This window comes from Amycolatopsis sp. NPDC052450, assembly GCF_044547565.1.
GTDB lineage: Bacteria > Actinomycetota > Actinomycetes > Mycobacteriales > Pseudonocardiaceae > Amycolatopsis.
Map to the genome: position 1 here is coordinate 56259 of NZ_JBIUAQ010000017.1, position 55601 is coordinate 111859.

A 55601-nucleotide genomic window follows, 5' to 3' on the forward strand; every position below is an offset into this window, starting at 1 on the left:
TGGGCCGCGCCAGTCCTCGATCGGCCAGAATCGACATAGGAACCTCCTCGCAAGTCCTGCTGCGCTCGGCGCCGGGCCGCGGCCCGGCGATCAAGGTCGAACAGGCGTTCTATCGAACGCCCGTGCGAATGTGTACCACCTACCCCCGACAAAAATCGAGCGACACGGCGTGTCCATCGAACAGATGTTTGAAATCGTCGTCCCGGCGGGCTAACGTCGTTGACCAGGGCGTCTGCTGCGCGGACGCCGCCGGTGCCGTGGGCGGGAAGACCGTCCGCCACCGGCGAAAACACGCGAAGTCGGTCCGGGCGACCGGACGTACTGGGAGGCGACGCAGGAGATGAAGGAGCGATACGGTGGCTAAGGAGAGCAAGGCGGGGAACGCGCCTAGGGGCTCGGGTAAGGTGCGCGCCTTGCCCGAGGTCTACGAGGTGGACGAGACCCTGACCGTGCGGCAGCAGCAGGTGCTCGACGTGATCAAGCTGTGGGTGAGCCGGTTCGGCTACCCGCCGAGTGTGCGTGAGATCGGCGAGGCGGTCGGCTTGACCTCCACCTCTTCGGTGTCGCACCAGTTGCAGGCCCTGCAGCGCAAGGGTTATCTGCGACGCGACCCGAACCGTCCGCGTGCGGTGGGCGTGCTCGCCGCGACGGACGACAACCCGATGGGCATCGACGTCGAGCAGCCGCAGTCGGCCGCGAAGGCCGCGTACGTGCCGCTCGTCGGCCGGATCGCCGCCGGTGGGCCGGTGCTGGCGGAGCAGGCGATCGAAGACGTCTTCCCGCTGCCGAGGGAGATCGTCGGTGAGGGTGAGCTCTTCCTGCTCAGCGTCACCGGTGACTCGATGATCAACGCCGCCATCACCGACGGCGACTGGGTCGTCGTGCGCCAGCAGCCCACCGCCGACCCCGGTGAGATCGTGGCCGCGATGATCGACGGCGAGGCGACGGTCAAGACGTTCAAGCGCAAGGACGGCCACATCTGGCTGATGCCGCACAACGAGGCGTACGAACCCATCCCGGGTGACGACGCCACGATCCTCGGCAAGGTCGTCGCCGTTCTTCGCAGGCTGTAGCCCGGAGCCGGAGCAAGCCGGGATCCCGGGTCGCGGAGACCCGGGTCAGGCTCGGCAAGCTTCGGTCAGGCTCGGCGTTTGCGGAGCCTGCCGACCAGCAGGAAACCGCCGATCACGACGATCGCGGCGATACCGACCTGCACGTAGGGGAAGCCGGTTCCCTGGCCCGTGCCACCGGCCGCGGCCGTGCCACCCGACGTGCTGCCCTCGGATTTGGCCGCGTCCACGGCGAGTGCCGCCGCGCCCTTCACCGCACGGATCTGCTCTCCGACGCCCTCCCCGCCGGACAACAGGGTCCCGTCCGGATCGAAGGCGAGCGCCTCGCCCTGTTTCTCGTTCGGCAGCGGCACCCGCACGGGCTCGCGCTGCAGCGCGCTCTTCAGGTCTCCGTCGGTGACGGCGTAGAGATAAGCGTCGGTGTAGGTGCGCAACGCGACCACCGAGCCGTCGGCCATCGACGCCGCGCCGGTCACCGTCATCGAACCGATCGATCCGGCGGGCCCGCCCTGCGTCGAGGTCTCCTTGATCTGCAGGGAACCCACGTTCTCCAGCGGAGTCGGCCCGGGACTGGTGAGCGGCCCTGTCGGCCGGTACAGCTTGGAGCTGCCGAAGAAGTCCTTGGTGATCAGGTACGGCGTGCCCGAACGGTCCATGATCAACGCTTCGACGTCGTGCTGCCCGTCGGGATACGTGAGCCGGTGCAACGTCGCTTTGCCTTGCGGCGTCAGCGAGATCAGCGCGACCGTGTCCCGCCGCTTGCGGTTGTCGCCGGTGTCGGAAAGCCAGAAGGTGCCGTCGGCGGTGCGGGCGAGATCCTCGGGATCGTACGGGTCCGTCGCGGCCGAGATGACCTTCTGGACCTTGCAGTCGCGGCCGAGGACGAAGACCTGCGTCTTGGTGCCGCCGTCGTTGAGGGCGTAGAGGTGCTCGCCGTCGGAAACGAGGCCGGAAAGCTCGCTGAGCCGGGAATCGCCGTTCTTGCACACCGGCTGCGGAGCCGGGACCTCCTGCGCCACGGCGGGTGTCGTCCCGCCGATGAACGCCGCCAGCGCGACCGCGGTCGCGACAATCCCCCGCACATCCACCTCCGTACCGTGGAACCCCTGAAGCCCCACACTACGGAGACGTCCGGGACGGCGCGCAGTTCGGTCGGAACGCCGAGATGGGGCGGAATGTCGCGAAGGCCACTTTCAGCGGCGAGCGCGGTGCCCCGAATGTGGCATTGGGGTCACCCGACGTCCCCAATGCCACATTCGGGGCGCCTTTGCCTTCCGACCGGCGCCCGTGTCGGAGGCTTGCGCACGCAGAACGCAGTGAAGGCTCCCTTCATCGCGTCCAGCGCGATGAAGGGAGCCTTCATGTACTTGCTTGCTTACAGAGCCGAGCCGTTCGTCTGGAAGTCGCTCAGCGCCGCGGCCAGTTCGGGCCTGCCGCGGACGACCAGGCGCGTACCGGTCTCGACGTGCTCTTCCTCCAGCACCTCGCCGTCGGCGTGGGCGCGGGAGACGAGTTCGCCTCGCGAGTACGGGATCAGCACCTCGACCACGATCTCCGGCCTCGGCAGCCGCTCCGCGATCACCTCGGCCAGCTCCGTGATCCCGGTGCCGGTCCGCGCCGACACCTGCACCGATCCGGCCATCTGGTGCCGCAACCGGGCCAGCGACACCTCGTCGGCGGCGTCGGCCTTGTTGATCACCAGCAGCTCCGGCGGCAGCGGCTCGGAACGGCGCTTCGTGATCTCGGCGAGCACTTCGCGCACCGCGTTGACCTGCTCTTCCGGCGTCGGGTCGGCACCGTCGACGACGTGGACGAGCAGATCGGCGCCGGCCGCCTCCTCCAGCGTCGACCGGAACGCGTCCACCAGCTGGTGCGGCAGGTGCCGGACGAAACCGACGGTGTCGGTCAGCGTGTAGGTGCGGCCGTCGGGGGTCTGTGCCCGTCGCGTCGTCGGATCCAGCGTGGCGAACAGCGCGTCCTCGACCAGCACTCCGGCGCCGGTCAGCGCGTTGAGCAGGCTCGACTTGCCGGCGTTGGTGTAGCCGACGATCGCGACGCTCGGCACCTCGTTGGCCACCCGGCGACCGCGTTTGGTCTCGCGGATGGTGTCCATCGCGGCGATCTCCCGGCGCAGCTTCGACACGCGCTTGCTGATCCGCCGCCGGTCGGTTTCGAGCTTCGTCTCACCGGGACCACGCAGACCGACACCACCGTTGGCTCCGCCCGCCCGGCCACCTGCCTGCCTGGACAGCGCCGCACCCCACCCGCGAAGCCGCGGGATCAAGTACTGCAGCTGGGCCAGCTCGACCTGCGCCTTGCCCTCCTTGGAGCGGGCGTGCTGCGCGAAGATGTCGAGGATCAGGGCGGTGCGGTCGATGACCTTCACCTTGACCTTCTCCTCCAGCTGGCGCAGCTGGCCTGGCGAAAGCTCGCCGTCGCAGATCACCGTGTCGGCGCCGGTGGCCACCACGATCTCACGCAGTTCCTTGACCTTGCCCGAGCCGATGTAGGTGGCGGGATCCGGGCGGATCCGCCGCTGCACCAGGCCTTCCAGTACCTCGGAGCCCGCCGTTTCGGCGAGCCGGGCGAGTTCGGCGAGCGAGGCCTCGGACTGGAGGGCGCTGCCCTCGGTCCACACACCGACCAGAACGACGCGCTCCAGGCGCAACTGCCGGTATTCGACCTCGGTGACATCCGCGAGTTCGGTGGACAGGCCCGCTACCCGGCGGAGCGAGGCGCGGTCCTCGAGCTCCAGTTCGCCGGTCGATGGGTCCATGTCGTTCAGATCGTTGTGTGTCAGTTCCGTCATCGTGCCTCCATGGTCCCACGTTTCGGTGGCGGGACCGAATTCATTACCTGCTGGGATACTTCGACAGGTAGATGGCCGTGCGTTTCGCGTCCGGGTCGACCGGCCGGGAGATGAAGTCGTCGACAAGCTCCATGAGCCGTGCTTCGAACTCCGCTATCTGCTCGTCCGGTACCTGGACGACCATGCGCGTCTGCTGCACCTCGTCGAATCCCACGTCGGCGATCTCGGCCAGGTAGGCCTCGAAGATCGCCTGATCGATCCCCCTGTCGCGGGAATCAAGATGCCAGGACAACCCGGTCGAGCGATACGGAATTTCTTTCGCGCCGCGCGTGCCGCGTCTCGACGGGAGCGCTTCGAGGAATCCGGTGTCGACGAGCTTGCGCACGTGGTGCAGCGTCGTCGCGGGGTCGCGATCGAGCCGTTCGGCGAGTTCCTTGTTGGTCAGCGCCTCCGAGTAGGTCAACCGGATGATGCGCAGCCTTATTCCGGAGGCCATGGCGGCGATCTCGGCCTCGGTGGCGGCACGTCGTTGAGTGGGCACGGAGACAGCCTAGAGCGAAAGTGATTGACACTTTCCAATCACTCGGGCCAAGGTGGCGTCGTGCGCAGAGACTCCCTCTTCTTCCACGCGGACTTCCGGCGGCTCTGGGCGGGCGATACGGCCAGCCAGGTGGGCGCCTTCGCCGGGCACACCGTGATCCCCCTGCTCGCGGCCACCGTGCTGGCCGCGACGCCGTTCCAGATGGGACTGCTGACCGCGGCCGAGACGATCGCGTTCCTGATCATCGGGCTGCCGGCCGGGGTGTGGGTGGACCGCATGCGGCGGCGGGCGCTGATGCTGCGGGCCGACTTCGTCCGCGCCGCGCTGCTGCTCACCATTCCGCTCGCCTGGTGGGCGGGGGTCCTGTCGCTGACGCAGCTGATCGTGGTCGCCACGCTCGTCGGCGTCGCGACGGTGTTCTTCGACGTCGCTTACCAGTCGTATCTGCCGTCGCTGGTCGGCCGGGAACATCTGCTGGAAGGCAACGCGAAACTCCAGGCCAGCCAGTCGGTCGCGTTCCTGACCGGACCGGGGATCGGCGGTGGGCTCGTCCAACTGGCGGGCGCGGCCAACGCCGTGCTGATGACCGGGGTGGGCTTTCTGACCTCCGCGCTGTGCCTGCTGCGGATCCGCACCGTCGAAGAAGTTCCCGAGCGGCATGAAGACGCGAAGCTGCTCCCCCAGATCGTCGAAGGACTGCGGTTCGTGTTCACCGACGCGGCCTTGCGCTCGATCGTCGCCTGCACCGCGACGGCCAACCTGGCCAACGGCGCCTTCACCACCGTCCAGATCCTGTTCCTGCACCGGGAACTCGGCCTGTCACCGGGGATCGTCGGCGTCGTACTGGCGACCGGCGGCGTGGGCGGGATCCTCGGGGCGATCCTGGCCGGACGGATCACCCGGCGGATCGGGCAAGCCCGCTCGATCTGGTTCGTCCCCTTGCTGACCTGGCCGTTCCAGTTGCTTCTCCCGCTCGCCGAGCCGGGCTGGCGGATCGTGCTGTTCCCCGCGGCGCTGGCGATCGCGGGGTTCGGGATCATCGTCTACAACGTCGCGCAGGTGTCCTACCGGCAGGCCGTCTGCCCGGACCGGCTGCTCGGCCGCATGAACGCCAGTGTGCGCTTCGTGGTGTGGGGCATGCTGCCGCTGGGCGGGCTGGTCGGCGGTGTCCTGGGTGAGGCGATCGGGATCCGGGGAACGCTGTGGTTCGCCGCGGTCGGCCAGACGGCCGCGCTGCTGTGGGTGGTCTTCTCGCCGATCCGGAAGCTTCGTGATCTGCCGCGCGAACCGATCGCGGTCGGCTAGACGAGTCCGGCCCACCAGGTTTCGTCGAGTTCGCCGCGGGCGACGATCTCGGCCGGCCCGGTCAGCGTGGACCCGCCGCGGCGCACCTCGACCACCACGCGGCCGCCGGGGATGTCGACGGTCGCTTCGCCGGTGTCGGTGCCCGCGAGGTGCAGGGCGGCGGCGACCGCGGCGACCGTGCCGGTGCCGCAGGACCGCGTCTCGCCGACGCCACGTTCGTGGACGCGCATCTTCAGCGCGTCCTCGCCCAGCAGGTTGATGAACTCGAGGTTCACGCCTTCCGGGAACACGTCGGAGTCGAAATCGGGCTGGTCGCGCAGGTCGAGCACGTCGACGTCGTCCTCGACGACCGACACCAGATGCGGGTTGCCGACGTTCACCGCGACACCGGAGAACGGCTTCCCGGCGACCACGGTGACCGAGGTGCCGGTGATGGTCGCGGGACCCATCTGCACGGTCACCGAACCGTCCGCGTGCATCCGGACCGGCCTGTCGCCGGCGCGGGTCCCGATGACGAAGTCGCGCTCGGCCACCAGCCCGGAGTCGACCAGGTGGCGCACGAAGACCCGGACGCCGTTGCCGCACATCTCGGCGATGGAACCGTCGGCGTTGCGGTAGTCCATGAACCATTCGCCGCCGGACTCGACATCCAGTGCGGACGAACGCACGATCCGGAGCACGCCGTCTGCCCCGAGACCGCGCTGACGGTCGCACAGTGCCGCCACTCGCGCCTCTGTCAGTTCGAGGCGGCCGTCGGGGTCGGGAAGCAGCACGAAATCGTTCTGTGTGCCGTGTCCCTTAAGGAATTCGATGCCGCCCATGGCCCCAAGGCTACTGGGCCGTCACCTCGAGGACGCGCTCGGCCAGCCGCTCCGAACCGCCGTCGAACCACTGGATGCGCTTGTCCCGCCGGAACCAGGAACGTTGCCTGCGCACGAACCTCCGGGTGGCCTGCGCGGTGGCCTCGGCGGCGGCCCGGAAGTCGCCGTCGCCGTCGATCGCGGCGATCACCTGCTGATAGCCCAACGCCCTCGAAGCGGTGAGCCCGTCACGAAGGCCTTGGCCCAGCAACGTCCGGACTTCGTCGACGAGACCGGTTTCGAACATGATCTCCACGCGGCGGTCGACGCGGGCGTCGAGTTCGGCGGGTTCGCGGTCGATGCCGATCAGGACCGTGTCGTAGCGGGCGGGCCCGGGTTTCGGCAGGTTCGCCGAGAACGGTTCCCCGGTGATCTCGATGACCTCCAGCGCGCGCACGATCCGGCGGGTGTTGGTCGGCAGGATGGCCGTGGCGGCAACGGGGTCGAGTCCGGTGAGCCGGGCGTGCATCGCGGCGACGCCGATTTCGTCGGCTTCGGCGGTCAGCCGGGCACGCACGTCCGGATCGGTGCCCGGGAACTTGAGGTCGTCGAGCACGGCTTGGACGTAGAGACCGGATCCGCCGGTGAGGATCGGCACGCGTCCGGCGTCGAGCAGTTCTTCGACGCGGGCGCGCGCGTCGCGCTGGTACGCGGCGACGGACGCCGTCTCGGTGACGTCGAGGACGTCCAGCAGATGGTGCGGCACATCTCGCCGCTCCTCGATGGTCGCTTTTGCCGTCCCGATGTCCATCCCCCGGTACAGCTGCAGCGCGTCCGCGTTGACCACCTCACCCCCGAGGGTGAGGGCGAGTTCGACCGCCAGCGCGGTCTTCCCGGACGCCGTCGGCCCGACGACCGCGACCGGCCGGATCACGCGTGCTCCCAGACCGCGACGTGGTAGGCGACGCCGAACGGCGCGGCCGAATAGAGGACCTCGGCGGTCCAGCCGTCGTCCGCCGCGAGACCGGCGAGGACCTGCCACGGCGCGCGGCCGCCCGCCCCGAGTTCGGCGGCGAAGTCCGGATCGAGCCCGGCCAGCGACCCGGCGTCGGCCTTGGCCAGCGCGTCGCGGATGCCCGCGTCGAAGTCTTCCGCCCGTTCGTCCTCGCCGCCGGGGGATCGCGGGCCGTGCCTGCTCGAACCGTCGCCGAGGACGAGCACCGCGGCGTGTTCCCCCAGTTCGCGGCCCAGCTGTTCGCACTGGCCGGACGGGGTTGCGGGATCGACGAGGCGGACCCGGACGGACGACGCGCCGCCCTGCTCGCGCAGCCAGCCGGCCACGAGCGCGGGCAACGGCAGCTCGGTTTCGGGTGCTGTCACCCGGCTGAGTGACACTCCGAGGTCGACGCCGAACCCGCGGAAGGTGCCACTCGCGTGTTCCGGCACTTCGGGCGCGCCCGAGGCCGCGCCGATGACGACCCAATCCGGCGAAGCGCTGGTCAGCCGCCTCGCGGCTTCAAGGCAGGCTTCGCGCAGCTCGGCGCATTCGTCCGCCGCTCCGGCGGCCAGTTCGGGAATGAGCAAGGGAGGTTGCGGGAGCACGGCGACACGGCGGATCACGGCCGCCGACGTTACCTTCCCCGCCTTCGAGCACCGGCAACCGACCGACACGGAGGGTCCACCGGAAGTAGGATCACTGCCCTCTGGTGGTTCATCCGGTTCCACGGTGGCCGCTGAACTGCTTGAATGCCGCAAGGGGTTGATGCCCCCGAAGCAAGACGGCAACGCATTACCCGGCCCCGTCGGTAGACGGGGCGCCCGCGCCAGCGGGCGTACAGGCGATAAGGAGCCTGCGATGGCCCAGGAGAACACGTCCACCGGTACCCCGGCACCGCACCCGGTACCGCACGCGCTCGGTGGCGGGCACCCCGCACCCCCCGTGCCGCCCGCCGAGCCCAGCCCGTCCGCTTGGGGCAGGGTCGACGACGAAGGAACGGTGTACGTCAACACGCCCGACGGCGAACGCGCGGTCGGGGTCTGGCAGGCCGGGAGCCCGGACGAGGGTCTGCTCCACTACGCGCGCCGCTTCGACGACCTGCGCACCGAGGTCGAGCTGCTGGAGACGCGACTGGAGTCCGGCGCGGGCGATCCGAAGCACGCGCTCGCCACGGCCACGCAGCTGCGCGACGGTCTCGCCGAAGCCGCCGTCGTCGGCGACATCGCCGCGCTGGGCGGCCGCATCGAGCAGGTCATCGCCCACGCCGAGAAGGCACTGGCCGCCGCCAAGCAGGAACGTGAAGAGGCCCGCGCGGCCGCCGTCCTGCGCAAGCAGGCCCTCGCCGACGAAGCCGAGAAACTCGCCGCGGAGTCGACTCAGTGGAAGGCCGCCGGCGACCGGCTGCGCGCCATCCTGGACGAGTGGAAGACCGTCAAGGGCGTCGACCGCAAGACCGACGACGAGCTGTGGAAGCGGTTCTCCAAGGCCCGTGAGGCGTTCAACCGCCGCCGTGGCTCGCACTTCGCCGAGCTCGACAAGCAGCGCGCGGGAGCCAAGAACCGCAAGGAAGAGCTGATCGCCGAGGCCGAAGCGCTCTCGGAATCCTCGGACTGGGGCGAGACGGCGGGTCGCTACAAGGACCTGATGACCGAGTGGAAGGCCGCCGGCCGCGCGCCCAAGGACAGCGACGAGGCGCTCTGGCAGCGTTTCCGCGCGGCGCAGGACAAGTTCTTCGCACGGCGGTCCTCGGTGTTCTCCGAGCGGGACGCCGAGTTCGCGACCAACGCGCAGCAGAAGGAAGAGCTGCTCGTCGAGGCCGAGAAGATCGACCCCGCGGCGAACCTCGAAGCGGCGAAGCAGCACATGCGGCGCATCCAGGACCAGTGGGACGAGATCGGCAAGGTCCCGCGCGAGCGCATCCGCGAACTGGACGGCCGCCTGAAGGCCGTGCAGGACGCGATCAAGTCGGCGGAGGACAGCAAGTGGCGGCGGACCGACCCCGAGGCGCAGGCCAGGGCGGCGCAGTTCCGCGAGCGCGTCGAGCAGTTCGAGTCGCAGGCGGCGAAGGCGCGTGCGACCGGCGACGAGCGTCGTGCGAAGAAGGCCGACGAGCAGGCCGCGCAGTGGCGTGAGTGGCTCGAAGCGGCGGAAGCGGCCATCGCGGACCGGTAGGTCTTCGGGGCTCTCTCGTGCAATGAAGGGGCCTTTCATAGCAAAATTTGCTATGAAAGGCCCCTTCATTGCATTCGCGAGCGGGGCGGGTCACTTCATCCCACTGTGGAGGGACATATCGCTCATTAGTGCGTATTCGGACGCTCTGCGCGCCCAGCCGTGGTCGACTTCGATCATGAACCAGACACTGATTCCCCCAGTACGCCGGGCGTTCGCCGCCTTGGCGATCAGTTGTGCTCTGGTGGCCGGGCTCGCCCCGGCCGCATCGGCGATCGGGTCTCCCGCACCGGTCCCCGCCTCTTCCGAAGCAGGCAAGAAGAAGGTCAAGCTCGACGCCTCGCTCAGCAAGAAGGAAGCCAAGGTCAACGAGAAGGTGACCCTCAAGGGGAGCCTGCGGGCCGAGGACGGCGCCCGTACCGACGGGACCGACAGCCTCGAAGCGATCATCGTGCAGCAACTTCAAGGAAGTGTCTGGGTGAACATCGCCGACACGACCTGTCGTCCGAACTCGACGTTCTCCCTGAAGCTGAGTTTCTCCTTCAGCGCGGTGATCACGCTGCGGGCCTACCACCCCGAAACGACGCTCTACGCGAGCGCGTACACGTCCAGCAATCTGACGCTGCGCGTCTCCTAGCTCCGCGAGAAGGCGGCACGCATCCAGTAGACGGCCAGCGCGACGGTGGCGAACCAGGCGAGGACCATCCCGAAGCCCGGGCCGCCACCGGCCGCGCCGGTCGCGTGCGAGGACTGCTGTGACCAGATCGCGAGCATTCCGTCGACGGAGGCGAACCAGCCGCCCGCGGCGCAGACCCAGGCCAGCCACCAGCGCCGGGTCACCAGCGTGACGGCGGAGACGAACACGCCGATCCCGGTGGAGGTCGCGGCGAACAGCTGCGGGATCCCGCCGCCCTTGCCGAGCAGCACCTCCCAGCCGGCGTGCTCGCCGACCCAGGGCAGCAGCTGGGCGACCAGCAGCACGAACGCGAGCACGGCGATGGAGAAGCCGCGCCTGCCCAGCTCGATCGTCTTGGCGGCCCGCTCGCCGACCTCGTCGATTTCGGCCGCGAGTTCGTCGATCTTCGGTTCGGTCACAGTGCACACCCGCTCACCGGTTCCGGCGTGACGGCCGGGGCGCCGAAGCCCGGCAGGCCCAGCGTCACGCCGTTGGTCTTCGGCCGGAGCCCGGCCTCGGAGTTGTCGCCCGCCTTGGTGCGGCGGTGCGACAGCAGATCGCCGTCGGCGACGAGGTGGTGCGGAGCGCCGTAGGTCACCACGGTCTCGACGACGTCGCCGGGACGCACGGAGCGGTCCACCAGCGGTCCCGTCGGCGCGAAGTGGACGAGCCTGCCGTCGCGGGCACGGCCGCTCATCCGGTGCGTTTCGGAGTCCTTGCGGCCCTCGCCGGAGGCGACCAGCAACTCGACGCGGCGGCCGACGATCTTCTTGTTCTCTTCCCAGGAGATGTCGTTCTGCAGCTTCACGAGCCGTTCGTAGCGCTCCTGCACGACCTCCTTCGGCAGCTGCCCGGCCATCTCGGCGGCGGGCGTGCCCGGCCGGATCGAGTACTGGAAGGTGAACGCGCTGGAGAACCGCGCCTGCGCGACGACGTCGAGCGTGGCCTGGAAGTCTTCCTCGGTCTCGCCGGGGAAACCGACGATGATGTCGGTGGTGATCGCGGCGTCGGGCATCGACTCGCGCACGCGGTCGAGGATCTTGAGGTAGCGCGCCGAACGGTAGGACCGCTTCATGTCGCGCAGCACCTTGTCCGAACCGGACTGGAGCGGCATGTGCAGCTGGTGGCACACGTTCGGCGTCTCGGCCATCGCGTCGATGACGTCCTCGGTGAACGCCGCCGGATGCGGCGAGGTGAAGCGGACGCGCTCCAGGCCCTTCACCGAACCGCAGGCGCGCAACAGCTTCCCGAACGCGAGCCGGTCGCCGAATTCGACGCCGTAGGAGTTCACGTTCTGGCCGAGCAAGGTCACTTCGAGCACGCCTTCGGCGACGAGTGCCTCGACCTCGGCCAGGATCTCGCCGGGACGGCGGTCGCGTTCCTTGCCGCGCAACGCCGGGACGATGCAGAAGGTGCAGGTGTTGTTGCAGCCGACCGAAATCGACACCCAGCCCGCGTACGCCGAGTCGCGCTTCGCCGGGAGCGTCGAGGGGAAGGTCTCGAGCGATTCGAGGATCTCGACCTCGGCCTCGGCGTTGTGCCGCGCGCGTTCCAGCAGCGTCGGCAGCGCGCCGATGTTGTGCGTGCCGAACACGACGTCGACCCAGGGCGCGCGTTTGACGATCTCGCCGCGGTCCTTCTGCGCGAGGCAGCCGCCGACGGCGATCTGCATGCCCGGCTTCGCGGTCTTCTGCGGCCGGATATGCCCCAGGGTGCCGTACAGCTTGTTGTCCGCGTTCTCCCGCACCGCGCAGGTGTTGAACACGATCAGGTCGGGTGTGGCCTCGCCGTCACCCGGGACGTAGCCGGCGTCCTCGAGCTGCCCGGCAAGACGTTCGGAGTCATGCACGTTCATCTGGCAGCCGAAGGTGCGGATCTGGTAAGTGCGCGCGCTCATCTCGCCTTCGAGGGTACGCGGGCGGGGTTCCATGGCACGATCGACCCTCATGAGGAGACCAGGGGTGCTGGCGGCGGTGATCGCCGTGGTCTGCGCCCTGGTCGCCGGGTGCGGGCCGGATCTGTCCGGGACGCGGGTGCGGATCGCCGCGGGGCTCGACGGCGGCGTGTACGACAAGCTCGCCGAGGCGCTGGCCGACGCGTGGGCCGCGCAGCTGGACACCGAGCGGCCCGAGATCCTGGAGACCGAGGGGTCCCCGGACAACATCGGCCGGATCCGCGCGGGGAAGGCCGACGTCGCGTTCGTGGCCGCCGACGTCGCCACCGAGAAAACGGCGGGGCTGGCCGCGCTGGCCCGCGTGCACGACGACTACCTGCACGTCATCGTCCGCGCCGACTCGTCGGTCAAGTCGTTCGCCCAGCTGCGCGGGCGCAAGGTCGCGATCGGTTCGCCGGACTCCGGTGTCGAGTTCCTGTCGAAGCAGCTGCTGAAGGCCTCTGGCCTGACCGGCGCGATCGACCAGCGCAACCTCGGCATCAACGAGGCGCTGCCCGCGCTGGAGACCGGTCAGATCGACGCCGTCATCTGGTCCGGCGGGGTGCCGACACCGTCGATCACGGAGCGGGTGCGGACGGTCGGCCTGCGCCTGCTCGACATCACCGACCTCGCGGACGCCCTGCGGGCCACCAGTCCCGTGTACCGCACGGCGACCATCCCGGTGACGGCCTACAACCTGTCGGAGCCGGTGACCACGCTGGTGCTGCCGAACTTCCTCGTGGTGCCCGCTTCGATGTCCGACGACGTCGCCGAGGCGCTGGTGCGCGGGTTGTTCGACGCGCGAGATCAGCTGGTCAAGGCGGCAGGGGCGGCGCTGTCGATCGACGTCCATCCCGCCATCGAGACCTCTCCCCTGCCACTGCACCCCGGGGCACTGCGCTACTTCAGATCCCTCAAGGATTAGCGACCGGCAGGGTCACGGTCACTTCGAGGCCGCCGCCCTCGGGTGAGCCCAGCCGCAGCGAACCGTCCGAACGGGCCATGATCTCGGTGACGATCGCCAGGCCGAGACCGGAGCCGGGCACGTTCTGATGCGCGGTGCTGCGCCAGAACCGGTCCGCCGCGCGTTCCAGTTCGTCGTCGCGCAGGCCGGGCCCGTGGTCGCGGACGGCGATGTCGACCTTCCCGTCCGTGACGGTGACGGTGACGCGGACCTCCGTGCCCGGCTCGGTGAACTTGAGCGCGTTGTCCAGCAGCGCGTCCAGGACCACTTCGAGACCGCGCGCCGGCGTGAGCACCCGCAAGCCGCCGCCCAGCCCGGAGGCGGCCAGCGACACGTCCCGCGTCGCGCCGACCACGGCCCAGTCGGCGACCCTGGCCCCCACGACCTCGTCGAGGCCCACCGGCACCAGTTCGCCGCCCGAGGCCTCGGCACGGGCCAGCGAAAGGAGTTCGTCGAGGATCTGGTTGAGTCGCCTCGCGTCCACGACGGCGGCTTCGAGGTCTGCCGCGGCCAGGTCGTCGTCGACGTGCCCGTCGAGGTTGCCGAGCCGGATCTTCAACGCCGTCAACGGGTTCCGCAGCTGGTGAGAGGCGTCGGCGACGAACGCGCGCTGCGCCGTGAGCGCCTCGTCGACGCTGGCGGCCATCCGGTCGAAGGACCGTTCGAGCTGACGCAGCTCCGGCGGCCCGCCCGACTCCCCCACCCGCTCGACCTCGCGGCCGCTGACCACCGCGGCCACCAGCGCGCCGGTGGCGTCGTCGAGCCGCCGCACCGGGCGCAGGATCCAGCGCACCACCGGTACCGCGACCAGCAGCGCGAGCCCGAACGCCAGCACCGCGCCCGCCGCGATGAGCAGCCACCACCACACCAGTTCGGTCCGCGCCTTTTCGGTCGAGGACAGGGTGATCACCGCGCCCCGCACCTCGCCGTCGATCAGGATCGGCTCGGCCAGCACCAGCGGCGCGGTGTTCCACGGCATCAGCAGCGCCCCGGGCTCGGAACGCCGCCCCGCCAGCGCCTGCTGCAGATGCGAGGCGATCACGGGATCCTTGAGATCGATCCGGGCGGCCTGCCCGGGGGCGCCGAGCGCGCTGGCCACGGACTCGCCGTCTTGATCGGCGATCACCACCGGCACCTCGTAGACCTCGGTGTAGCGGCGGAGTTCGTCCTCGATCAGGTCCGGCCGGTTCTCCACCAGCGGACGCTGGGCCAGCGACGCGAACCGGGACGTGTCGGTGAGCCGGTCGAGGAAGAGGTCGAGCTGCACACTGGCCGCCACGCTGAGCGCGAGCGGGATGCCGAGGCCGAACACGAGCGCCGCGACCAGCGTCAGCACGATCGCCTGGAGCCGGACGCGCACCGGCTCAGCCCTCTTCGGCCGGGCCGTAAGCGCCGCCGAGGCGGTACCCGACGCCGCGCACGGTCTCGATCAGCGCGGGCCTGCCCAGTTTGGTCCGCAGCGTGGCGACGTGGACGTCGAGCGAGCGGCTCTCCGCCGGGCCGCGATGACCCCAGACCTCGGTCAGCACGTGCTCGCGCGAGCACACCGCGCCACGGGCCGAGACGACCAGCGCGAGTACCTGGAACTCCTTGCGGGACAAGGAAACGGGCTGCCCGTCGACCTGCACCTCATGGCGCCCGATATCCACCGAGACATCACCCGCCCGGATGACGCCGGGCGGTTCGGCCGCGGCAGGCCGTTCACCCCGGCGACGGCGCACGGCCTCGACACGGGCGACCAGTTCGTCGACGTCGTAGGGCTTCACCAAATAGTCGTCGGCGCCGGACCGCAGGCCCTGGATCCGGTCGTCGACCTCACCCCGCGCCGAAACCACGATCACCGCGACGTCGCTGACCGCGCGGATCCGGCGGCACAGGACGATCCCGTCGACGTCGGGGAGCCCGAGGTCGAGCAGCACGACGTCGACCTCGTGCACCAGATCGAGCACCCCGGCGCCGGAGGCCAGGCGTTTGATCGTCAGGCCGCGCCGGGTCAGCGCGGGCGTCAAGGCACCCGCGACCCGGTCGTCGTCCTCCACCAGCAGTACCCGCACCCGTGTTTTCCCTTTCACGCCGTCACCGCCACCGCGACGACTGAAGAACGACTCTATGGGGTGAGTCACGTTCCGCGCTGCCCGTGTCACTGCGCCGTCCGGCCCAGTGAGCACACCGACGCGGGCGGTAATGGTCACGATGCGTCACAGATCTGTTGTGACCCCGGTTACGAGCCACCCCCGCCTTGTCTAGGCTGATCAGGGCCGGACGGTGGCGGACCGGAGCCGTCCGGTGGCTTGAGAACGATACGGACTTGAAACCCTAAGTATTGGTCAAGCCGCCTTTACAAGCGGTCCGACGGGAGTAGGTTTCCGCCATCGCGTGGTGCCTGACCCCGCAGTCCCCTGCAAACGAACGCTCCTGGAGGCCAGATGACCGCGGAGGTGGCGGCGCCGATGATCAAGGCGGCCGCCGTGAACAAGTACTTCGGCGACCTGCACGTGCTCAAGGAGATCAACCTCGAGGTGCCGCGTGGGCAGGTCGTGGTCGTGCTCGGGCCGTCCGGGTCTGGCAAGTCGACACTGTGCCGGGCGATCAACCGGCTGGAACCCATCAACTCCGGCGAGATCGCGGTGGACGGCGTTCCGCTGCCCGCCGAAGGAAAGGCGCTGGCCGCGCTGCGCGCCGACGTCGGCATGGTGTTCCAGTCGTTCAACCTGTTCGCGCACAAGACGATCGTCGAGAACGTCATGCTCGCGCCGATGAAGGTCCGCAAGGTCAACTCGGCCGAGGCCCGCAAGACCGCGATGGAACTGCTCGAACGCGTCGGCATCGCGAACCAGGCCGACAAGTACCCGGCGCAGCTTTCCGGTGGGCAGCAGCAGCGGGTGGCGATCGCCCGCGCGCTGGCCATGCGCCCCAAGGTGATGCTGTTCGACGAACCGACCTCGGCACTGGACCCGGAGATGGTCCAGGAGGTCCTCGACGTGATGACCACCCTCGCGAAGGACGGGATGACGATGCTCGTCGTCACCCACGAGATGGGCTTCGCGCGGCGTGCCGCGAACAGGGTGGTGTTCATGTCCGACGGCGAGATCGTCGAAGACTCCACCCCGGACGAGTTCTTCACCAAGCCCAAGACCGACCGGGCGAAGGACTTCCTCGGCAAGATCCTTACCCACTAAGGACTTCCCCGCCGGCCGGTATCGGCTGGACAAGATTCGGAAGGAAACTGAGAACAATGCGGTTGAACCGAGTTCTGCGAATGAGCGCGGCCGTCGTGGCGGCCGGTCTCGCCCTCTCCGCCTGTGGTGGCGGCGGGTCGGACGCCGGCAGCGGCTCCAGCGGCGCCAAGAACGTGGTGGCGAAGGCCAAGAGCGACAAGAAGCTGACCATCGGCATCAAGTTCGACCAGCCCGGCCTCGGCCAGAAGCAGGGCGACGGCACCTACGCCGGTTTCGACGTCGACGTGGCGAAGTACATCGCCAAGGAGCTCGGCGTCGAAGAGTCGGGGATCACCTGGAAGGAAGCGCAGTCCGCGCAGCGCGAGGACCTGATCAAGAAGGGTGAGGTCGACTTCATCGTCGCCACCTACTCGATCACCGACAAGCGCAAGAACGAGGTCTCCTTCGCGGGCCCGTACTTCATCGCACACCAGGACCTTCTGGTCCGGGCGGACAACACCGACATCACCGGCCCGGAGTCGCTGACCGGCAACAAGAAGCTCTGCTCGGTCAAGGGTTCGACCCCGGCGCAGAACGTCAAGGAGAAGTACGCCAAGGAAGTTCAGCTCGAAGAGCGCGGCAAGTACACCGACTGCGTGACCTCGCTGCTCAACAAGACCGTCGACGCGATGACCACCGATGACGTCATCCTCGGCGGCTACGCCGCGCAGCAGCCCGGCAAGCTGAAGCTGGTCGGCAAGGGCTTCACCGACGAGAAGTACGGTGTCGGCCTGAAGAAGGACGACGCCGAGAGCATCACCGCGATCAACAACGCGATCAAGAAGATGCAGCAGGACGGCGCGTGGAAGGCCGCTCTGGAGAAGAACGTCGGCCCTTCGGGCTACAAGATCCCCGAGCCCCCGGCCATCTCCTGACACCCGGCTCGCTGAGCCGCTGAACCAAAGGAATCGAACGGTGCGCCGTGTACCGCGGCGCACCGTTCCCATACCGAGGCTGGGTTGAGCACCTTGTTCGATTTCCTCGACAATCCCAATTACGACTTGCTCGGCGCCTTCTGGATGACGATCAAGCTCACCTTCTTCTCCGCGATCGGCTCCCTGATCTGGGGCACGATCCTGGTGGGGATGCGGGTGAGCCCGGTTCCGATCATGAGGGCGTTCGGCACCGCCTACGTCAACATCTTCCGGAACACCCCACTGACGGTGATCATCGTCTTCACGTCGCTGGGATTGTCCTCCACCCTGGGGCTCAACCTGGCCTCGTCGGAGTCGACGACCTCGTTGGAGGACAACGCCTTCCGGCTCGCGATCCTCGGCTTCGTCGCCTACACCGCCACGTTCGTCTGTGAGTCGCTGCGGTCCGGCATCAACACCGTTCCGGTCGGCCAGGCGGAAGCGGCCCGTGCACTGGGGCTCGGCTTCGTCCAGGTGCTGACACTGATCGTGCTGCCACAGGCATTCCGGTCGGTGATCGCGCCGCTGGCGAACGTCATGATCGCGCTGCTGAAGAACACCACGGTCGCCTCGATCATCGGTGTCGCCGAGGCGTCACTCCTGATGTCGGACATGATCGAGAACGAGTCCGACTCGCTGTTGCTGGTCTTCCTGCTCTTCGCCGCCGGGTTCGTCGTTCTGGTCCTCCCCCTCGGCCTGCTGCTGGGCTGGGTCGCCAAGAAGGTCGAGGTCAAGCGATGAGCACGCAGACCGTCCTCTACGACATCCCGGGCCCGAAGGCCAAGGCGCGCAACTGGCTCTACAGCGTGCTCTTCGTCCTCGTTCTGGCTCTGGTCATCTATTACATCTACGTGGGCTTCGACGAGAAGGGCCAATGGGCGGGCGCGCTCTGGAAGCCGTTCATCGACGGTGCGACGTGGACGCAATTCATCCTGCCCGGTCTGCTCAACACCCTGAAGGCCGCGGCGCTGTCGATCGTGATCGCGCTGCCGATCGGTGCGCTGCTGGGCATCGGCCGGTTGTCGGACCACAAGTGGATCCGGGTCCCGGTCGGCGCGGTCGTCGAGTTCTTCCGGGCGATCCCAGTGCTGCTGCTGATGGTCTTCGCCGCTGCGTTCTACGCCTTCTACACCGACATCGACGCCGAGATCCGCCCGCTGTTCGCCGCGGTGACGGGTCTGGTGCTCTACAACGGCTCAGTCATGGCCGAGGTGTTCCGTGCGGGCATCCTTTCGCTGCCCAAGGGCCAAGGTGAGGCCGCGTCGGCGCTGGGCATGCGCAAGACCCAGATCATGATGACCGTTCTGCTGCCGCAGGCGGTCACCCTGATGCTGCCCGCGTTGGTCAGCCAGCTGGTGGTCATCCTCAAGGACACCGCGCTGGCCGGTCAGCTGACCATCGGCTTCAACGAGCTGATCCGGAGCACCGGGCCGCTCACCGGTCTCTACGGCAACACGATTCCGACGTTGATCGTCGTCGCGATCATCTTCATCGTGCTGAACCTGCTCCTGAGCTGGTTCGCGTCGTGGCTGGAGAACAAGCTGGCGCGGCGGAAGAAGGCCCCCAAGGGTGCCAAGCCGGTGCACTCCGCGCCGTCGAACGTCGTCCTGCAGCGCGACGACGCGAGCGGTGGAGCGCTGTAGCTCCGTAAGTACATGAAGGCCCCCTTCCTTGCGCCTAGGTACAGGAAGGGGGCCTTCATGTACTCCGGGATAGGCCTCTTGGTCCTGTCAGGACGGTGCCGCGTCGGCTAGCGTCGGCCGTATGGCGGACCAGGCCGCGACACTGCTCGAAGCACTGCCGGACCTGGCGGGCAGGTCGGTCCTGGTCGTCGGGTGCGGCGATGGCCGCTATCCGCGCTTGTTCCGCGAAAAGGGCGCACGCCGCGTGGTCGGCGTCGACGCGGATCAGACGCTGATCGCGGCCGCCCAGCGCGAAGAGGAACGCGACCCCGTCGGGATCTCCTACGAGGTCCACCAGCTCACCCGGTTGCCGGTGATGGGGACCTTCGACATCGTCGTGGCCTTCCTGGACTCCCCCGATCATCTCGGGCGCCTCGCCGCGAGCCTGGCGATGGGCGGCCTGCTCGTGGCCGTCGCCACCAACGGGCTCACCTTGGAGGAAGGCTTGCGTGACAACGGCTTCCAGGACATCGTGCTGCATCGCCACGAGAGCGGCGACGTGCACAGCGCCCGCAAGGTGTCCTGAGTCGCGCACCCTGGTGTCGAGCCAGGCTGGCCGGGGCTATGAATCCCGGCCGGTCGCCGGACCGTGCGCGTCTGGCGGTATGGGGCACACGGACCCCATACCGCCGCACCGGTACGACGGAACAGGTTTCCCCGCCGTGCCGGGGCGTAGCGCGTGTGGGAGTCGAACCCACGTCACCGGGGTGAAAACCCGGTATCCCTTCCGCTGGACCAACGCGCCTTGGCCTGGAACACAGTCCGGCACGCAAGCGCACCGGACTGCTTCGTTCCAGAAATCAGGGTTCACCGAAAGAAAAAGCCGCCCGGTTCGGTTTCCCGAAGGGCGGCTCCACAGGTTCGACGTCGTGCTATGACGACGGCGGGGAGCCGTGTTTCTCTTCCATACCAAGGGCCATGGCGTAACAAAGTCGCGTCATGCGTCCTCCTCGGTGGTGTGCGGTAAGTGTGCGACAAGCGAGCAAGTGGGGGCAAACGAATAAAGCTAGGGTGACGCCGCGCCGCACTCGCGTGCTCAGACCCGGATCTCGCGTGTTCACAGACGTAACTCGCGTGTTCGGACTCCGCACTCACGAGTGCGGCATCCAGACACGCGAGTCACGTCCCCAAGCACGCGAGTCACGACTTAACGACCGGCCGCCGAGATCACAGCCGGCGACCAGACGCAGGAGCGACACCGGCCCTCACCACTCACGAGAGGTGCCTACTTGTCCCGCCGGAACAGCTTGTTCCCCAGCCACACGATGGGGTCGTACTTCCGGTCCGCGACGCGTTCCTTCATCGGGATCAGCGCGTTGTCGGTGATGTGGATGCCTTCCGGGCACACGTCCGAGCAGCACTTGGTGATGTTGCAGTAGCCGAGCCCGTGCTCCTCCTGCGCCTCGTCCCGCCGGTCGGCGACGTCGAGAGGATGCATCTCGAGTTCGGCGATCCGCATCAGGTAGCGAGGCCCGGCGAAGGACTCCTTGTTCTCCTCGTGGTCACGCACCACGTGGCAGGTGTTCTGGCACAGGAAGCACTCGATGCACTTACGGAACTCCTGCGAGCGCTCGACGTCCACCTGCTGCATCCGGTACTCCCCCGGCTTCAGCTCCGGCGGCGGCGTGAACGAGGGGATCTCGCGGGCCTTGGTGTAGTTGAACGACACGTCGGTCACCAGGTCGCGGATCACCGGGAACGTCCGCATCGGCGTCACGGTGATGACCTCGTCCTCGGTGAAGGTCGACATCCGGGTCATGCACAGCAGCCGCGGCTTGCCGTTGATCTCCGCCGAGCAGGAACCGCATTTGCCTGCCTTGCAGTTCCACCGCACCGCCAGGTCCGAGGCCTGGGTGGCCTGCAACCGGTGGATGATGTCGAGGACGACCTCGCCCTCGTTGACTTCGACGCTGTAGTCCTTCAGCTCACCGGAGTCGGCGTCGCCGCGCCACACCCGGAAACTCGCCTTGTAGCTCATGCCGGGCTCCCGGGGTGCGAGGCCAGTTCTTCGTCGGTGTAGTACTTCCCCAGCTCGGAGAGTTCGAACAGTTCCAGCAGATCCTGCCGAAGCGGGATTTGTTCCTTGACCTCGATGCCGACTTCCGGCACCACCGGGTTGTCGCCCGGCGTGGCCGAGCAGACCAGGAGTTTGTTGCGCCACTGGGCGTCCATGCCCGGGTGGTCGTCGCGGGTGTGCCCGCCCCGGCTCTCGGTCCGCAGCAGCGCGGCGCGCGCCACGCATTCGCTGACCATCAGCATGTTGCGCAGGTCGACGGCGAGATGCCAGCCGGGGTTGAACTGCCGGTGGCCTTCGACGGTGACCCGCTTGATCCGCTCGCGAAGTTCCCCGAGCTTCTCCAGCGCCCGCTCGATCTCCTCCGACTTCCGGATGATGCCGACGAGGTCGTTCATCGACTGCTGCAACTCGGTGTGCAGGCTGTACGGGTTCTCCTCGACGCCGTCACCCGGCGGGTCGAACGGCGCGAGCGCCATCGCCGCGGCGGCGTCCACATCGGACTGGCTGACCTTGGGTCGGTCCTTCAACTCCGACACGTAGGACGCGGCACCGAGTCCCGCGCGACGGCCGAAGACCAGCAGATCCGACAGCGAGTTGCCGCCGAGCCGGTTCGAACCGTGCATCCCGCCCGAGCACTCGCCCGCGGCGAACAGCCCCGGCACGCTCGACGACGCGGTGTCCGGGTCGACCTCGATCCCGCCCATCACGTAGTGACAGGTGGGGCCGACCTCCATCGGCTCCTTCGTGATGTCGACGTCGGCGAGTTCCTTGAACTGGTGGTACATCGACGGCAGCCGTTTGCGGATCTCCTCCGCGGGCAGTCTGCTGGCGATGTCGAGGAAGACCCCGCCGTGCGGCGACCCCCGGCCCTCCTTGACCTCGGTGTTGATCGCGCGTGCGACCTCGTCCCGCGGCAGCAGGTCCGGGGTGCGGCGGTTCTTCTCCTGGTCGGTGTACCAGCGGTCGGCTTCTTCCTCGCTGTCCGCGTACTGCCCCTTGAACACGTCGGGGACGTAGGAGAACATGAACCGCTTGTCCTCGGTGTTCTTGAGGACCCCGCCGTCACCACGGACGCCTTCGGTGACCAGGATCCCCTTCACACTCGGCGGCCAGACCATGCCCGTCGGGTGGAACTGGACGAACTCCATGTTGATGAGCGTCGCCCCGGCCCGCAGCGCCAGCGCGTGCCCGTCACCGGTGTACTCCCACGAGTTCGAGGTGACCTTGAACGACTTCCCGATACCGCCGGTGGCCAGCACCACCGCCGGGGACTCGAACAGGATGAACCGGCCGCTCTCGCGCCAGTACCCGAAGGCACCCGAGATCCGGCCGTCCTCGGTCAGCAGCTCGGTGATCGTGCATTCGGCGAAGACCTTGATCCTCGCCTCGTAGTCGCCGGTCTCCTTGAAGTCCTCTTGTTGCAGCGAAACGATTTTCTGCTGCATCGTGCGGATCAGTTCGAGTCCGGTGCGGTCGCCGACATGCGCCAGCCGCGGGTACGTGTGCCCGCCGAAGTTGCGCTGACTGATCCGGCCGTCGGCGGTGCGGTCGAACAGCGCGCCGTAGGTCTCCAGTTCCCAGACCCGGTCCGGCGCCTCCTTCGCGTGGAGTTCGGCCATCCGCCAGTTGTTGAGGAACTTCCCGCCACGCATGGTGTCGCGGAAGTGCACCTGCCAGTTGTCGTTCGAGTTCGCGTTGCCCATCGACGCCGCGCAGCCGCCTTCGGCCATCACCGTATGCGCCTTGCCGAACAGCGATTTGCACACCACCGCGACGCTGAAGCCGCGTTCACGGGCTTCGATGACCGCGCGGAGACCGGCGCCGCCGGCCCCGATCACCACCACGTCGTAGTTGAGCCGTTCGACCTCGGTCATAAAAAGAGCCACCTCAAAGCTTGTCGCCGGGGACGGGAGATTCCCGCGCCGCTAGTTGATGAACCGCAGATCCGAAATCGCCCCGCTGGCCACGAGCATCACGTAGAGATCGGTCAGCACGAGCGTGCCGAGCGTCGTCCACGCCAGCGCCATGTGCCGGGTGTTGAGCTTCGTGATCTGTGTCCAGATCCAGTAGCGGACCGGATGTTTCGAGAAGTGCTTGAGCCTGCCGCCGGTCACGTGACGACACGAGTGACAGGACAACGTGTAGGCCCACAACAGGATCACGTTGCCGAGCAGCACGATGTTGCCGAGCCCGAAACCGAACCCGCCGGTCTTGCCGTGGAACGCGGTGATCGCGTCGTAGGTGTTGACCAGCGAGACGACCACGGCCACGTAGAAGAAGTAGCGGTGGACGTTCTGCAGGATCAACGGCAAGCGGGTCTCACCGGTGTACTTCGCGTGCGGTTCGGCGACCGCGCACGCGGGCGGCGAGAACCAGACCGCGCGGTAGTACGCCTTGCGGTAGTAGTAGCAGGTCAGCCGGAAGCCCAGCAGGAACGGCAGGACGAGGAAGCCGAGCGGGATGAAGCCCGGCAGTTCGCCGAACCAGGCCCCGAAATGCCGGGAGCCTTCGACGCAGGATTCCGAGACGCAGGGCGAGTAGAACGGCGTCAGGTAGTGGTACTCGGGCACCCAGTACGCGGTGCGCACGAACGACCTGATCGTCGCGTAGATGATGAAGGCGGAGAGTCCGAGGACGGTCAGCAGCGGGGAAAGCCACCACCGGTCGGTGCGCAGCGTTTTCTCGGTGATCCGGGCCCGCGACGGTGCGCGGACCCCCGTACCCCGTCCGGCCTCGTTGCCGGCGGGGGCGCTCACCGCTGGTCGCGCTTGTAGCCGCCGACGCCTTCGTCATCGGCGCCATGCCACAGCGCCGGGTCGTAAGGCGTGTCGGGAATCTGGACACGATCGGCGGCCTTCGCCTGCGCGGGCACCGCGTTCGGGGTCGTGTCGAGATCGGTCGCGTCGATGTCGAGCCGCTCGACGTCGTTCGCCAGGCGTCGTACCGCCGAGGCGTCGCCGTATCGGGATCGCAGCGCGCCGACGCACTGCCTCAACTGACCGATGGCTCGCCGAAGCTCGGCGATCTCTGTGGTGGACATCGGTACCTCCCGATGGTCGGTTCGGTTGGCCGCTTGAGCCTTCGAAGGCAAGCGATCCTCGCCGTCTCGACTCTGCCGCGCGTTGTGCAATGTGACAAGTAGCACAGTGGAACCTAGTGACGTGATGGAGGTCACGCGAGTCGATCTTCTGTATCGATTTTGATTCGAGCTTTCCCCCGAGGTACTGTGGCCACTGTCACGATCCAGCGGCGTCAGCGTTGCCGTCCCGCGGACCACCACGACCAGTGATCCGGAGCCGGACAATGAGCACCGCCCCGAACGTCCACCCCATCATCGCCGAAGTCACCGGGCGCATCGCCGCCCGCAGCGCCGAAACCCGCGCCGCGTACCTCGAGCGCGTCGCCGCCGCCCACGAAGAAGGGCCGATGCGGCGCGGCCTCGACTGCAGCAACCTCGCCCACGGCTTCGCCGCGATGGAAGGTGTCGACAAAGCCGCACTGCGCGCCGTGCGGGCGCCGGGCGTCGCGATCGTCTCCTCGTACAACGACATGCTTTCGGCGCACCAGCCGATGCAGGAGTACCCGGCGATGGTGAAGGGCTCAGTCCGTCAGGCGGGCGGGGTGGCGCAGTTCGCCGGTGGCGTGCCCGCGATGTGCGACGGCGTCACCCAGGGCCGTCCCGGGATGGAGCTGTCGCTGTTCAGCCGCGAGGTGATCGCGATGTCGACCGCGATCGCGCTCTCCCACGACATGTTCGACGCGGCGCTGCTGCTCGGCGTCTGCGACAAGATCGTGCCGGGCCTGCTGATGGGGGCGCTGTCCTTCGGGCACCTCCCGGCGATCCTGGTGCCCGCCGGGCCGATGAACTCCGGCCTGCCGAACAAGGAGAAGGCGCGCGTGCGCCAGCTCTACGCCGAGGGCAAGGCCACCCGCGAAGACCTTCTGGACGCCGAAGCGGCTTCGTACCACTCGGCGGGAACGTGCACCTTCTACGGCACGGCCAACTCGAACCAGATGGTCGTCGAGGTGATGGGCCTGCACCTGCCGGGCGCGAGCTTCGTGCAGCCGAACTCGCCGCTGCGGAAGGCGCTCACCGAAGAGGCCGGACGCCGCGTGGTGAAGCTTTCGCGGGGCGAGGAGTACACGCCGATCTCCGGTGTGATCGACGAGAAGGCCGTCGTCAACGGCGTCATCGCGCTGCTCGCCACCGGCGGTTCGACCAACCACACGATGCATCTCGTCGCGATCGCCGCGGCCGCGGGCATCCAGCTGACCTGGGACGACTTCTCCGACCTGTCGGCGGTGATCCCCCTGCTGGCACGCGTGTACCCGAACGGCAGCGCCGACATCAACCACTTCCACGCCGCCGGGGGCATCCAGTTCCTGGTCGGCACGCTGCTCGACGCCGGCCTGCTGCACGAGGACGTCCGGACCGTCGCCGGTCCGGGTCTGCACCGGTACCGCCAGGAGCCGATCCTCTCCGAGGGCGAACTGGTCTGGCGTGACGTCCCGGCGCGCAGCCTCGACGAGGACGTCCTGCGTCCCGTTTGGCGGCCGTTCGCTTCCGACGGCGGGCTTCGCATGGTCGCGGGCAACCTCGGCCGCGCGGTGATCAAGGTGTCGGCGGTGGCGCCGGAACACCGGATCGTCCAGGCCCCGGCGCGGGTGTTCACCGACCAGAAGTCCTTCAAGGACGCTTTCGAGGCCGGTGAGCTGAACCGCGACGTCGTCGTGGTCATCCGGCAGCAGGGCCCGCAAGCCAACGGGATGCCGGAACTGCACGGCCTCACCCCGGCGCTGGGGGTGCTGATGGACCGCGGGCACCAGGTGGCGTTGCTCACCGACGGCCGCATGTCGGGCGCGTCCGGGAAGATCCCGGCGGCGATCCAGGTGACCCCGGAAGCCGCCGCGGGCGGCCCGATCGCGCGGATCGCCGACGGCGACGTCATCCGTCTCGACGCCAAGGCCGGAACGCTCGACGTCTTCGTGGGTGACGAAGAACTCGCCCGCCGTGAACTGGTGGACTCACCGCCTTCGGAGGCATCCTGGACCGGCACCGGCCGGGAGCTGTTCGCGGCGCTGCGCCGCGCGGTCGGCCCCGCCGATCAAGGCGCGAGCGTGTTCGGACCGCTCACGCCGGAACACTTCGGCGCTCCGGCGCACACGTTGACCCCTGTGGAGGTAACCCAGTGACCACCGGCGCCGACCTGCTCGGCCTGTCCCCCGTGATGCCCGTCGTCGTGCTCGACGACGCCGCCGACGCCGTGCCCACCGCGCGGGCCCTCCTCGCGGGCGGGATCGGCGTGATCGAGCTGACCCTGCGCACCCCGGCGGCACTCGCCTCCATCGAGCGGATCGCCGCGGAGGTCCCGGAGATCGTCATCGGCGCCGGGACCGTCACCGCCCCCGAACACGCCAAGCAGGCGGCCGCCGCCGGCGCGAAGTTCCTGGTGACCCCGGGCTGCACCGACTCGGTCCTCGACGCGGCGTTCGACACCGGGCTCCCGTTCCTGCCGGGCGCGAGCACGGTTTCGGAGGCGATGCGGCTGGCCGAACGCGGGCTGACCGCGCTGAAGTTCTTCCCCGCCAAGGCCAGCGGCGGCGTGGCGTACCTGAAGTCGATCGGCGGGCCGCTGCCCGGGCTGCGGTTCTGCCCCACCGGCGGAATCACCGTGAAGACCGCGCCGGACTATCTCGTACTGTCCAATGTGGGCTGCATCGGAGGTTCGTGGCTGACGCCGAAGGACGCCTTGGCGGCCAAGGACTTCGGGAAGATCGAGGCTTTCGCGACGGAGGCGTCGAAGCTCTGATCCGTGTCGTGAAGGCCACCTTCGCGAAGGTGGCCTTCACTGCTTTTCAGAGCGGGAGCTGGTACTGAATGAACCCGCGGTTGACCGCGACCTGGTCGTACAGGCGGCGCGCGGTGACGTTGGATTCCTTGGTGTGCCAGTAAACCCGGTCGCAATCGCGGTCGCGCGCCCAGTCCGCGACAGCCTCGATCAGCGCCCGCGCGACCCCTTTGCCCCGGGCTTCCGGCGCGGTGAACAGGTCTTGCAGGTAACAGACGTCGATGAGCGCGGAAGTGCTGGGATGCACCAGGAAATGCGTGATCCCGACGAGCTCGCCACCCACGCGGGCCCCGAGCGCGTGCATCCGCTCCCCCGTCTGGAATTCACGCCAGGCGCGGTCGTAGACCTCTTGGGGCGCAACACGTTCGTAGAAGGCGATGTACGCGCGGAACAGGTTTTCCCAGGCTTCGCGGTCTTCGGGCTTCAGTGGAGCGATGGTGATCATGTGGTCCTCCCAGTGATCACCCGAGCGTAGGGTTTCGCCGCCGTCTCGCGAGTGGCCAATCACGCGGTAAAACGAGCTGCCACTCACGGTATGAGGTGGCTTGGCGGAAAGGACGTTGCGAAAGCCACTTTCGCAACGTTGAAGGTCGCGAAAGTGGCTTTCGCAACAACCTCCCGCGTGCTCGCTGCCGGGCATCGCTTGCGTCGGCTCAGCCGGCGGCTTGCTTCACCAGCGCGACGATGCGCTTCTTCACCGCGGGGGTGGCGCCGGTCAGAGCGAAGGCCGTCGCCCACATCTCGCCGTCGTCCAGCCGAGCGGCCTCGTTGAAGCCGAGCGTTGCGTACCGCGTCTTGAACTTGGTCGCCGCCTGGAAGAAACAGACGATCTTGCCGTCCAGCGCGTAGGCGGGCTGGCCGTACCAGAGTTTCGGCGCGAGCATCGGGGCGTTCGCCTTCACGACGGTGTGCACCAGTTCGGCCAGCACCCGGTCCTCATCGGACATCTCGGCGATCTTCGCCAGCACGTCCTGCTCCGCCGCCGCCGCTTTGTCCGCGGCCGAACCGCGGCGTGCCGCCTTCTTCATGTCCTGGGCGTGCTCCTTCATCGCGGCCTTCTCTTCGGCCGTGAAACCTTCGTACGTGGTGGTCATGGTGGTTTCTCCTTGGTAGGCGGCGAGCGGGGGCATCCGGTAGTGGCACATCAGGACTGGCTGGCGAGCGCGGAGGTCTCCCAGGTGAACCCGTCCGGATCGGTGAACGGGGCGGCGCCGCAGATCGCGATGCGGTGCGAGCCGGTGCCTTCGGGGGACACGCCCGCGTCCTTGGCCAGCGCCTTACGCCGGTACAGGGCCAGCTTCACGGGGCTCGAACCGGCCTCGAACTCGACGTACACGCGGCCGAAGCTCTTCCCCACGGTGAGGCCGTGCTCGACGTAGAACTTCTTGCTCGCGGCCACGTCGGCGACGCCCAGCAGCAACACGATGTCGTCGAACTCGCGGGCGGCAGGCCCGGTGTTCTTCTTCGCCGAGGTGGCGATCTTCCAGATCGCGCCGTCCGGTGCCTGGACGACACCGCCGTAACCCCACATCGATTTCGTGGCGGGCTTGATCACGGTCGCCCCGGCGGCGACGGCGGCGGTGATGAGCGCGTCGGCGTTGGCGGGCTGGGACACCGTGAGGGAAAGGGTGTAGCCGCGGAAGCCGGTGGACGGCTCCTCCGAAGCCCGCAGGCGCAGCTCGGAGCCGAGCCCGAAGGCGTTGGTGTAGAAGCGTTCGGCGGCCTCGGTGTCGGCCACTTCGAGGGTGATGGCGTCGATGAAGTTCATGCCGGTAACGCTATTTCCGAGCAGGCGTCCGATGCTTCTCGATTCCTGATCGGTCGCGACTGCGCTGGTCAGAGCCTTGCTCAGGGGCGTTTACCGGCTCCGGCGTCCGCTTTGAGACACCGGGAAGGCCGGGGCTAGGGGTGCCAGTCCGCGCAGGAGCCTTCATGTACTTCAGAGAGAAGCGGGACGGTGTCGTAGTGGTCGTGAGTGGCGATTCGGGTTCTGGCGAGCTTCCTCTTAGGTACCTACTGCGTGGCCTGCGGTGCTCCTTGCGTGATGCCAGGTTCCGAAGTACATGAAGGACCCCTTCCTGTACCTAGGCGCAAGGATGGGGTCCTTCATGTACTTGGGCTGGTGTGAAGGTCGAGTTGGGAAGGGGGCCTTCACGCGCTGTCGCTGTAGCGCTGAGACTCCAGGTGGCGTTCCGGCCTCGGCTCGGGCTGAGCTCAGTCCGGCATGCCGTGAGGGGCCCCTTCCCTACTCTCAGGGTAGGGAAGGAGGCCCTCACGGACCTGCGACCGCGGCCCACCCGCCGTAGGCCCCTAAAACTCATGAGCCGCTGAAACTGAGCCGCTGAAACGCGAAACACCGGCCGGCGGGCAAGTGGGCCCGCACGGCCGGTGAGCGGCTCAGGTGAAAGTGACTCAGGTGAAAGTGACTCAGTCGAGAGCGGCGTCGTCCAGGAGCGCCGACTCGGCGCCGAACTCGCGGAGTTCGTCGCGGATCACGGTGTAGGCCAGCCCTTGGGGATAGCCCTTGCGGGCGAGGAAGCCCAGCAGGCGGCGGATCGCCGCCTGCTCGTCGACGTTGCCCAAGGAGCGCATGCGCTTCCGTACCAGCTCTCGGGCGCGCTGCTCCTCTGCCTCTCGGTCCACCTCGTCGGCGGCCTGGACGGCGATATCCCCATCGATTCCTTTGCGTTTGAGTTCGGCTACGAGGGCGTTCCGTGCCAGGCCCATGTTGGCATGGCGGGAACGAACCCACATCTCGGCGAACTCGGCGTCGTTGATGAGCCCTGCCTGGTCCAGCTTACCGAGCAGGGTCTCCGTCGTCTCCTCGTCGAAGCCCTTGCGCTTGAGGGCCTGACGCAGTTCCTCCGCGGAGCGCGGGCGCGCGGCCAGGAGATCGAAGCAGATCTCCTTGGCCTTCTTCCTCCGCTCGTCCGGCGGCAGCTCCGCCGGATCCACTTTGGGCGGACGCATTCAGCTACCACTCCTCAGAAGTCCCACAACAAATCGGCACCCGAGCCCCTGAAGGCACGGAGAAGGGATCAGGGCGAGCGCACCTCGCCCAATCCCATCGCTCCCTAGAAGTCGACCGGCGCGGGGGCGGCTTCGGCGTCGACAACGGCACCGATGCCGAGCTTCTCCTTGATGCGCTTCTCGACCTCGTTGGCGATGTCCGGGTTCTCGAGCAGGAACTTGCGCGCGTTCTCCTTGCCCTGGCCCAACTGGTCGCCCTCGTAGGTGTACCAGGCACCGGACTTGCGCAGGATGCCCTGGTCGACACCCATGTCGATCAGCGAACCCTCGCGGGAGATGCCCTTGCCGTACAGGATGTCGAACTCGGCCTGCTTGAAGGGCGGCGCGACCTTGTTCTTCACGACCTTGACGCGGGTGCGGTTGCCGACGGGCTCGCCGCCGTCCTTCAGCGTCTCGATCCGGCGGACGTCCAGACGGACCGACGCGTAGAACTTCAGCGCCTTACCACCGGTCGTGGTCTCCGGGGAGCCGAACATGACGCCGATCTTCTCGCGCAGCTGGTTGATGAAGATCGCGGTGGTGCCGGAGTTGCTCATCGCACCGGTCATCTTCCGCAGCGCCTGGCTCATCAGCCGGGCCTGGAGACCGACGTGGCTGTCACCCATCTCGCCCTCGATCTCGGCGCGCGGCACGAGCGCGGCGACCGAGTCGATGACCAGGATGTCGAGTGCGCCGGAGCGGATCAGCATGTCCGCGATCTCGAGCGCCTGCTCACCGGTGTCCGGCTGGGAGACCAGCAGCGCGTCGGTGTCGACGCCGAGCTTCTTGGCGTAATCCGGATCCAGCGCGTGCTCCGCGTCGATGAACGCGGCGATGCCGCCGTTCCGCTGCGCGTTGGCGACCGCGTGCAGGGCGACGGTGGTCTTACCGGAGGACTCCGGACCGTAGATCTCGATGACCCGGCCGCGGGGCAGGCCGCCGATCCCGAGCGCGACATCGAGCGCGATGGCGCCGGTCTGGATGACCTCGATCGGCACGCGGCCCTCTTCGCCGAGGCGCATGACCGAGCCCTTGCCGTACTGCTTGTCGATCTGGGCGAGGGCCAGTTCGAGCGCCTTGTCCTTGTCGGGTGCTGCTGGTGCCATGGAGTCCACCTCGTTGGTTGAGCCGGTAGGGCTTCTTCAGTTCTGAGCTGTCGGGTCCGACGCTACGGGCGACCACCGACAATTCCAGGCCTCGCGCCCAAGCTGTGGATCGCTGACCCCGTTGTGGACAACACCATAGACGAACACGTGTTCGAGGCCGTTGCCGACACGCCGTTGCGCTAGGGTTCTTGCCCTTTTGCCGAGGTCAGCGCCGCTCCGGCGGGACCTCGAAGGCGTCGCAGACCGCCCGCCAGACGTCTTTGGCCGAGGTTCCCGCGTCGAGGGCCTGTTCGACGGTCTGCCCTCCGAGTTCACCGAAGACGTGATCCCTGGAGAGGGTTTCCGCACGTCCGGGACCGAATTCGTCGGCCATCAGCCGCCGGAAGACCGTGATACGCATCGGGTGAAGTCTAGCCCCGCCTCGGGCACGAAACGCGTGAAGGCCCCCTTCCCCGGGTGCGCTCCGCGAAGGCCCGGGGGCAAGGGTGCGCCCAATGTGGCATTGGGGACGCTCAGCGCCTCCAATGCCACATTGGGCGCACCGGACGAGCCGGCAACCCTCCGTCTGAGGGGATCACTCGCCCGGTTGGACGCTCTTTTCGAAGTAGTCGGCCAGTTCGCCCGGCGTCGGGTTCTGTCCTTCGGCCGGGACCTGGTAGATGAAGCCGACCAGCGGCCGGTCGGTCACGGTGAACACCAGTACGGCGGCGTTCCGCCCGGCGGCCGAGGAGTACTGGCCTTCCAGGGCGTTGCCGACCCATTTGGCCTCGGTGCGGTCCCCACCGGCCGATTTGAGCAGTCCGTCGGTGTAGGCCTTGAGCTTGTCCGCGGAGTCGCTCTGCAGATAGGTCACCTGGGTCCCGGCGCGGCCGGGAGCGGAGCAGGTCGACGTCACGCCGAGGTCTTCTGCCGGTTTCGCCGGCCCGTTGCCCATGCCGGGTTTGCAGTCGCCGGTGTCGGCGATCTTCCCGGCGAGCTGGCGCAGGCAGCCGGTGAGGCCCTTGTCGTCGGCCGCGCCGGGCACCTTGCACTCGTCGGCGGTGTAGGTGGTCGCCGACGAGGACGTCAGGAAGTAAGTGAGCCCGGCGGCGATCAGCACGACGACGGCCGCGATGGCACCGATGACGAGCGGCTTCTTCTTGCTCGCGGGCGCCTTGTCCCCAGCGGCCTGCCCGGCCAGCGAGTACGTCGGGAAGTTCGCCGGCGCGGGCTGCTGCACCTGCTGCGGGCCGCTGTTCGGGTAGCCCGACTGCGGGAAACCGCCGGACTGGCCGGGGCCCCCGCCCGCGTAGCCGGGGATCGACGCGACCTGCTGCGGCGGCGGCGCGTACGGACCCGAAACGCCGGGGTGTGCGCCGGTTCCCGCCGCGACCTGCCCTTCGACGCCCTGCGTACGCGAGCTGATGCCGTCGGAAGCGACGTGCTGGGCGCCGAGCGCGACCGCGGTCTCCGGCTGGTCGAGGCTGCCGGGGACGACACCGAGCTTCTCCGCGATCAGGCTGCCGACCAGCGGGAGACGGCTCGAACCGCCGACGAGGTAGATGCCGGCGAGCCGGTCCGGGGTCATCCCGGCGGAGCGGACCACGCGCGCCATCAGCTCGACACTGCGCAGCATCGACGGCCGCACCAGCGCTTCGAGTTCGCCTCGCGTGACGAGGACGTCCTCGAACGGCTCCGGCATCGGGACCTCGGTCTGCGGGTGCCGCGAGAGGGCCTCCTTCGCCGCCTTCACGTCCTCCTGCAGCGCGCGTCGCGTACGACGGTCCGGAGTGGACTCGGGCCGCAGAACCCGCTGCCAGCGCTGGGGATCCTTGTGCGAGACCTCACGTCCGACGTGCACCAGCAGCGCCTGGTCGACGTCGAGGCCGCCGAGGTCGGGAAGGCCGTCTTCGGCGACGACGGCGAAGCCGCCGTTCGGGGTCGCGCCGACGATGGCGACGTCGAAGGTGCCGGCGCCGAGGTCGTACACGGCGAGCGCCTGGCCGGGCGCGAGCGTCTTGCCGGGGAACGACGCGAAGTGCGCGGCCGCGGCGACGGGCTCGGGGACGAGCACCAGGTTGCCGCCCATCCCGGCGAGCCGGGCGGCGGACAACAGCACGTTGCGGCGGGTCTGGCCCCACTGCGCGGGGTGGGTGAGCCGGACCTCGTCGGGCAGTTCGCCGCCGAGCTGGCGGGTGGTCTCGTCGAGGACGCGGCGCAGGATCGCGGCCAGCACCTCGGTGACCGGGATGACGTCGGTGCCGAGCAGGAGCGTCTGCTCGTCGATCCGGCGTTTGGGGTTGGGCTCGAAGCGCGTCGGGTCGAGCCGGGCCCGGCGTTCGGCGTCCCGGCCGACCATGATCGTGCCGTCCTCGGTGGCGAACACCGCGGACGGCATGTTGGCCGAACCGTCGACCTCGACCACCCGCGGCGGCCTCCCGTGCGCCGAAAGGACGGCCACGGTGTTGGACGTCCCGAGGTCCACCGACAGGATCCGCACAGCACTTACCCCTTCACAGACGAACGGCGACCGCCCCAGCACTGATCCGGTCGCGCTGGCCGTGATGCTCCCATGAGCGAGGTCACCGCACGTGCGGAACCCGCCGAACTCGTCCCCGACCGGGTGCCGCGTCACAGGTCTCTGTGTCTGTCGGTGAACCCGCATCCGCGGTCGACGTCGGCAGGACGCAGCCTGGTCATCGTGGTGAAGCTGATCTCCTCGGGCGCCCTGCCACCGCGATAGCGGGGCCTTCGGCCGGGGCGGGTTCACGCGTTCGGTCCTGTTGGCAGGCCCGTCTCAGCTCCGCCGACCAGGGCTCGGAGCGAAACTGTCGGTGGTCCGGCGCACTATGGAGGGCGTGGCAGACGTACTCGACCTCTTCTCCCCCGCGACCAGGGACTGGTTCACCGGGGCCTTCGCCGCGCCCACCCGGGCGCAGGAGGGGGCGTGGCGTGCCGCGCACGCGAAGGAACACGCGCTGGTCGTGGCCCCCACGGGCTCCGGTAAGACGCTCTCGGCGTTCCTCTGGGCGCTGGACAGGCTGTCGGTCGAGCCGCCGCCCTCCGAGCCGCGGAAACGCTGCCGCGTCCTCTACGTCTCGCCGCTGAAGGCGCTGGCGGTCGACGTCCAGCGCAATCTGCGGGCACCGCTGGCAGGCATCTCGCAGGCGTCGCGGCGGCTGGGGCTGCCGGTGCCGGACATCGGCGTCGGCATGCGGACGGGCGACACCACCGCCGCCGAGCGGCGCACGTTCGGCAAGACCCCGCCGGACGTGCTGGTCACCACGCCGGAGTCGCTGTTCCTCATCCTCACTTCCTCCGCGCGTGACTCGCTGCGCGGCGTGGAGACGGTGATCATCGACGAGGTGCACGCGGTCGCGGGCGGCAAACGCGGCGCGCATCTGGCCTTGTCGCTGGAGCGGCTCGACGCTCTTCTCGAGAAGCCCGCCCAGCGGATCGGGTTGTCGGCGACGGTCCGGCCGATCGACGAGGTCGCCTCGTTCCTGGCAGGCGGCAGGCCGGTCACCATCGTCCAGCCGAAGCTCGCGAAGACGATCGAGGTCCGCGTCGAGGTCCCGGTCGAGGACATGTCCAATCTCGACGGTCCTCAAGGGCCGAAGCAGAACGAAGACCTCGACGCGGGGCTGGCTCGGCTCCCCGGCTCGCTCGAGGACATCGACGGCGCACCGCGGCGGCCGTCGATCTGGCCCGCGGTGGAGGAGCGGGTCCTCGAACTGATCCAGGCACACCGGTCGACGATCGTGTTCGCCAACTCACGGCGGCTCACCGAGCGGATGACCGCGCGGCTCAACGAACTGGTGGCGGAACAGTCCGAACTGGAGCCGGATCAGCGGTATCCGGCCGAGGCGATCGGCCAGTCCGGGCTCACCACCGGCGCGGCGCCGGTGATCGCGCGGGCGCACCACGGCTCGATGTCGCGCGAGCAGCGCACCCACGTCGAAGAGGAGCTCAAGACCGGCCGTCTCGCCTGCGTCGTGGCGACGTCGTCCTTGGAGCTCGGCATCGACATGGGAGCGGTCGATCTCGTCGTGCAGATCGAGGCGCCGCCGACGGTCGCTTCGGGGCTCCAGCGTGTCGGCCGGGCCGGGCACCAGGTCGGCGCGGTGTCGAGCGGGGTGATGTTCCCGAAGTTCCGGGGCGACCTCGTCTCCTGCGCGGTGGTCGCGGAACGGATGGCGTCCGGGTCGATCGAGGCGGTGCGGTACCCGCGGAACCCGCTGGACGTGCTCGCGCAGCAGATCGTGGCGATGGTGGCGCTCGAATCCTGGACCGTCGACGAACTGGCCGCCCTCGCCCGCCGCGCGGCGCCGTTCGCGTCCCTGCCGGACGACGCGTTGCTGGCCGTGCTCGACATGCTCGCCGGCCGGTACCCCAGCGAAGAGTTCGGGGAGCTGCGCGCCCGGATCACCTGGGACAGGGTCAGCGGCGAACTGCACGGCCGTCCGGGTTCGCAGCGGCTGGCGGTGACCTCCGGCGGCACGATCCCCGATCGCGGCCTGTTCACCGTGATGACGCCGGGCGGCGACGACAAACCCGGGTCGCGGGTGGGCGAGCTCGACGAGGAGATGGTCTACGAATCCCGCGTCGGGGACACGATCCTGCTCGGCACCTCCTCCTGGCGGGTCACCGACATCACCCACGACCGCGTGATCGTGGTGCCGGCGCCGGGTGAGCCCGCGCGGATGCCGTTCTGGAAGGGCGACGCCCCCGGCCGCCCGCTGGAACTGGGGCGGGCGCTGGGCGCGTTCGTCCGCGAACTGTCCACTTCGGAGCCTTCGGCGGCCAGGGAACGCGCGGCCGTCGCCGGGCTGGACGAGTACGCGTGCGACAACCTGCTGGCCTATCTGGAAGAACAGAAGTCCGCCACTCGCCATGTGCCGAACGACAAGACCGTGCTGCTGGAACGGTTCCGCGACGAACTCGGTGACTGGCGGGTCATCCTGCACTCCCCGTTCGGCGCTCAGGTCAACGCGCCGTGGGCGCTCGCGATCGCGGCCCGGCTGCGCGAGAACCGCGGGGTCGACGCCCAGGTGGCGCATTCCGACGACGGCATCGTGCTGCGACTGCCGGAAGCCTTGGACTCGGAAGGCTCGGAAATCACCATCGGCGTCGAAGACGTGCTGCTCGATCCGGAGGAGGTCGAGCAGCTGATCGTCTCCGAGGTCGGCGGCTCGGCGTTGTTCGCCGCCCGGTTCCGGGAATGCGCGGCCCGGTCGCTGCTGCTCCCCCGCCGGGACCCGCGCCGCCGCACGCCGCTGTGGCAGCAGCGGCAGCGTGCGTCGCAACTGCTTTCGGTCGCGGCCAAGTACGAGCGGTTCCCCGTCGTGCTGGAGGCGATGCGGGAAGTCCTGCAGGACGTGTACGACGTCGGCGGGCTGCGCGAACTGATGGCCGACGTCCGGTCGCGGAAGGTCAAGCTGGTCGAGGTCGAGACGCCGTCGGCGTCCCCGTTCGCGCGCAGCCTGCTCTTCGGCTACGTCGGCATGTTCCTGTACGAGACCGACGCCCCGCTCGCGGAACGGCGCGCGGCGGCGCTGGCGCTGGATTCGACGCTGCTGGCCGAACTCCTCGGCACCGAGGCGATCCGGGAGCTGCTGGACGCCGAGGTCGTCGCCGAAGTCGAGCGTTCACTGCAACGCCTCGACCCCGACAGGCATGCCCGCAACGCCGAGGAAGCCGCGGATCTGTTGCGGTTCCTCGGAGATCTCTCGATCGAGGAAGCCGCCGCGCGCGGCATCCAGCGGGGCTGGCTGGAGGAACTGGAAGCCGCGCGCCGGGTGCTCCGGGTCCGCATCGGCGGCGGCGAACGTTTCATCGCCATCGAGGACGCGGGCCGGGTGCGGGACGCACTGGGCACCGCGTTGCCGGTCGGCGTGCCGGAAGCGTTCACCGAACCGGTCGACGATCCCGTCGGCGACCTGCTGTCGCGTTATTCGCGCAGCCGCGGCCCGTTCAGCGCCCGTCAGGCCGCCGAGCGGTTCGGGCTCGGGACGGCCGTGGTCACCGGTGTCTTGGACAGGCTGACCGCGCAGGGCAGGCTGGTCCGGGGTGAGCTGAGCCCGATCGGGCATCCGGAGACCCACGGCGTCGGAATGGAATTCTGCGACGCGTCGGTGCTGCGCAGGCTCAGGCGGGCGTCGCTGGCCCGGCTGCGGGCCGAGGTCGAACCGGTCGAACCGGCGGCGCTGGGCCGGTTCCTGCCGTCGTGGCACGGCATCGGCGCGCGCGTGCGGTCGGCGCCGACGGCGGACGACGTGCTGTCCGTGGTCGAGCAACTGGCCGGTGCCCCGCTCCCGGCGAGCGCCGTCGAGTCGCTGATCCTGCCGAGCAGGCTGCCCGGCTACACCCCGTCACTGCTGGACGAACTCACCACGGCGGGCGAGGTCACCTGGTGTGGCTGCGGTTCCCTGTCCGGCGGCGACGGCTGGCTGGCGCTCGCCCCCACGGACGTCGCCGATCTGCTGCTGCCCGACCTCGACGACGATCTGCCCTCCGGGCCGCTGCACCAGGCCATTCTGTCCACTTTGGAGGGTGGGGCGCAGTTCTTCCGCCAGCTCGTGGACCGGGCGTCACCGTTGGTCGAAACCCCGCCCAACGACGGTGAAGTCGTCGCCGCGCTGTGGGATCTCGTCTGGGCCGGGCTGGTCACCGGGGACACGCTGGGCCCGTTGCGGGCGCAGGTCTCCGGTTCCGGCGCGGCGCACAAGCCACGACGGCAAGCTCCTCGTGGCCGGTACGCGCGGCTTCGTGCCGGGCGACCGGCGATGCCTTCGCGCACCGGCCCGCCGACGGTCGCGGGGCGCTGGGCGCTGACTCCGGACCGCGCACCGGACCCGACCCGGCGTGCGCTCGCGCGGACGGAGGCGTTCCTGGAACGGCACGGCGTCCTCACCAGGGGCGCGCTCGACACCGAGCGCGTGACGGGTGGGTTTTCCGGGATCTACAAGGTTTTGCGCGGTATGGAGGATTCGGGCCAGGTCGTCCGCGGTTACGTGGTCGAAGGGCTCGGCGCGGCGCAGTTCGCGGCGAAGGGCGCGGTCGACAGGCTGCGCGCGCAGTCCGGGAACCAGCGCACCACCACGGAAGGCGCCGTCGTACTCGCCGCCGCCGACCCGGCCCAGCCCTACGGCGCCGCGTTGCCGTGGCCCGCCGCGACGGGCGACCCGAAGCACCGTCCGGCAAGGAAGGCGGGCGCGCTGGCGGTGCTCGTGGACGGCGTCCCGGCGATGTACGTCGAACGCGGCGGCCGGTCACTGCTGAGTTTCACCGAGGACCAGGAGACGTTGCGGTCGGCCGCGCGGGCGTTGTCCACGGCGGTGCGGGAAGGCTGGCTGGGTCAGCTCGCCGTGCAGAAAGCCGACGGCGAAGTGGCACTCACCTCGGAGCTTTCCAGCGTCCTCCAGGAGGCGGGTTTCCGGGCGACTCCCAAGGGACTGCGCCTGCGGGCCTAGAATCACGGCTCAGACCTGCGGAGAAGGACGTTCGAACATGGTGATGCGCGACCTGCGCTACTTCGGGGATCCCGTGCTCAAGACCGTATGCGACCCGGTCAAGACCTTCGACAAGAAGATCGAGTCACTGGTGACCGATCTGATGGACGGGGTGAAACCGGCCGGACGCGCCGGGCTCGCGGCGCCGCAGATCGGGGTCGGCCTGCGGGTGTTCAGCTACGACGTCGGCGGGCTGAGCGGGTACGTGATCAACCCGGAGATCGTCGAGCTGTCCGAAGAGACGCACGAGATCGGCGAGGGCTGCCTGTCCGTGCCGGAGCTGTGGTTCCCGGTCGTCCGCGCGAAGCACGCGGTGGTGCGGGGTGTCGACCTGCGCAACGAGCCCGTCGAGGTCGAAGGCTTCGAGGTGCTCGCCCAGTGCCTGCAGCACGAGACCGACCACCTCGACGGCAAGCTCTATCTGGATCGGCTCACTCCCGACCGCAAGAAGCGCGCACTGGGCGAGGCCCGCGGCAAAGACTGGTTCTGGAACCGCAATTAGTCACCTGGTTGCGATCGTTTCTCTGGCAACCAGGTGACTAATTGCGGGGGTTGGGGAGCGTGAGGCGCAGGGTGCCGGAGTCGCCGGGGGCACGTTCGGGGCGGAGCCCCGTGCGGGCGGCGGTGCGGTAGAGGGAATCGTCACCGGGCAGGCAGACGGCGGCGAGTTCGCGCTCTCCCTTGGCGGCGGCGAGGACGGCGAGCCTGGTCAGCAAGGCGGTGCCGATGCCTTGGCGCTGCCAGGAATCCTCGACCAGGAGCGAGACTTCGGCGGCGCCGGCGTCGGCCGACGGAATCAGCTGGCCGAGACCGATCACGTCCCGGCCGCAGACCGCGAGCAGGCTGATCCCCCGCGGCGGCATCAGGAGCCGGTGCAGCCAGCGGCGCGGCACGGCGCGCATCCCCGTGTGGTAGCGGTGGAAAAGCGTGGTCATCGAGCATCTCTGGTGCAGCGCGGACACCGCTTCCGCGTCACCGGGGGCACCTTTCCGCAGGACGATCGCGGCGCCGTCTGCCCGGTCGAGCACGACCGGACCGGTCACGTTGTCGCGGACGGCGGTCATCAGCCCGGTCAGCGCGACCGCGCGGCTCAGTTCCAGTTCGACGAACGGCGACCACCGGCGGCGCGCGACGAACGCGGTGCCGTCGCCCGCCGGGAACACCGCCCGATGCCCGCCCTCCGTGCGAGCAGGGTTCGCCTCGATCGACGGGACCTTCGTGACGACATCGGCCGCGAGAACGCCGCGAAGGACCTCCGCGAGACCGCTGGGCTCCTCGACGGCTCTCTTGGCCGCGGCGAACGTCGCGGTGGCCGGATCGACCAGTTCGGCCAGATCAGCGTCGATGACGGCGGAGCATTCGCATCCTTCGTCGCGGATCGCGTCGATGAGCAGTTGCCGCGGCAGACCGGTGGCCGGCCGCAGGACGATCTCGTCGAGCACGCCGCCGGGGACCGGGAGCACCGACAACCCGAGGATGTTGCACTCGAGGTCGGCCAGCCGGATCGCGATCCTGGCCAGGGTGCCCGGCCGGTCGTCCACGCGGATCCGGACCCGCCAGGCCGACGCGGTCGTTGTCTCTTCACCGGGGTGAAGCTGGGCGGGCCGGACTCGATAGGTCTCCATGTCCTCCACGGTCCCGGCCGGTTGTTGCCTGCCAACGGCGCGGGTGTTTCGCTCAGGTCAGCGTTCGACGCCACCGCGCAACCCCGGCGAAACAACTAGCGGGGCGCGAGCACGCTGAACTCGTTGCCCTCCGGATCCACCATGGCCACGGCGCCTTGCTTCGCCGAACCCTGCCCTGCCGAACCCTGCCCTGCCGCGCCGAGCTCCCTGAGACGCCGGACTTCGGCCGCCCGGCTCTTGCCTCGCCGTGGCGCGATCTCGAACCGCAGCCTGTTCTTGTGCTGCTTCTCCTCTTTCGTGGCGAGGAACTCGACCCACGGGCCGCGGCCGCCCGGTGGCCGCAGACCCACGATCGTCTTCTCGCGGACGCCGATCTCCCAGCTCAGGGCGGCCGCCCAGAACCGCGCGAGCCGCTCCGGATCGAGGGCGTCGGTGACGACCGATGCGATCGCGCCGGAGCCCTCATACTGCTCGCGCGGTTCGAGGACGCAGAACTCGTTGCCCTCGGGGTCCGCGAGCACCACCCACGGCACCCGCTTCTCCTCCGGCGGGCCCTGGCCGATGTCGATGTGCCGTGCGCCGAGGGACAGCGCGCGGTCCACCAGCTCGGCCTGGTGCCCGGGCGAACGGCTCGCCAGATCCAGGTGCAGCCGGTTCTTGCCCCGTTTGGGGACCGCCTCGGAGCGGAACGCCGGTTGAAACGGGGCGTCCCAGCTGAACAGCCCTTCCCAGAAACCCGCCAGATCTCTGGGAAGGGCCGAGTCGAAGACCAGGTTCACCAGCTGTGATGCCACACCCGTGAACCTAGACGGCACCACCGACACTTCCGAGTGATGTAGGCGAATCCGCTCTTCAGGCACATCATCGGCTCCGCCGACTGGCGCTGACCGGTTTGGCTTCCCCACCGACCGGTCATCGAGTCGCGAGCCGCAAAAGTGCCCAAAGTTGTCCCGCCATGTCCTGGTCTCCGCTGACCGTCACCGCCGTCGGACCCGCCCGGCCCCAGAGCCAGCGGTAGATCTTGTCCGGATGCCCGGTGATCAGATCGTCCGCGCGCTGGGCCTCCTCGGCGGAGCATCGCCAGGCGACCGTTTCCGTGGGCCCGGCTCTGGCGATCCAGTGGTGGCCCGCGGTACGCACGCCGACCGATCCGGTCCTGGTGCCGGACAAACCCAGCAACGGCAGCCGCTGGCCGAACCACAGCACCAGTGCCTCGTCGATCCCGTCGAGTGCCACGTCTTCGGGGATCACCGACACTTCCCGGCCGGCGGCGCTCTCCGCGTCGATCCGGTGGATCGTCGTCTCGTGCGCCATCCGCCGCCGCCAGAACCCGTAGCTGCGGTCGGCCGGCCACCAGGTCGGCGCCGATGCCTCCGGGTCGTGGGCGGACAGTTCGGAGACGAGCTCGTCCCGGCCCTCGCGGAAGTACTCCTCCAGCGACTGCATCGGCCCCGGTTTGCGCTGCCAGTGCTCGGGACGCCGCCCGTCGACGATCCAGCGGCGGGTGACCCGGTACACGCTGCCGACGTGCCTGAGGACCTCACCGAGCGTCCAGCCGGGGCAGGTCGGGACCGGCGCGTCGGCGGACGCGGTGTGCGCCACCCGGGCCATCAGCTCGGTTTCGGCGCCGATCATCTCCAGGAACCTGCCCTGGTCGATCATGGCCTGCCCGGCCATCGGGCACCCCCTCTCCATGGTGACTCTGTCGAATAGGTGAACCCGCGTCCGCGATCGGCGTCGGCAGGGCGCGACCTGGTCTTTCAAGTCACGAAGGTGTGAAGGCGCCCTGCCACCGCGATAGCGGGGCCTTCGGCCGGGCGGGTTCACGGGTATGGCCACTTTCCGGACGAAACCGCAGCTCCGCCGACAGGCTGCTAAGCCACATGCGCCGAATCACCCATCGGCAGCCCGTGCACCACCCGTCGGACGAGTTCCAGGAACACCGTGGCGGCCCGCGTCAGCTCGTCCGCCAGTTCGACGGTGACCTTGCCGGTGATCCCCGCCTGAGCGGCGGCCCGCGTCGCGGAGTTGGCCGCGAAGAACGCCGCCCACTCCTTCAATTCGGGCGCGACGGAGTCGAGCAGCACCCAGCCGCTCGCCGGCCGGGCCCGGCCCCGGTGCGGACGGCCGCGGGCCTCCAGTACCGCCGCCGCGCCCCGCAGCGCGGCGAGATACGCCCCGATGAACCGCTCCGCGGGATCGTTTTCCCGCTCTGCCTCGGCGAGACCGCGCCTCGCCTGTGCGTACAAGGAGACCGCCGCGGGTGGTGCCGGCGGGCGCAACGACATCGGCAGGGCGGGCTGCGCGGTGCCCCCCGGCCTCTCGGCTTCGTCAGGGGACACGACCGAAACGGACATGACGACCCTCCTCCTGTACGTGAGCGCCGGCCGGTGCCCGGCGCCGAGGCGCTTCCCCCGCCCCCGCGCCGGGCACCTACCGGTGCGCGCTCACCGAATGTCGAACGTCTGTTCGAACAAGACCAATGTAACCCCGAAGTGCCCATTCCTTCAACCCCGTACCGGGGTGATCGCCGCATGTGGTGCGGGACACGGGATCGGCCACGTGATCTCATAGGCTCATGAGCACCATCGACCAGTCCGGGCATCCCTCGGTGGCCAAGGTCGCGGCCGCGCTCGCCGAGGCGGGTCAGCAGGACGCCGCGGACGGGATCCGGATCCTCCCCGCCGAAGTCCGCACGGCCGCGCAAGCCGCCGAAGCGCTCGGTGTCGAGGTCGGCGCGATCGCGAACAGCCTCGTGTTCCGCAGCCGCACCGGCGAGACGGAAACGGCCCTGCTCGCCCTGACCTCGGGCGCGCACCGCGCCGATACCGGCATCCTCGCCTCGCTGACCGGCGCCGACGAGATCGGCAAGGCGGACGCGGATTTCGTCCGCGCGCACACCGGGCAGCCGATCGGCGGCGTCGCCCCGGTCGGTCACCCGAAGGCGTTGACCACCCTCGTCGACACCGCGTTACGCGCCCACGACGTCGTCTGGGCCGCCGCCGGACATCCGAAGTCGGTGTACCCCACGACGTTCGCTCGCCTCGTCGCGCTGACCGGGGGCACTCCCGCGGACATCGCGGGCGCCGGGCAGGATGGGCGCCCGTGACCGCGATGTCCTCGGAATGCACCCGCTACGTCCAGCTGTCCGCGGACGAGTTCCGCGCCCGGCTCCCCGAGGCGCTGACCATCTACGTCAACGCCATGCGCTACCCCGAAGGCACGGCAGAGCAACGCGCGCCGATGTGGCTCACGCACGCGCTGCGTGAAGGCTGGCGCTGCATGGCCGCGCTGGACGCGGACGGCGTCCTGCTCGGGCTCGCCTACGGCTACAAGGGCCGCGGTGGCCAGTGGTGGCACGAACAGGTCCGCCACGGCCTGACCCGCCGCGAGGGCCAGGCCGCCGCCGAGCACTGGATGTCGGACTACTTCGAGCTCACCGAGATCCACGTCAGCCCCGAAAGCCAGGGGAAGCGGATCGGCGAAGACCTCCTGCGGCGGTTGCTCGACGGCGTGCCCAATGCCCACGTCCTCCTTTCCACGCCGGAAGGCACCAGCCGGGCCTGGAACCTGTACCGGCGCGTCGGCTTCGTCGACGTGCTGCGGGACTACCACTTCGCCGGGGATCCGCGGGCGTTCGCGATCCTCGGGCGGACGCTGCCGCTCTAAGGTTTCGAGTAGGCGACGGCGAGCGCGGCGATGAGCACCGCCGCGCCGCACCAGCCCACGGCGCCGAGCCGTTCACCGAGCAGGACCATGGACAGCAGCGCGGCGGTCAACGGTTCCAGCAGGGCGGACAACGCGGCCAGTACGGGATGTGCGCCTTCGAGACCGCGGAAGTACGCGGCGTACGCCAGCGCCGTGGGCACGACACCGAAGTAGACGACGAGCGCGAGCACGTCGGCCTGGACCGGCACGGCCATCCCGAACCACAACGCGGCGGGCGTGAGCGCGGCGCCGCCGATCAGGCAGCCGAACGCCGTGGTGGGCAAGGGATCCAGCCCCTCGACGCGGGTCGCGGTCACCAGCGTCAGCGCGGCGAACCCGGCCGCGGCGAACAGGGCGAACAGCACTCCGGCGGCGTTGACTTCTTCTCCGGGAGTCCACTGCAACAGCGCCAGCCCGACGAGGGAACCGGCCAGCGACACCGCCGTCCACCGCGTGGGAAGCTTCCTGGTCCTGACGACCGTCGCGACGGCGAGCAGAACGGGCGCGCTGCCGATGGTGGTCATCGTCGCGACGCTCACGGAACTCAACGAGACCGCCACGAAGTAGCTGGTCTGGAAAAGGGCGAACAAGCCGCCGACCGCCAGGAGGCGACGGCGGACCTGTGTCGTGCGAGGAAGGCCGCGGAGGCCCCCGGTGAGCCAGAGGTAGCCGGTGGCGATCACGCCGCCGATGAGCAGCCGGTACGCGGCGACGCTCAGTGGATGGAGCCCCGCACGGGAGGCGAGCAGGGATCCGGCGAGGCCGCCGGTCCCCCAGAGGACACCGGCGAGGACGAGCGCGGCCGACGATCGGGCGCGCGTGGGTACGGCTACGGACATGGGGAAACGCTCCTGCGTCTTTGTCGTGTCAGTGGACGGCGACGACGCGGGGTGCTTCAGTGCAGCACGGATCGGCCGGGCGGCTGGAACGCCGCGCGGCCGGAGACACCCCGCTCAGGACGCGGGGGGTGGGGTGACGAGAAAGATCCGGTGCACGAGGGGGAACGTATCAAGGCTTCGGTGGCAGGGCACGTGAATTGCGGCACGCGGCGGGTCATGGTGGTCGTGAGTCGCTGAGGCCGGTGGGGCTCACGGTGAGGCCCGAGTGTCCGTGAAGGCCTCCTTGAGGGACTCTGGGTCCCTCAAGGAGGCCTTCACGGACTTGCGGCCAGCTCGCTCCGGACAGGGTGGGAGCACGCATCCGGAGGGTCGCTCCGGATGCAATGAAGGAGCCTTTCATTGCAAATTTTGCAATGAAAGGCTCCTTCATTGCGCGCGCGAGGGCCGAAGGAGGGCGGCTCAGTCCAGTGCGGCCAGCATCTCCCGCAGCGTGTCCAGCCCCATCCCGCCGAGCGCCAGCGCCCGCGTGTGGAACTGCTTGATGTCGAACGCGTCCCCCTGCCGGGCCCGGGCCTCGTCCCGCGCGGCGAGCCACAGGCGTTCGCCGAGTTTGTACGACGGCGCCTGCCCGGGCCAGCCCAGGTAGCGGTCGATCTCGTCGTGCACGTGGGCCGGGTCGGTGACGGTGCGGGTGAGCATGAACTCCAGGCCCAGCTCGGGCGTCCAGCGTTCGCCCTCGTGGAAGCCGGTGCCCGCCGGGATCTCCAGTTCCAGGTGCATGCCGATGTCGACGATCACGCGCGCGGCGCGGAACAGCTGCTCGGAGAGCATGCCGAGCAGGTCGCCGTCGTCGGCGAGGAAGCCGAGGTCCTGCATCAGCCGCTCGGAGTACAGCGCCCAGCCTTCGGCGTGCCCGGAGGTGAACGCGAGCAGCCGCTGGTACTTGTTCAGCGAGTCGGACTGGTCGACCGCGGTCGCGATCTGCAGGTGGTGACCCGGCGCGCCCTCGTGATAGACGGTGCTGACCTCACGCCAGGTGACGAACTGGTCCCGGCCCTGCGGCAGCGACCACCACATGCGGCCGGGACGCGCGAAGTCCTCGCTCGGGGCGGTGTAGTACGCGCCGACGGTGCCGCCGGGCGGGGCGATCTTGCATTCCAGCTCCATCACCCGGTCGGAGATGTCGAAGTGCTTGCCGCGCAACGACTTCATCGCGTTGTCGGACAAGTTCTGCATCCAGGCCTGGAATTCGGCCCGGCCGCGGACGACGTACTTGGGGTCGGCGTCGAGGACGGCGGCCGCCTCGGCGAGGGTGGCGCCGGGTTTGATCCGGCCGGCGACCTCCCGCATTTCCGCTTCGATGCGGGTGAATTCGGCCCAGCCCCAGGCGTAGGCCTCGTCCAGGTCGAGGGTGGCTCCGGTGAACAGCCGGGACCACAGCTTGTACACGTCGGCGCCGACGGCGTCCTTGACCGGCGCCAGCGGGGCGAGTTCGGCGCGGAGGAAACCGGCGAACTCCGCGTACGCCTCCTGAGCGGCGTGAGCGGCCTGGCCGAGCTCGGTGCGCAGCTTCTCGTCGACGTCCTTCGCTCCCGAGATCAGCGTCTCGAAGAAGCCGGCGTCGTCCTTCAACCCCGCCCAGGTTTCCGCCTGCTCGGCGACCTTGCCGACCTGCCGCAACGCCGACACCCGGCCGGCGTTCGCGGCCGCGAGCAGCGAGGCACGGAGACCGTCGAGCGCTTCCGGCACCTTCGCCATCCGGGCGGCGATCGTCGCCCAGTTCTCCGCCGTGTCGGTGGGCATGAGGTCGAAGACCATGCGCAGTTCCTGCACGGGGCTTTCGATCACGTTCAGCGCCGCGATGTCGAGACCCGCCTCGTGGATCTCCAGCTGCAACCCGATCCGCTCGGTGAACACCGCCTTGGCCGCGCGCTCGCCGTCGTCGGCGGGTTCGGCCGCTTCGATCTCGGCCAGCGCGCGCGTGGCGATCGCCGCCCTGGCCGCGTGTCCGGCAGGCGAGTAGTCGGTCAGTCGGTCGTCGTATCCGGAGATGCCGAACGTCGTCGCGGCGACCGGGTCGGCCGCGGCGTACTCGTCGACGTACCGGTCACAGATCTGGTGCACACTTTGCGCGGTCGAAGCCATGACCGGCACGCTACCGGGACAGCGGGCGACTTCGGTACGGAGTTACGCCCGGGCCGGGACCAGCCCGAGCCTGCTGACCACCTCACGGGTGGCCTTGGACCGGTTGAACGTGTAGAAGTGCAGGTCAGGGACGCCTTCGGCGATCAGCCGCTCGCACAGTTCGGTCACCACGTCGATACCCTCCGCGCGGAAGGCCTTCGGGTCGTCGGCCAGCGGCTCGAGCCGGTCCAGCAGCCGCCGCGGCGCGGTGGGCGCGCCGGACAGCTTGATCGACGTCCGCAGTGTCCTCAGCGTGGTCAGCGGCATGATGCCGGGGATGACCAGCGCCTCGCAGCCGGTGGCCGCCACCCGGTCACGCAGGCGGAGGAAGTCTTCCGGCTCGAAGAACAGCTGCGCGATCGCGAAATCCGCGCCCGCGCGCAGCTTGCGCACGAGGTACTCGGTGTCGGCCTCGAGGTTCGCCGACCGCGGGTGGCCGTACGGGAACGCCGAGACGCCGACGCAGAAGTCGCCGAGCGAACGCACCAGTTCCACGAGTTCTTCGGCGTAGTTGAGCCCGTCCGGATGCGGGACCCAGTCGCCGTAGACGTCGCCCGGCGGGTCGCCACGCAGCGCGAGGATGTTCCGCACGCCGACGGCGGCGTACCAGCCGATGACGTTGCGCAGTTCCGCGACCGAGTGGTTCACGGCGGTGAGGTGCGCCATCGGCACCAGCGTGGTTTCGGTGGCGACGCGGGCGATACTGCGGATCGTGCCGTCCCGGCTGGAGCCGCCCGCGCCGTAGGTGATCGACATGTACGCCGGGTCCAGCGGCTCGAGTTCCCGGATCGACTTCCACAGCACCGCCTCGTCGGCCGCGTCACGAGGCGGGAAGAACTCGATGGAGAACACGGGTCCATCACCCTGCAACCGCTCGACCACCGACGTCATACCGCCATGTTAAGGGGGCCGTCCGCTGGCTGGGAGCCCCCTCTCAGGCTGTGGGCATGCGACCTCGGCCACTCGCGAGCGGTTGCCGAGTGGCGCCGGCCTGGGGAGACTCGGTGGCGAGCACAGGGAGCCGCCATGAGCGCCGAAACCGACACCAGCTGGGACGAGGACGTCCGCGTCGCGGTCTACCGCGCGTTCGCCGAGCACGGGAGGCCGCCGACGGCACCGGAACTGGCCGACGCCGCCCACGGATCGCTCGCGGTGGCGAAGCAGGCGCTGCACCGGCTCGCGGAGCGGCGGCACCTCGTGCTCGACGACTGCGAGCACGTCGTGATGGCGCATCCGTTCGCGGCGATCCCGCTGGGTTTCTCGGTGATGGGCGAGCGGACGCTGTGGTGGGGCGGCTGCGCGTGGGACGCGTTCGCGATCCCGCATCTGGTGAAGGCCGAACCCGAGGTGCTGGTGTCCACGCGCTGCCGGGGCTGCGGCGAACCGCGGGCCCTGCTGGTGAACGACCAGGTCCCGCCGAAGGGTGATCTGGTCGCGCATTTCCTGGTCCCGGCGGCCCGGATGTGGGACGACGTCGTGCACACCTGCGGGAACCAGCGCCTGTTCTGTGGCGAGTCCTGTGTGGACGATTGGCTGGCAGAAACGGGGCAGGACAAGGGTTACGTCATGGACCTCGCGACGTTGTGGCGGCTCGCGGCCGGCTGGTACGACGGCAGGCTCGACCACGGCTACACCCGCCGGGATCCGGCCGCCGCGGCCGCGTACTTCGAACAGGCCGGGCTGAGCGGACCGTTCTGGGCCTAGACGAGGAACCGGAGCACCGCGGTGACGACGACCCCGCAGAGGATCGCGGCGAGCACCGGGACGCGCAGCAGGTAGGTCACCGCGATCGCGGCCAGTCCCGCGCACAGCGTCCAGTCGACCCCGGACCAGGCCGGACCGGTCACGTCGGTCAGCACGAGACCGGCCAGCAGCGCGGGCGCCAGCAACGCGATCACGCCCGCCAGACGTGGTGGCAGGGTCCGGTCGCCGAGCAGGACCGGGCCCGCCGCCTTGAACCCGATGCTGACCAGCGCGACGGCGACGATGGCGAGCCAGAGCGTCATCGTCGCGCCCCCAGGCCCAGCAGCGCGGCGGCCGACGCGCCGATCAGCGCGAGCCCGACCGGGACGAACAGCACCAGGATCCCGGCGAGGCAGGCGGCGAGCGCCGCGGTCCGGATCGCCTCGCGGGAACGGCGCAGTTCGTCGATGAGCAGGACCAGGAAGAAACCGGGGAACACGACGTCGAGCCCGAACCGCGCGACGACGTCCGGCGGCGGCGCGGCCAGGACGCCGAGCACGGTCCCCAGCACCCACGCGGGCAACTGGACAAGGGTGCAGCCGATGAGTTTTTCGCGGTCGAAACGCCCCTCGCCGAGGTGCGCGGCCACCCACGAACCGTCGACGACGGCCTGGCCCTCCCACGCGCGGCGCAGCCGTCCTCCGCGCAGATCCGCGGCGACGGCGGCGCCCATCGGCAGGAACCGGGCGTTGATCAGGGCGGCGGCGCCGACCGCGACGGCGATGTTGCCGCCGCCCGCGAGCGCGGTGGCCATCGCGAACTGGGCGGAGCCGGAGAACACGAGGATCGACGCGGCGATCGGGGCCGCGATCCCCCAGCCCAGGGTCTGGCTGTACGCGCCGAAAGTGACGCCGAGGACGAAGGTCGCGACACCCAGCCCGAGCCCGACACGGGCGCCGGCCAGGTAGTTCCGCCGGAGCGTTCTCATAGGACCAAGCCTAACAAGCTAAACTAGTTTTGACCATTAGGAGAATTCATGGACGGCCACTGGGACGGGTACGACAGCATCGGCGGAAGCGTGCCATTGGACCTGGTCAACACCGTTTCCTGGCGGCGCGATCCAGCCCGGCGGGAAGACCGGCTTTCCACCCCGAACCGGCTGTCGGAGTGGGTCGTCCTGGTCGGCGCGGGCACCGAACGGCTGGAGATCTCCGATGCCGTCCTGGAGGCCGTGAGGGCCTTCCGCGAAGCGCTGTATGGCGTGCTCGTGTCGGATCCGCCGGACGTCACGGCGCTGCGAAAGCCCCTGATCGAGGCATACCGGCACGCGTCGCTCCCGCAGTCCTTGCCGCTGCGATGGGAAGTGCCGTTGGAGAGCGGCGACGCGCTGCCGCACTTCCTCGCGCTGGCGGCCGAGGAGCTGCTCCGGACCGGGGATCTGGAGCGGATCCGGGAGTGCGAAGGGCCCGGCTGCGGCTGGGTGTTCACCGACCACACGCGCAACCGGTCGCGGCGCTGGTGCAGTTCGTCGGACTGCGGCAACCGGGCGCGGGCGAAACGGCACTACGACAAGACCCACGGCTGACGTCTCGTTCGCCACATTCCACGGCACCCGACTGGGTCATGAAGACGTCCTTCCCGGAGGATGTGCTCATGGACACGTCCGCCTACGACGCCGATCTGCCCGCCAACGTCGAGCGGGCGCTGGCCGGATTCCTCGAGCGCGCCGGTGCCGAAATCCGCCGCACCGAACCGGTCGTCGGGGTCGGGATCGACGCGCTGGCCGGATTCGTGCTGGGCGGCGGCAAACGCCTGCGCCCGACGTTCGCCTGGTGGGGCTGGCGCGGCGCCGGCGGCGATCCGGCGGGGCCGGACGTCGAAGGCGTGCTGCAGGCGGTGGCGAGCCTGGAGCTGATCCAGGCGTGCGCGCTGATCCACGACGACCTCATCGACTCCTCCGATTCGCGCCGCGGTTCACCGACCGTGCACATCGCGGGCGCGAAACTCCACGCCGACAGCGGCTGGCTGGGTTCGCCGAGCACGTTCGGGCTCGCGACCGCCGTCCTGGTCGGCGACCTCGCGCTGGCCTGGGCCGACGACATGTTCGGCGAGGCCCCGCTTCCGCCCGCGGTCCTCGCGGCGGCACGGCCGGCGTGGCGCGCGATGCGCACCGAAGTACTCGCCGGGCAGTACCTCGACGTCCGCACCCAGGCCACCGGCGACGCCTCCCCCGAGGCGGCACTGCACATCTGCAAGCTCAAGACGGCCGCGTACACCGTCCAGCGCCCGCTGCACCTCGGTGCCGCGCTCGGCGGCGCCGACGACGCCCTGATCGCGACGCTGCGCGAGTTCGGCGACGAGGTCGGCGTGGCGTTCCAGCTGCGGGACGACCTGCTCGGCGTGTTCGGCGACCCGTCGGTCACCGGCAAACCCGCGGGCGACGACCTGCGTGAGGGCAAGCGGACGCTGCTGGTCGCGCTGGGTCTCCAGCGCGCGGCCGAGCAGGGCAAGGACGCGGCGGCGAAGGTCATCTCCGACGCCATCGGCGACGCCCACCTGTCCGAAGAGGCCGTCGAGGCCGTGCGCGAAGCCTTGCAGGACGTCGGCGCGGTCGACGCGGTGGAACGCCGCATCGACGAGCTCACCGACTCGGCGATGGCGGCGCTCGACCGCGCTCACCTGGCCGAGCCCGCTCCCGCCGCGCTGACCGGGCTGGTCGTCAAGGCGACCCAGCGGACGTACTGATGCGCACTGTCACCGGTCCGAGTGACCACGTGGTGGTGATCGGTGGCGGGCTCGCCGGGTTGTCGGCGACGCTGCACCTGCTCGGCGCCGGCCGCCGGGTGACCCTGCTGGAGCAGGAAAAGAGCCCCGGGGGCCGGGCGGGGCAGGCGGATTTCGGCGGCAACACCGTCGACACCGGCGCCAGTGTGCTGACCATGCCCGAACTGCTCGACGAGGCCTTTTCCGCGGTCGGCGAATCCCTCTCGGACAACCTGACGCTGACGCGCCTCGACCCGGCCTACCGTGCGAAGTTCGCCGACGGCAGCACGATCGCCGTGCACACCGAGGCGGCGGCGATGGAGGCCGAGATCCGCGCGGCCGCCGGTCCCGCCGAAGCCGAGGGCTACCGCCGGTTGCGGCGCTGGCTGACCGAGCTGTACGCGGTGCAGAAGGACCGTTTCATCGGCGCGAACTTCGACTCGCCGCTCGATCTCGTACGGCCGGAACTGGCGAAACTGGCCGCGCTGGGCGGTTTCGGACGGCTCGGCCCGAAGATCGGCGGCTTCCTGCGCGACGACCGCGTGCGCCGTCTGTTCTCCTTCCAGGCGCTTTACGCGGGACTCGATCCGGCGCGCGCGATCGGCGCGTACGGCGTCATCTCCTACATGGACACCGTCGGCGGGGTCTACTACCCGGCGGGCGGGATGGGCGAGATCGCGCGAGCGATGGCGAACGCGGCCGGACGCGCCGGCGCGGAAGTGCGCTTCGGCACCGAAGCCGCTTGGCTGGAAAGGGTTTCCTCGCGGGTGCGCGCGGTACGGACCCGCTCGGGCGAGCGGATCCCCTGCGACACCGTGGTTCTCGCGACCGAGCTCGGCACCGCGTACCGGCTGCTCGGCGCCCGCCCCCGGCGGCCGCTGCCGCTGCGGTACTCGCCGTCGGCCGTCGTGCTGCACGGGCACGCGCCGAAAACGTGGCCGGATTTGGGCCACCACACCATCTTCTTCGGTCACGCCTGGGAAAAGACGTTCTCGGAGATCATCCGCGAAGGCAAGCTGATGAGCGACCCGTCGCTGCTGGTGACCCGGCCGACCGCGACCGAACCGGGACTGGCCCCCGGCGGCGATCAGGTGATCTCGGTGCTCGCCCCGGCGCCGAACCTGCGCCGCGGCAAGATCGACTGGCGCCGGGTCGGCCCCGCCTATCGCGAGGAACTCCTGCGTACGCTGGAAAAGCGCGGCTTGACCGGGTTCGCGGACGACTTCACCGTCGACGAGACGATCACCCCGGAGGGCTGGGCGGAACGCGGGCTCACCGCGGGCACCCCGTTCTCGCTCGCGCACACCTTCGCCCAGACCGGCCCGTTCCGGCCGGGGAACCTGATGCGAGCGGCGGAAAACGTCGTACTGGCGGGCTGCGGGACCATACCCGGCGTCGGCATCCCACCGGTGGTGATCTCCGGCAGGCTGGCGGCGGGAAGGGTCACCGGCCGGTGAACGAACTCGACGCCGCGGGCATCACCGGCCCGGCGTTGCGCGCCGCGTACACCGAATGCCGCCGCATCAACGCGCACCACGGCCGCACCTTCTTCCTCGCGACCCGGCTGCTGCCGCCGCGGACGCGGCCGTTCGCGCACGCGCTCTACGGCTTCGCGCGGATGGCGGACGAACTGGTCGACAACCCCGCGCCGGGCACCGATCCCGCGGCCGCGCTGGACGAGGTCGCCGTCATGGTCGCGCGGATCTTCGACGGCCGGACACCGGCCGCTCCGGTCCTGACCGCGCTCGCCGACACCGTGCGCCGCCACGACCTGGACCGCGAGTTGTTCGACGCGTTCCTGCGGTCCATGGCGATGGACCTCAAGATCACCGAGTACGCGACCTACGCCGACCTCCAGGAGTACGTCCACGGTTCGGCCGAGGTGATCGGACTGCAGATGCTGCCCGTCTTCGGCACCGTCGTCCCGGTCGAGGAGGCCGGCCCCGGCGCCGCCGCGCTGGGCGAGGCGTTCCAGCTGACCAACTTCCTGCGCGACATCGGCGAGGACCTCGACCGCGGGAGGCTGTACCTGCCGACGGAGGAGCTGGCCGCGTTCGGCGTCGACCGCGAACTGCTCGAATGGTCCCGTGCGCGCGGGCTGCCCGACCGGCGGGTCCGGCGCGCGCTCGCCGTCGCGGTGGCGCGCAACCGGGCGGTGTACCGCCGCGCCGAAGCGGGCATTCCGTTGCTGCGCGAGGAATCCCGGGACTGCGTGCGGACCGCCCTCGTCCTCTACGAAGGCATTCTCGACGAGATCGAGGCCCTCGGTCACGACGTGCTGAACACCCGCGCGGTCGTCCCCCGCCGCCGCCGGCTGAAAGTCGCGCTGCCCAAGATGCTGGCGAGCGCGTGGAGCAACTCCAGGCTTAAGGTGCGGATATGACCACTGCTTCGAACAGGAAGATCCGGATCGGCGTCCAGCTGCAGCCGCAGCACGCCGAGTACAAGGCGATCCGCCGGGCGGCTTCGGAGGCCGAAGACCTCGGTGTGGACATCGTCTTCAACTGGGACCACTTCTACCCGCTCTACGGTGAACCCGAGGGCCTGCACTACGAGTGCTGGACCATGCTGGGCGCCTGGGCGGAGTCCACGTCGCGGGTCGAGATCGGCGCGCTCGTGACGTGCAACAGCTACCGCAACCCCGAACTGCTGGCCGACATGGCCCGCACCGTCGACAACATCTCCGACGGACGGCTGATCCTCGGCATCGGCTCCGGCTGGTTCGAGAAGGACTACGACGAGTACGGCTACGAGTTCGGCACCGCGGGCGGGCGGCTCGACAACCTCGCCGAGGCGCTCCCGCGGATCGAGAGCAGGCTCGGCAAGCTGAACCCGCAGCCGGTCCGGGACATCCCGGTGCTGATCGGTGGCGGCGGCGAGAAGAAGACGCTGCGCTTGGTCGCGAAGCACGCCGACATCTGGCACGGCTTCGGCGACCCGGAGGTCGTGGAGCGCAAGGTCAAGATCCTCGACCAGCACTGCGCCGACGTCGGCCGGGACCCGAAGGAGATCGAGCGTTCGGTCGCCGTCGAAGGCGAGCCCGAGGAGCTGGGCCCGAAGCTGCTGGAGCTGGGCGTCTCGCTGTTCACCGTGGCGACCGGCGGGCCGGACTACAACCTCGACAAGCTGCGGTCCTGGATCGCTTGGCGGGACAAGCAGGGCTGAGTCCCGCTTCCCACGTGCAATGAAGGACGCTTTCATAGCAAATTTTGCTATGAAAGCGTCCTTCATTGCGCCGCAGGTGACCGACCGCGCCGGTGCGCAGCGACCCGCTCCCGAGTCGCGCACCGCGTCGAGCAGTACCGCCGCGGGCTCCCCCCACCCAAGTGAACGAACGGCTTCCCGCACCCCGAAGCCGCACACAGCCCTCCCGGCGGCGCCTGACGGTCCGCCAGCAACACCGCCAACGCCAGCGCGGACGACGTCACCAGCCACGCGCCCCACGGCCCGTCGTCGTCGGCGTCCACGTGCAGGTGCCAGCCGAACCCGTCGGCGTGATCGGTCAGCCGCGGCGGATGCGCGTAGCGAGCCAGCAGCCGATTGAGCACCTCGGCCGCCTCCCCGGCATCCCGCGCCGCGAAAACCTCACGCAGCTCCGAAGCCGCCTCACGCAGCGAAGCCACATCCGAAGGCGCCAACTCGACCGAGGTCTCGCCGTGCGCCTCCAGAACCGCGCGAACCGACGCGACCGAGGGGTCCGGCGCGAGCAGGACCGCCAGCAGATCCACCGCCCGCTGCGCCGCCGCCCGCGCCGAACGGCCGGGCAGGAAATCCCGCTGCGCTGAAGTCACACCCCACTGTAACGTCTTGCTCATGAGAGGCCGTTACAGGCTCGCCGTCTATTTGACCGGTGCGACGATCGCCAGGACCGGCGACGAACTGTCCGGACCGGCGTTGCTCCTGCTCGGCATGAGCGTCGACGGCTCGGCCGCCACCGGGTCCGCGCTGCTCGCGGGCCTGACGGTCTCCGCGGCGGCGGGCGGGCCGCTGCTCGGCGCGCTGCTCGACCGCAGTCCCCGGCCCGGACGGCTGCTGGCGTGGGCGCTGCTCGCCTACGCGGGCGGGCTCGGCGCGGTGCTCGCGCTGGTCGAACTCCCGGCGGCGATCGCGGTGGCCGTCGCGGTGGGGCTGCTCAACCCCGCGCTGGCGGGTGGCTGGACGGCGCAGTTGCCGAACGTCCGCGGCACGACACCGCTGGCGAGGGCGAGCACCCTGGACGCGATGACGTTCACCGCCGCGAGCCTCGCCGG

At 69.4% G+C, this 55601-nt stretch carries 55 protein-coding genes and 1 tRNA gene (1 of these 56 only partly in view); 24 read left to right on the plus strand and 32 right to left on the minus strand.

The genetic code is table 11. From position 1 onward, the window contains the following. Positions 1–356 precede the first annotated feature (356 nt). A complete protein-coding gene (lexA, locus tag ACIHAO_RS25970; RefSeq protein ID WP_125785377.1) occupies positions 357–1073 on the plus strand; it encodes a transcriptional repressor LexA in 717 nt (238 codons plus the stop codon). Between the two features lie 65 nt (positions 1074–1138). Here the strand turns inward: lexA and ACIHAO_RS25975 are convergent, their stop codons facing one another. The 3 genes from ACIHAO_RS25975 to ACIHAO_RS25985 form a co-directional block, all read right to left on the minus strand. Further along, positions 1139–2152: a hypothetical protein gene (locus ACIHAO_RS25975; protein WP_396561967.1), complete on the minus strand. Its 1014-nt coding sequence runs from the start codon at positions 2150–2152 to the stop codon at positions 1139–1141. 293 nt (positions 2153–2445) lie between these two features. Then, the gene (hflX, locus tag ACIHAO_RS25980) at positions 2446–3879 is read right to left on the minus strand and encodes a GTPase HflX (protein WP_396561969.1); all 1434 of its coding nucleotides are present in this window, start codon (positions 3877–3879) and stop codon (positions 2446–2448) included. A 43-nt stretch (positions 3880–3922) separates the two neighbouring features. After that, complete coding sequence (locus tag ACIHAO_RS25985) at positions 3923–4420, minus strand: ArsR/SmtB family transcription factor (RefSeq protein ID WP_396561971.1); 498 nt, start codon at positions 4418–4420, stop codon at positions 3923–3925. Between the two features lie 60 nt (positions 4421–4480). Between ACIHAO_RS25985 and ACIHAO_RS25990 the strand changes: the two genes are divergently transcribed. After that, positions 4481–5725 (plus strand): MFS transporter, encoded by a 1245-nt coding sequence (locus tag ACIHAO_RS25990; protein ID WP_396561973.1) that lies wholly within the window; start codon positions 4481–4483, stop codon positions 5723–5725. Here the strand turns inward: ACIHAO_RS25990 and dapF are convergent. From dapF to ACIHAO_RS26005, 3 genes are read right to left on the minus strand one after another with little or no spacing between them, the layout of a single operon-like run. Beyond that, positions 5722–6546, minus strand: a complete 825-nt coding sequence (gene dapF, locus ACIHAO_RS25995; RefSeq protein ID WP_396561975.1) for a diaminopimelate epimerase — start codon at positions 6544–6546, stop codon at positions 5722–5724. The two genes, ACIHAO_RS25990 and dapF, sit on opposite strands and share 4 nt — an antisense overlap. Positions 6547–6556: 10 nt before the next feature. Further along, positions 6557–7459 carry a tRNA (adenosine(37)-N6)-dimethylallyltransferase MiaA gene (gene miaA, locus ACIHAO_RS26000; protein WP_396561976.1) on the minus strand — a complete coding sequence of 301 codons (903 nt, stop codon included), beginning with the start codon at positions 7457–7459 and terminating at the stop codon, positions 6557–6559. Continuing rightward, complete coding sequence (locus ACIHAO_RS26005; RefSeq protein ID WP_396561977.1) at positions 7456–8145, minus strand: class III extradiol dioxygenase subunit B-like domain-containing protein; 690 nt, start codon at positions 8143–8145, stop codon at positions 7456–7458. Before ACIHAO_RS26005 ends, miaA begins: the two co-directional genes overlap by 4 nt. Positions 8146–8380: 235 nt before the next feature. Between ACIHAO_RS26005 and ACIHAO_RS26010 the strand changes: the two genes are divergently transcribed. After that, on the plus strand, positions 8381–9694 hold the full coding sequence (locus tag ACIHAO_RS26010; protein WP_396561979.1) for a DUF349 domain-containing protein: 1314 nt from the start codon (positions 8381–8383) through the stop codon (positions 9692–9694). Between the two features lie 175 nt (positions 9695–9869). Beyond that, entirely contained in the window at positions 9870–10328 is a 459-nt protein-coding gene (locus tag ACIHAO_RS26015) for a hypothetical protein (protein ID WP_396561981.1), read from the plus strand. Here ACIHAO_RS26015 and ACIHAO_RS26020 read toward each other — a convergent pair. Beyond that, positions 10325–10786 carry a hypothetical protein gene (locus ACIHAO_RS26020; RefSeq protein ID WP_396561983.1) on the minus strand — a complete coding sequence of 154 codons (462 nt, stop codon included), beginning with the start codon at positions 10784–10786 and terminating at the stop codon, positions 10325–10327. The genes ACIHAO_RS26015 and ACIHAO_RS26020 overlap by 4 nt on opposite strands. Beyond that, entirely contained in the window at positions 10783–12297 is a 1515-nt protein-coding gene (gene miaB / locus ACIHAO_RS26025; protein WP_396562132.1) for a tRNA (N6-isopentenyl adenosine(37)-C2)-methylthiotransferase MiaB, read from the minus strand. The genes ACIHAO_RS26020 and miaB overlap by 4 nt, the downstream gene beginning before the upstream one ends. A 16-nt stretch (positions 12298–12313) precedes the next feature. On the opposite strand from miaB, the gene ACIHAO_RS26030 reads away from it, so the two are divergent. After that, entirely contained in the window at positions 12314–13225 is a 912-nt protein-coding gene (locus ACIHAO_RS26030) for a TAXI family TRAP transporter solute-binding subunit (RefSeq protein ID WP_396561985.1), read from the plus strand. Here the strand turns inward: ACIHAO_RS26030 and ACIHAO_RS26035 are convergent. Both ACIHAO_RS26035 and ACIHAO_RS26040 read right to left on the minus strand, forming a co-directional pair. After that, positions 13215–14624: a sensor histidine kinase gene (locus tag ACIHAO_RS26035; protein ID WP_396561987.1), complete on the minus strand. Its 1410-nt coding sequence runs from the start codon at positions 14622–14624 to the stop codon at positions 13215–13217. The two genes, ACIHAO_RS26030 and ACIHAO_RS26035, sit on opposite strands and share 11 nt — an antisense overlap. Positions 14625–14628: 4 nt before the next feature. Beyond that, positions 14629–15318: a response regulator transcription factor gene (locus ACIHAO_RS26040; RefSeq protein WP_199748980.1), complete on the minus strand. Its 690-nt coding sequence runs from the start codon at positions 15316–15318 to the stop codon at positions 14629–14631. Positions 15319–15714: 396 nt separating this feature from the next. On the opposite strand from ACIHAO_RS26040, the gene ACIHAO_RS26045 reads away from it, so the two are divergent. The 5 genes from ACIHAO_RS26045 (at position 15715) to ACIHAO_RS26065 (ending at position 19604) form a co-directional block, all read left to right on the plus strand. After that, positions 15715–16443, plus strand: a complete 729-nt coding sequence (locus tag ACIHAO_RS26045) for an amino acid ABC transporter ATP-binding protein (RefSeq protein WP_199746565.1) — start codon at positions 15715–15717, stop codon at positions 16441–16443. Positions 16444–16499: 56 nt separating this feature from the next. Beyond that, positions 16500–17357: a glutamate ABC transporter substrate-binding protein gene (locus ACIHAO_RS26050; RefSeq protein WP_199746546.1), complete on the plus strand. Its 858-nt coding sequence runs from the start codon at positions 16500–16502 to the stop codon at positions 17355–17357. A gap of 84 nt (positions 17358–17441) precedes the next feature. After that, on the plus strand, positions 17442–18137 hold the full coding sequence (locus tag ACIHAO_RS26055) for an amino acid ABC transporter permease (RefSeq protein ID WP_396561989.1): 696 nt from the start codon (positions 17442–17444) through the stop codon (positions 18135–18137). Then, on the plus strand, positions 18134–19039 hold the full coding sequence (locus tag ACIHAO_RS26060; protein WP_396561991.1) for an amino acid ABC transporter permease: 906 nt from the start codon (positions 18134–18136) through the stop codon (positions 19037–19039). The genes ACIHAO_RS26055 and ACIHAO_RS26060 overlap by 4 nt, the downstream gene beginning before the upstream one ends. 121 nt (positions 19040–19160) lie before the next feature. Continuing rightward, positions 19161–19604: a class I SAM-dependent methyltransferase gene (locus tag ACIHAO_RS26065; RefSeq protein WP_396561993.1), complete on the plus strand. Its 444-nt coding sequence runs from the start codon at positions 19161–19163 to the stop codon at positions 19602–19604. A 147-nt stretch (positions 19605–19751) separates the two neighbouring features. On the opposite strand, the gene ACIHAO_RS26070 is transcribed toward ACIHAO_RS26065, so the two are convergent. The 5 genes from ACIHAO_RS26070 to ACIHAO_RS26090 form a co-directional block, all read right to left on the minus strand. Beyond that, positions 19752–19823, minus strand: a tRNA-Glu gene (locus tag ACIHAO_RS26070). 480 nt (positions 19824–20303) lie between these two features. Next, entirely contained in the window at positions 20304–21056 is a 753-nt protein-coding gene (locus tag ACIHAO_RS26075) for a succinate dehydrogenase/fumarate reductase iron-sulfur subunit (protein WP_125785359.1), read from the minus strand. Then, the gene (locus ACIHAO_RS26080) at positions 21053–22969 is read right to left on the minus strand and encodes a fumarate reductase/succinate dehydrogenase flavoprotein subunit (protein ID WP_396561996.1); all 1917 of its coding nucleotides are present in this window, start codon (positions 22967–22969) and stop codon (positions 21053–21055) included. Before ACIHAO_RS26080 ends, ACIHAO_RS26075 begins: the two co-directional genes overlap by 4 nt. A 51-nt stretch (positions 22970–23020) precedes the next feature. Next, positions 23021–23851: a hypothetical protein gene (locus tag ACIHAO_RS26085; protein ID WP_125785357.1), complete on the minus strand. Its 831-nt coding sequence runs from the start codon at positions 23849–23851 to the stop codon at positions 23021–23023. After that, positions 23848–24135 carry a hypothetical protein gene (locus ACIHAO_RS26090; protein WP_076154779.1) on the minus strand — a complete coding sequence of 96 codons (288 nt, stop codon included), beginning with the start codon at positions 24133–24135 and terminating at the stop codon, positions 23848–23850. Before ACIHAO_RS26090 ends, ACIHAO_RS26085 begins: the two co-directional genes overlap by 4 nt. Positions 24136–24398: 263 nt before the next feature. Between ACIHAO_RS26090 and edd the strand changes: the two genes are divergently transcribed. Then, a complete protein-coding gene (gene edd / locus ACIHAO_RS26095; RefSeq protein WP_396561999.1) occupies positions 24399–26288 on the plus strand; it encodes a phosphogluconate dehydratase in 1890 nt (629 codons plus the stop codon). Then, a complete protein-coding gene (gene eda / locus ACIHAO_RS26100; protein WP_396562001.1) occupies positions 26285–26905 on the plus strand; it encodes a bifunctional 4-hydroxy-2-oxoglutarate aldolase/2-dehydro-3-deoxy-phosphogluconate aldolase in 621 nt (206 codons plus the stop codon). The genes edd and eda overlap by 4 nt, the downstream gene beginning before the upstream one ends. A gap of 46 nt (positions 26906–26951) precedes the next feature. Here the strand turns inward: eda and ACIHAO_RS26105 are convergent, their stop codons facing one another. The 7 genes from ACIHAO_RS26105 to ACIHAO_RS26135 all read right to left on the minus strand — a co-directional run bounded on the left by ACIHAO_RS26105 (position 26952) and on the right by ACIHAO_RS26135 (position 33538). Beyond that, on the minus strand, positions 26952–27389 hold the full coding sequence (locus ACIHAO_RS26105) for a GNAT family N-acetyltransferase (protein WP_396562003.1): 438 nt from the start codon (positions 27387–27389) through the stop codon (positions 26952–26954). 208 nt (positions 27390–27597) lie between these two features. Next, on the minus strand, positions 27598–28038 hold the full coding sequence (locus ACIHAO_RS26110; RefSeq protein ID WP_396562005.1) for an iron chaperone: 441 nt from the start codon (positions 28036–28038) through the stop codon (positions 27598–27600). A gap of 50 nt (positions 28039–28088) precedes the next feature. Then, the gene (locus tag ACIHAO_RS26115; protein WP_396562007.1) at positions 28089–28712 is read right to left on the minus strand and encodes a glyoxalase; all 624 of its coding nucleotides are present in this window, start codon (positions 28710–28712) and stop codon (positions 28089–28091) included. 659 nt (positions 28713–29371) lie between these two features. After that, complete coding sequence (locus ACIHAO_RS26120; RefSeq protein ID WP_125799946.1) at positions 29372–29899, minus strand: regulatory protein RecX; 528 nt, start codon at positions 29897–29899, stop codon at positions 29372–29374. Positions 29900–30018: 119 nt separating this feature from the next. Next, positions 30019–31059 (minus strand): recombinase RecA, encoded by a 1041-nt coding sequence (gene recA, locus ACIHAO_RS26125; RefSeq protein ID WP_061984048.1) that lies wholly within the window; start codon positions 31057–31059, stop codon positions 30019–30021. 205 nt (positions 31060–31264) lie between these two features. Further along, positions 31265–31459, minus strand: coding sequence for a DUF3046 domain-containing protein (locus ACIHAO_RS26130; RefSeq protein ID WP_396562010.1), 195 nt, complete (start codon positions 31457–31459; stop codon positions 31265–31267). Between the two features lie 174 nt (positions 31460–31633). Then, complete coding sequence (locus tag ACIHAO_RS26135; RefSeq protein WP_396562012.1) at positions 31634–33538, minus strand: Hsp70 family protein; 1905 nt, start codon at positions 33536–33538, stop codon at positions 31634–31636. 72 nt (positions 33539–33610) lie between these two features. Here ACIHAO_RS26135 and ACIHAO_RS26140 point away from each other — a divergent pair, with 72 nt between their 5' ends. The 3 genes from ACIHAO_RS26140 to def all read left to right on the plus strand — a co-directional run bounded on the left by ACIHAO_RS26140 (position 33611) and on the right by def (position 39051). Next, positions 33611–33781, plus strand: coding sequence for a hypothetical protein (locus ACIHAO_RS26140; protein ID WP_396562014.1), 171 nt, complete (start codon positions 33611–33613; stop codon positions 33779–33781). A 106-nt stretch (positions 33782–33887) separates the two neighbouring features. Then, complete coding sequence (locus tag ACIHAO_RS26145; RefSeq protein WP_396562016.1) at positions 33888–38510, plus strand: ATP-dependent helicase; 4623 nt, start codon at positions 33888–33890, stop codon at positions 38508–38510. 37 nt (positions 38511–38547) lie between these two features. After that, on the plus strand, positions 38548–39051 hold the full coding sequence (def, locus tag ACIHAO_RS26150; protein WP_396562018.1) for a peptide deformylase: 504 nt from the start codon (positions 38548–38550) through the stop codon (positions 39049–39051). A 37-nt stretch (positions 39052–39088) separates the two neighbouring features. Here the strand turns inward: def and ACIHAO_RS26155 are convergent, their stop codons facing one another. From ACIHAO_RS26155 to ACIHAO_RS26170, 4 genes are all read right to left on the minus strand, one after another. Next, positions 39089–40174: a GNAT family N-acetyltransferase gene (locus tag ACIHAO_RS26155; RefSeq protein WP_396562020.1), complete on the minus strand. Its 1086-nt coding sequence runs from the start codon at positions 40172–40174 to the stop codon at positions 39089–39091. Positions 40175–40269: 95 nt separating this feature from the next. Further along, the gene (locus tag ACIHAO_RS26160; RefSeq protein WP_396562022.1) at positions 40270–40968 is read right to left on the minus strand and encodes a VOC family protein; all 699 of its coding nucleotides are present in this window, start codon (positions 40966–40968) and stop codon (positions 40270–40272) included. A gap of 118 nt (positions 40969–41086) precedes the next feature. Further along, positions 41087–41851, minus strand: a complete 765-nt coding sequence (locus ACIHAO_RS26165; protein WP_396562024.1) for a maleylpyruvate isomerase family mycothiol-dependent enzyme — start codon at positions 41849–41851, stop codon at positions 41087–41089. 197 nt (positions 41852–42048) lie between these two features. Further along, positions 42049–42531, minus strand: a complete 483-nt coding sequence (locus ACIHAO_RS26170; protein WP_007029300.1) for an SAV_6107 family HEPN domain-containing protein — start codon at positions 42529–42531, stop codon at positions 42049–42051. A gap of 221 nt (positions 42532–42752) precedes the next feature. Between ACIHAO_RS26170 and ACIHAO_RS26175 the strand changes: the two genes are divergently transcribed. Both ACIHAO_RS26175 and ACIHAO_RS26180 read left to right on the plus strand, forming a co-directional pair. Beyond that, positions 42753–43283 carry a YbaK/EbsC family protein gene (locus tag ACIHAO_RS26175; RefSeq protein WP_396562027.1) on the plus strand — a complete coding sequence of 177 codons (531 nt, stop codon included), beginning with the start codon at positions 42753–42755 and terminating at the stop codon, positions 43281–43283. Then, positions 43280–43843 carry an N-acetyltransferase gene (locus ACIHAO_RS26180; protein ID WP_037304242.1) on the plus strand — a complete coding sequence of 188 codons (564 nt, stop codon included), beginning with the start codon at positions 43280–43282 and terminating at the stop codon, positions 43841–43843. The genes ACIHAO_RS26175 and ACIHAO_RS26180 overlap by 4 nt, the downstream gene beginning before the upstream one ends. On the opposite strand, the gene ACIHAO_RS26185 is transcribed toward ACIHAO_RS26180, so the two are convergent. From ACIHAO_RS26185 to metF, 3 genes are all read right to left on the minus strand, one after another. After that, positions 43840–44721, minus strand: a complete 882-nt coding sequence (locus ACIHAO_RS26185) for a DMT family transporter (protein WP_396562029.1) — start codon at positions 44719–44721, stop codon at positions 43840–43842. The genes ACIHAO_RS26180 and ACIHAO_RS26185 overlap by 4 nt on opposite strands. A gap of 459 nt (positions 44722–45180) precedes the next feature. Continuing rightward, positions 45181–46866, minus strand: coding sequence for a DUF885 domain-containing protein (locus ACIHAO_RS26190; protein ID WP_396562031.1), 1686 nt, complete (start codon positions 46864–46866; stop codon positions 45181–45183). 42 nt (positions 46867–46908) lie between these two features. Continuing rightward, on the minus strand, positions 46909–47796 hold the full coding sequence (gene metF, locus ACIHAO_RS26195) for a methylenetetrahydrofolate reductase [NAD(P)H] (protein WP_396562033.1): 888 nt from the start codon (positions 47794–47796) through the stop codon (positions 46909–46911). A 135-nt stretch (positions 47797–47931) separates the two neighbouring features. Between metF and merB the strand changes: the two genes are divergently transcribed. Then, positions 47932–48609, plus strand: coding sequence for an organomercurial lyase (gene merB / locus ACIHAO_RS26200; RefSeq protein WP_396562035.1), 678 nt, complete (start codon positions 47932–47934; stop codon positions 48607–48609). Here the strand turns inward: merB and ACIHAO_RS26205 are convergent. Continuing rightward, complete coding sequence (locus tag ACIHAO_RS26205; protein WP_396562037.1) at positions 48606–48911, minus strand: AzlD domain-containing protein; 306 nt, start codon at positions 48909–48911, stop codon at positions 48606–48608. The genes merB and ACIHAO_RS26205 overlap by 4 nt on opposite strands. Further along, positions 48908–49576 (minus strand): AzlC family ABC transporter permease, encoded by a 669-nt coding sequence (locus ACIHAO_RS26210; RefSeq protein WP_396562039.1) that lies wholly within the window; start codon positions 49574–49576, stop codon positions 48908–48910. Before ACIHAO_RS26210 ends, ACIHAO_RS26205 begins: the two co-directional genes overlap by 4 nt. A 48-nt stretch (positions 49577–49624) precedes the next feature. On the opposite strand from ACIHAO_RS26210, the gene ACIHAO_RS26215 reads away from it, so the two are divergent. The 5 genes from ACIHAO_RS26215 to ACIHAO_RS26235 all read left to right on the plus strand — a co-directional run bounded on the left by ACIHAO_RS26215 (position 49625) and on the right by ACIHAO_RS26235 (position 54516). Beyond that, entirely contained in the window at positions 49625–50173 is a 549-nt protein-coding gene (locus tag ACIHAO_RS26215) for a CGNR zinc finger domain-containing protein (protein WP_396562041.1), read from the plus strand. 68 nt (positions 50174–50241) lie between these two features. Further along, positions 50242–51333 carry a polyprenyl synthetase family protein gene (locus ACIHAO_RS26220; protein WP_396562043.1) on the plus strand — a complete coding sequence of 364 codons (1092 nt, stop codon included), beginning with the start codon at positions 50242–50244 and terminating at the stop codon, positions 51331–51333. Next, positions 51333–52808 (plus strand): phytoene desaturase family protein, encoded by a 1476-nt coding sequence (gene crtI / locus ACIHAO_RS26225; protein ID WP_396562045.1) that lies wholly within the window; start codon positions 51333–51335, stop codon positions 52806–52808. Before ACIHAO_RS26220 ends, crtI begins: the two co-directional genes overlap by 1 nt. Continuing rightward, positions 52805–53734, plus strand: a complete 930-nt coding sequence (locus ACIHAO_RS26230; protein ID WP_396562047.1) for a phytoene/squalene synthase family protein — start codon at positions 52805–52807, stop codon at positions 53732–53734. Before crtI ends, ACIHAO_RS26230 begins: the two co-directional genes overlap by 4 nt. After that, positions 53731–54516 (plus strand): LLM class F420-dependent oxidoreductase, encoded by a 786-nt coding sequence (locus tag ACIHAO_RS26235; protein WP_125785332.1) that lies wholly within the window; start codon positions 53731–53733, stop codon positions 54514–54516. The genes ACIHAO_RS26230 and ACIHAO_RS26235 overlap by 4 nt, the downstream gene beginning before the upstream one ends. Before the next feature lie 62 nt (positions 54517–54578). On the opposite strand, the gene ACIHAO_RS26240 is transcribed toward ACIHAO_RS26235, so the two are convergent. Then, the gene (locus tag ACIHAO_RS26240; RefSeq protein ID WP_396562049.1) at positions 54579–55142 is read right to left on the minus strand and encodes a CGNR zinc finger domain-containing protein; all 564 of its coding nucleotides are present in this window, start codon (positions 55140–55142) and stop codon (positions 54579–54581) included. Positions 55143–55164: 22 nt separating this feature from the next. Here ACIHAO_RS26240 and ACIHAO_RS26245 point away from each other — a divergent pair, with 22 nt between their 5' ends. Next, on the plus strand, positions 55165–55601 hold the 5' portion of the coding sequence (locus ACIHAO_RS26245) for an MFS transporter (protein ID WP_396562051.1). It continues 730 nt past the right edge of the window; only the first 437 of its 1167 coding nucleotides appear in the window; it begins with the start codon at positions 55165–55167; the stop codon falls past the right edge of the window.

Coding starts and splice junctions, on each gene's coding strand:
- hflX (WP_396561969.1), bottom strand. CDS start 3,879: ATGACGGAACTGACACACAACGATCTGAACGACATGGACCCATCGACC.
- dapF (WP_396561975.1), bottom strand. CDS start 6,546: ATGGGCGGCATCGAATTCCTTAAGGGACACGGCACACAGAACGATTTC.
- ACIHAO_RS26010 (WP_396561979.1), top strand. CDS start 8,381: ATGGCCCAGGAGAACACGTCCACCGGTACCCCGGCACCGCACCCGGTA.
- ACIHAO_RS26015 (WP_396561981.1), top strand. CDS start 9,870: ATGAACCAGACACTGATTCCCCCAGTACGCCGGGCGTTCGCCGCCTTG.
- miaB (WP_396562132.1), bottom strand. CDS start 12,297: ATGGAACCCCGCCCGCGTACCCTCGAAGGCGAGATGAGCGCGCGCACT.
- ACIHAO_RS26030 (WP_396561985.1), top strand. CDS start 12,314: ATGAGGAGACCAGGGGTGCTGGCGGCGGTGATCGCCGTGGTCTGCGCC.
- ACIHAO_RS26045 (WP_199746565.1), top strand. CDS start 15,715: ATGATCAAGGCGGCCGCCGTGAACAAGTACTTCGGCGACCTGCACGTG.
- ACIHAO_RS26050 (WP_199746546.1), top strand. CDS start 16,500: ATGCGGTTGAACCGAGTTCTGCGAATGAGCGCGGCCGTCGTGGCGGCC.
- ACIHAO_RS26060 (WP_396561991.1), top strand. CDS start 18,134: ATGAGCACGCAGACCGTCCTCTACGACATCCCGGGCCCGAAGGCCAAG.
- ACIHAO_RS26065 (WP_396561993.1), top strand. CDS start 19,161: ATGGCGGACCAGGCCGCGACACTGCTCGAAGCACTGCCGGACCTGGCG.
- ACIHAO_RS26075 (WP_125785359.1), bottom strand. CDS start 21,056: ATGAGCTACAAGGCGAGTTTCCGGGTGTGGCGCGGCGACGCCGACTCC.
- ACIHAO_RS26080 (WP_396561996.1), bottom strand. CDS start 22,969: ATGACCGAGGTCGAACGGCTCAACTACGACGTGGTGGTGATCGGGGCC.
- ACIHAO_RS26090 (WP_076154779.1), bottom strand. CDS start 24,135: ATGTCCACCACAGAGATCGCCGAGCTTCGGCGAGCCATCGGTCAGTTG.
- edd (WP_396561999.1), top strand. CDS start 24,399: ATGAGCACCGCCCCGAACGTCCACCCCATCATCGCCGAAGTCACCGGG.
- ACIHAO_RS26105 (WP_396562003.1), bottom strand. CDS start 27,389: ATGATCACCATCGCTCCACTGAAGCCCGAAGACCGCGAAGCCTGGGAA.
- ACIHAO_RS26110 (WP_396562005.1), bottom strand. CDS start 28,038: ATGACCACCACGTACGAAGGTTTCACGGCCGAAGAGAAGGCCGCGATG.
- ACIHAO_RS26115 (WP_396562007.1), bottom strand. CDS start 28,712: ATGAACTTCATCGACGCCATCACCCTCGAAGTGGCCGACACCGAGGCC.
- recA (WP_061984048.1), bottom strand. CDS start 31,059: ATGGCACCAGCAGCACCCGACAAGGACAAGGCGCTCGAACTGGCCCTC.
- ACIHAO_RS26130 (WP_396562010.1), bottom strand. CDS start 31,459: ATGCGTATCACGGTCTTCCGGCGGCTGATGGCCGACGAATTCGGTCCC.
- ACIHAO_RS26140 (WP_396562014.1), top strand. CDS start 33,611: ATGAGCGAGGTCACCGCACGTGCGGAACCCGCCGAACTCGTCCCCGAC.
- ACIHAO_RS26145 (WP_396562016.1), top strand. CDS start 33,888: ATGGAGGGCGTGGCAGACGTACTCGACCTCTTCTCCCCCGCGACCAGG.
- def (WP_396562018.1), top strand. CDS start 38,548: ATGGTGATGCGCGACCTGCGCTACTTCGGGGATCCCGTGCTCAAGACC.
- ACIHAO_RS26155 (WP_396562020.1), bottom strand. CDS start 40,174: ATGGAGACCTATCGAGTCCGGCCCGCCCAGCTTCACCCCGGTGAAGAG.
- ACIHAO_RS26165 (WP_396562024.1), bottom strand. CDS start 41,851: ATGGCCGGGCAGGCCATGATCGACCAGGGCAGGTTCCTGGAGATGATC.
- ACIHAO_RS26170 (WP_007029300.1), bottom strand. CDS start 42,531: ATGTCCGTTTCGGTCGTGTCCCCTGACGAAGCCGAGAGGCCGGGGGGC.
- ACIHAO_RS26175 (WP_396562027.1), top strand. CDS start 42,753: ATGAGCACCATCGACCAGTCCGGGCATCCCTCGGTGGCCAAGGTCGCG.
- ACIHAO_RS26185 (WP_396562029.1), bottom strand. CDS start 44,721: ATGTCCGTAGCCGTACCCACGCGCGCCCGATCGTCGGCCGCGCTCGTC.
- ACIHAO_RS26190 (WP_396562031.1), bottom strand. CDS start 46,866: ATGGCTTCGACCGCGCAAAGTGTGCACCAGATCTGTGACCGGTACGTC.
- metF (WP_396562033.1), bottom strand. CDS start 47,796: ATGACGTCGGTGGTCGAGCGGTTGCAGGGTGATGGACCCGTGTTCTCC.
- merB (WP_396562035.1), top strand. CDS start 47,932: ATGAGCGCCGAAACCGACACCAGCTGGGACGAGGACGTCCGCGTCGCG.
- ACIHAO_RS26205 (WP_396562037.1), bottom strand. CDS start 48,911: ATGACGCTCTGGCTCGCCATCGTCGCCGTCGCGCTGGTCAGCATCGGG.
- ACIHAO_RS26210 (WP_396562039.1), bottom strand. CDS start 49,576: ATGAGAACGCTCCGGCGGAACTACCTGGCCGGCGCCCGTGTCGGGCTC.
- ACIHAO_RS26215 (WP_396562041.1), top strand. CDS start 49,625: ATGGACGGCCACTGGGACGGGTACGACAGCATCGGCGGAAGCGTGCCA.
- ACIHAO_RS26220 (WP_396562043.1), top strand. CDS start 50,242: ATGGACACGTCCGCCTACGACGCCGATCTGCCCGCCAACGTCGAGCGG.
- crtI (WP_396562045.1), top strand. CDS start 51,333: ATGCGCACTGTCACCGGTCCGAGTGACCACGTGGTGGTGATCGGTGGC.
- ACIHAO_RS26235 (WP_125785332.1), top strand. CDS start 53,731: ATGACCACTGCTTCGAACAGGAAGATCCGGATCGGCGTCCAGCTGCAG.